This is a genomic window from Mycobacterium sp. RTGN4, assembly GCF_033804635.1.
Classification (GTDB): domain Bacteria; phylum Actinomycetota; class Actinomycetes; order Mycobacteriales; family Mycobacteriaceae; genus Mycobacterium.
The window spans coordinates 1-55,871 of sequence record NZ_JAPZLB010000014.1 but is presented as its reverse complement, the minus strand read 5'-3'; the positions used below and the strand labels follow the sequence as shown (position 1 = coordinate 55,871).

The following is a 55,871-nucleotide window of genomic DNA, read 5'->3' as shown; positions in this document are numbered from 1 at the left end:
AGAATGGAGCCATGCAGTTGACGCATTTCGGCCATTCGTGCCTGCTCGCCAGCTTCCCCGACGGCAAGGGCGGGGACACCAGCGTGCTGTTCGACCCTGGCAACTTCTCCCACGGCTTCGAAGGCATCACGGGGCTGTCGGCGATCCTGATCACCCACCAGCACCCGGACCATGCGGACACGGCCCGGCTACCTGCCTTGCTGGAGGCCAACCCGCAGGCTGCGCTGTACGCCGACCCGATGACGGCCGCGCAGCTGGGCGGGGCGTGGACGGCGGTCAACGTCGGCGACGCGTTCTCCGTCGGCCACGTCGCCGTGCGCGGGGTGGGCGGGAAGCATGCGGTGATCCATCCCGACATCCCGGTGATCGACAACATCTCGTACCTGCTTGGCGACGGTGACCACCCGGCCCGGCTGATGCACCCGGGCGACGCGCTGTTCAACCCCGGTGAACCCGTCGACGTGCTGGCGGCGCCTGCGGCCGCCCCGTGGATGAAGATCTCCGAGGCCATCGAGTACCTGCGGGCGGTGGCGCCGACGCGGGCGGTGCCGATCCACCAGGCGGTGGTGGCCGAGGAAGCCCGCGGCATCTACTACGGGCGGTTCACGGAGATGACCGACACCGACTTCCAGGTACTCGAGCCCGAGCGCGGTACCGAATTCTGACCAGTCCGCCTGGCGGATGAACGTCAGATGTCCAACCGGGAACGGGTACGCGGCCGTTGAGTGAATCCCGAGAAGTCGCTGTGATGTCAAGAACGCGACAGTATCTCGGCATGCCATCCCTTTCCTCCCAGGCGGAGCGCGACCCGAGCCCGGTCAGCCTGCTGCCCTCGGTCCACGCGAGCCGCTACTCGCTCCACGGTGGCACGGCCCGGCCGCCCGGCGCCCCGATCATGTCGACCCGACGAAGCGATCCACCCGCACACCCCGCTGACGTCGCACAATCGCGGCTGTTCCAGTCGATTTTGACCGACGAGCTAGACGAGCTGGAGGACCTCATTGCCGCGGCCGAGCGACGGTGGAAGCGGCAACGCGAAGACGGACCGAACGCGCCTGTCCTCGTGCCGCACGCCCTGCTGCGGCTTCGCGAACGCGCAAAGGAAGCACGCCGCCTACTCGATGCGTTGCACAAGCGCTTCCCACCGGATTGACGGCGTCGCCCAATCGGCCGACTTCGGCTCAGTCAGATTCGAAAAGCTAGGCCGTGTCGCGCGCCGCGGCGCGGCCCGCGGCCCGTCCGGAGAACACACACCCGCCGAGGAAGGTGCCCTCCAGCGAGCGATACCCGTGGACGCCGCCGCCACCGAATCCGGCGGCCTCACCTGCTGCGTACAGTCCTCCGAACACCTCCCCGTCGGCTCGCAACGCCCGGGAATCCAGATCGGTCTCCAACCCGCCCAAGGACTTTCGGGTGAGGATGTGCAGCTTCACCGCGATCAGTGGGCCGGCCTTGGGATCGGTGATGGGGTGTGGTGCGACCACGCGGCTGACGCGGTCGGCGAGGTATTCGCGGGCGGCGCGAATGGCGTTGATCTGGCTGTCCTTGGTGAACTTGTTGACCACCTCGCGCTCGCGGGCAGTGACCTCGGCCTCGACGACGTCGTAGTCGAGCGCTTCGACGTCGGGCACCTCGTTCATCTTGGATACCAACTCCCGCAACGAATTTGCGGTGACGAAGTCCACGCCGCGATCGACGAACCGCTGCACGGGTGCGGGCGCACCCGGCTTGACCCGGCTGAGCACCTGCCGCGCGCTGCGCCCGGTCAGGTCGGGGTTCTGCTCCTGACCGGAAAGCCCGAACTCCTTGGCGATGATGCGGGCGTTGAGCACGAACCACGTGTAGTCGTAGCCGGTCTTGGCGATGTGCTCCAGCGTGCCGAGCGTGTCAAAACCCGGGTAAAGCGGTGCAGGCAACCGCTTTCCGCCGCCGTCGAGCCACAGCGATGACGGGCCGGGCAGGATGCGGATGCCGTGCTGAGGCCAGATCGGATCGTAGTTGGTGATGCCCTCGGTGTAGTGCCACATCCGGTCACCGTTGATCAGATGGGCGCCGGCCGCCTCGGTGATGCCGAGCATGCGGCCGTCGACGTGTGCGGGCACACCGCTGAGCAGTTGGCCGGGCACGCGGCCGATCCTGGCGGGCCAATTCTTGCGTACCAGGTCGTGATTGCCGCCGATGCCGCCGCTGGCCACGATCACGGCCTGGCTACGGAAGTCGAACTCGCCCACGGTGGTTCGCGACGAGGCCACTCCCCGCCCGGCCAACGACGGTTCGAGCACCGCGCCGCGCACACCGACGACGGCGCCGCCTTCGACCACTAGCTCGTCGACGCGGTGGCGATGGGCGAAGCGCACCTTCGGATGGTTGCGCAGCCTGCGCGCGAACACGTCGACGATGGCCGGTCCTGTCCCCCAGGTGATGTGGAAGCGCGGCACCGAATTACCATGCCCGCGCGCGTCGTATCCGCCGCGTTCGGCCCAGCCGACGAGTGCGAACGTCTGCAGCCCGCGCTCACGCAGCCAGCTGCGCTTCTCCCCCGCGGCGAAGTCGACGTACGCGTGCGCCCACTGTCGGGGCCAGTGGTCCTCAGGACGGTCGAAGCCCGCGGTGCCGAGCCAGTCCTGCAGCGCCAGTTCGTGGCTGTCATGGATGCCCAGCCTGCGCTGTTCGGGACTGTCGACCAGGAAGAGCCCACCGAACGACCAGAAGGCCTGGCCACCCACGTTGGCGGCGTTCTCCTGGTCGACGATCAGCACCGAGCGGCCCCTGTCGACCACCTCGCATGCGGCGACCAGTCCGGCCAGGCCCGCACCCACCACGATGACATCAGCGTCAGCCATGGGACCGACGTTAGCGCTCCGGACCTACGCGGCGTCTGTCAATGCCGGGTTGGGCGCCCAGCGGTACACCGCGGGCGTGCACTGGTGCATCAGGGCGAGGTCGATGGCGTCGAGCACGGCCTGATGCGGACCCGGGCGGCGCAGCTGAGCCGCCGACACGGCGACGCGTACGGTGCCTGCCCGGCGCGCCGAACGTTCGGCCGACAAGACCAGTGTGCGGCACCACCATGGCTCGGTCAGGAAGCCCTCACCGATGCCGAGCACGCGCGCCCGCACCGTCATCGCGCGCACCAGGTCGGTGATCCCGCTGAGTCCGGCGAGCAGCCGGAAACCGTTGCGCGGCAACGCCGTGACAGTGCCCTGCGACACCGTCCAGCCAGGTGCGGCGAACAGCCTGGTGCGCAACCCGAGGTGTTCGAGCACCCGGTCGGCGCCCATCAGTCGCAGGTTGGCCTCGTGGGCCTGCAACGTGGCGAATTCGCTGCGGAGCTTCTTGGTCGCGGCCTCGTCGTATCCGTGCAGCACGACCGCATCACCCGCGTTGCGTTGGCGTACCAGCCAATCCACGGTCGCCGGATCCTCATCGAGTCGGTAGCCGCCCTTCAGCCTCGGCGCCACCAGCAGAGACGCGGGCACGTTGCGGGCGTCGAGTTCGGCACGGAAGTCGGCGACCTCTTCGAGGGTGCGGTCCCTGATCCCGGAGATCGAGACGATCAGTCGTCCAGCCACGCCTGAAGTATGGCAACACAAGGTGTCCCAACGGTTTCCGACACGTGGGCGGGAGTTGACGATTCGGTGCCGGGCTCAGCGGGGCAGCACGGCCTCGATGGCGCTGACCACCTCGGGCGCATCGGGTTCGGTGCGTGGACGGAAGCGCTTGACCACCTCGCCACCGGGCGCCAACAGGAACTTCTCGAAGTTCCACTGGATGTCGCCCGCTTCGCCTTCGGCGTCGGCCGTCTTGGTCAGTTCGGCGTACAGCGGATGCCGGTCGGCCCCGTTGACGTCGGTCTTGGCCAGCAGCGGGAACGTCACGCCGTAGGTGGTGGAGCAGAAGGTCTGGATCTCCTCGGCGGTGCCCGGTTCCTGGCCCATGAACTGGTTGCACGGGACTCCGACGACGGTCAATCCGCGGTCGCCGTAGTCCTGAGCCAGCTGCTCCAGCGCCGTGTACTGCGGCGTGAGGCCGCACTTGCTGGCGACGTTGACGACCAGCACGGCGCCGTCGGCGTATTCGGCCAGCGTGGTCGGCGTGCCGTCGAGAGTGGTCAGGGCGATGTCGGTCAAGGTCATGCCAGCGACGCTACCGGGTGTCGTCGAAGAGCATCCGAGCGATGCGTTCCGCGGTGTCGATCGGGTCGGCGCCTGCGTCCCGCCCCGCTACCGCACCGTTGAGCCACAACAGCGAAAAGCCGTGCACCAGAGCCCATGCCGCGAGTGCGGCGTCGTCGGGCGTTGCCTTGGCCTTTGCATCGGCGAGTGTCCCGACGCCGCGGTTGAGCTCCGCGCCTGCGGCGATCTCGGCGGCGACGAGCGCAGGGTCGGCCGCGTCGTAGAGCGACCGGTCCCACATCACCTCGTAGTGCCCTGGGTGGTCGAGGGCGAAGCGGACGTAGGCGCGCGCGGCGTCGACGAACTTGGGCCGCGCACCGGTGAGCGCGCTCGCCAGCAACTGGAAACCTTCGGTCGCCAGCGCCGTGAAGAGCCCGCGCCGATCGGTGAAGTGGTGGGCAGGCGCGGCGTGCGAGACGCCCGCCACCCTCGCCAATTCGCGTAGCGAGACCCCGTCCGCCCCACGTTCGGCCACCAACGTCGCGGCCTGGGTCAAGATCACCGCCTTGAGGTCGCCGTGGTGGTAAGTCTCCTTGCTCATTCGCCAAGCATAGCCAGGAATCTTGACACTGACCAGATTGTTGATACGGTCATCTTGCCACTGTCTAGATAGGAGTTTCGCCATGGCCGTATTCCTCGTGTTGATCACGGGTAGCGCCATCGCCCGGCTGGTGGGCTGGCTTGGGGTCGACTACGTCGACAGCTGGCCCAAGGCGATCGCCGTGGGCCTCGCGGTGATGTTCACCATGACGGGCGTCGCGCACTTCGCACCCGGCATGCGACGCGACATGATCGCGATCGTGCCGCCAGCCCTGCCGTCGCCCAGTTTCCTGGTGACGGTCACCGGCGTACTCGAACTGCTCGGCGCGGCCGGGCTGTTGTTTCCGCCCACCCGGGTGGCCGCTACCGTCTGCCTGTTCGTCCTGATGCTGGCGATGTTTCCCGCCAACGTCTACGCCGCGCGCATGCCCAACCCGCCGAAGTCGATGACGTCGCGGCTAAGCGTCCGGAGTGGGGAAGAGGTGGTCTACCTCGCCGCTGCCGTGGTGGTCGCGGTCTGCAGTGGCTAGCACCCACGCGTACTGGAATGCGGCTTCCTTCCAGCGCTCGTAGCGGCCGCTGATCCCACCGTGGCCGGCGACCAACTCGGTCTTCAACAGCACCTCGGGGTCCCCGGTCGCGGTATGACGCAGTGCAGCAACCCATTTCGCGGGTTCGACGTAGAAGACCCTGGTGTCGTTGAGCGACGTCATGGCCAAGATCGCGGGGTAGTCCTTGGCCGCGACGTTCTCGTACGGGGTGTAGGACTTCATGTACTCGTACACCTGCTCGTCAGCCAAGGGGTTGCCCCACTCGTCCCACTCCGTGACGGTGAGCGGCAGCGATGGATCCAGGATCGTGGTCAACGCGTCGACGAACGGCACCTGAGCCAGGATGCCCGCGAAGAGCTCCGGGGCCATGTTGGCCACCGCCCCCATCAGCAGCCCACCCGCACTACCGCCCATGGCGACGAGGTTTTCCGGGTGCGTGACATCGGTTGCGACGAGATGCGTTGCGGCCGCGATGAAGTCAGTGAACGTGTTCTTCTTCTCGAGCAGCTTGCCGTGCTCGTACCACGGCCTGCCCAACTCACCGCCGCCGCGCACGTGGGCGATCACGAAGACCAAGCCACGATCGAGCAGCGAGAGCCGGGCGATCGAGAAGCGCGGATCTTCACACGATTCGTACGCGCCGTACCCGTAGATAAGCGTCGGAGCCGGAAGCTGCAGTCCCGCACGGTGAATGATCGAGATTGGCACGCGTGCACCGTCGGGCGCCACGGCCCAATCGCGTCGCTCCACGTACTCCTCGGGCCGGTAATCCCCGAGCACCGGCTGTTCCTTCAACAGGATGCGTTCGCCGGTCGCCAGGTCGATGTCGTAGATGCGCACCGGGACGACGAACGACGTCGTGCCAACCCGCAGCCGCGGTGCGGACCAGTTGGGATTGCCCGAAAGGCCCGACGACGTCAGTTCGGTTTCGAACGTGATGTCCTCGGGATGGCCGTAGTTGCCGTCGGCGTAGATCGGCCACAACTGGATGCGCGGGAGCGCTTCGCTGCGATAGCTCACGACGATGTGGTGCTCGAACGTGTCGACCGCGTCCAGCCGGACGTCGTCGCGGTGCTCGATGAGCGTGCGGAACGCGGTGGGGTCCGCAACGGGCGCCTCGACGAGCGTGAAGTTCTCGGCGCCGTCGTTGTGGAGGATGAGGAAGCGATCCTCGCCACCGACGACCACGTGATCCACGTCGTACTCGACGAGTTCGCGGCGCGGCAAGATCGGGCTGAACGTGGCTTCTGGGTCGGCGGCGTCGCCGTAGAACACTTCGCTGGTCACCGAGCTGCCCGCCGCGATGAACACGTACTTGTTGCTGCGCGTCCGACCGACGGAGATCCAGAACCGCTCGTCGGCCTCGTGATGGACCTTCTGCGCGGGGAGCCCCGCGCCGATGCGATGTCGCCACACCGTGTCCGGCCGCCATGCGTCGTCGACGGTGATGTAGTAGACGGTCCTATTGTCGGCGGCCCAGGTCACGCCGGCTCCGATGCCGACGATGGTGTCGTCGTAGAGCTTGCCGGTGCGCAAGTCCTTGAACTTCAACGTGTATCGCTCGTCGCCGAGTACATCGGTGGAATACGCCAACGTGTGGCCGTCAAGGCTGATCGAGGCCGCTCCAAGCGAGAAGAACTCGTGGCCTTCTGCTTCGACGTTCTCGTCGAGGAGGATCTGCTCACCGGGGATCTCGGTGTGCTCGTCGAACTCTGGCGGCGACCAGTCGTCGGGATCGGCTAGCGGGCAACGGCATTGCACACCGTACTGCTTGCCCTCGAAGCTGCGGCCGTAGTACCACCACTCGCCGCGGCGGGTCGGGATGGAGAGGTCAGTCTCCTTGGTGCGCGCCTTGATCTCGTCGAAGATCTTCTGCCGCAACGGGGCCAACTGTTCGGTCTGTTGCTCGGTATATGCGTTCTCCGCCTCGAGGTACGCGATGACCTCGGGGTCGGACTTGTCGCGCAGCCACTCGTACGGGTCGACGAAGACGTCGCCGTGGTGCTCTCGACGGTGGTCGACACGCTTGGCAATGGGCGGGACCCCGGCCATCGGCTCCTCGCGCGAGCGCTCGTCAGTCGTCATGCGGCACCGATCCAATCGTCGAAGCGCAGCCCCGAAATGCGTTCGTAGGCTTCGATGTAACGTGCCCGAGTCGCGGCCACAATGTCGGGCGGCAACGGCGGGGGCGGGGCTTCGCCGCCGCGGTCCCAGCCGGATTCCGGCCCGGTCAGCCAGTTGCGCACGAACTGTTTGTCGAAGCTGGGTTGCACGACGCCTTCCTGATAACTGTCAGCCGGCCAGTATCGCGACGAGTCCGGCGTGAACACCTCGTCGGCCAATACGACGGAACCCTGCTCGTCGACCCCGAATTCGAACTTGGTGTCGGCGATGATGATCCCCCTGGTCAGCGCGTGCGCAGCGGCCGCTTCATAGATCTGCAGCGTGCGGTCCCTCAGCTGGGCCGCGAGCTCGGCACCGACCAGGTCGACGACCGCGTCGAACGAGACATTCTCATCGTGTTCGCCCAGTTCGGCTTTCGTAGCCGGGGTGAACAGTGGCTCGGCGAACTTGCTGGCCTCCGTCAACCCCTTTGGCAGCTGAATGCCGCACACTGCGCCGGTGTTGCGATAGTCGATGATGCCCGAGCCGGTGAGGTAGCCACGGGCCACGCACTCCACCGGCGCCATCTCCAGCCGCCTCACGACCAGCGCCCGACCCAACACCGCTTCCGGGATGCGTTCGTCGTCGGCCGGGCCGGCGAGGTGGTTCGGCGCGTGCATGGTCCGCTCGAGATAGTCGAAGAAGAAGACGCTCATCGCGGTGAGGATGCGGCCCTTGTCAGGGATGTCGCTGGCGAGGATGTAGTCGAACGCGGAGATCCTGTCGCTGGCGACGAACAGCAGATGGTCGTCGTCGATGCGGTAGAGCTCGCGTACCTTGCCGCTGGCCAGATGTTGGTAGTCGGTCAAAGCGGGACGCATCGCGCAAGACTATCTGCTGGGATCTACGACATGAGTTCTCGCTACGTCCCATATGCCACCACTCCCGGTCGTCTGCTGGTGCAACTGGCCAGCGACCTCGTCGTCGCCGCGTGGACCACGGTGTGGGTGTTGGTGGGGATGGCCGTCCACTCCGCGGTCTCGACTATCGCCACGGTGGGCAGGCAGGTGCAGGACGGCGCCAATGGCGTCGCGGACAACCTGAACTCGGCGGGCGACAGCACCCACGACGTGCCGTTGATCGGCGACACCCTGAGCAAGCCGCTCCGCGCGGCAAGCGAGGCTGCGCTGGGCATCGCGGGGGCGGGACAGAGCCTCGACACGACGGCGACGTGGCTGGCATGGGTGTTGGCGCTGGCGGTGGCGGCCACGCCAATCCTTGCGGTGGCGATGCCGTGGCTCTTTCTGCGGGTGAGGTTCTTCCGGCGGAAGTGGACGGCGATCACGCTCGCGGGGACCCCGGCCGGCGAGCAACTGTTGGCACTGCGTGCGTTGGCGAACCGGCCGCTGGCCAAGCTGGCAGCAGTCAGCATGGACCCGGTGGGCGCGTGGCGGCGCGAAGACGCGATCGCCATCAGCGGCCTCGCGAACCTCGAATTGCGCAGCGCAGGCGTCCGCCGCAAGTAGCTAGCCCCCTCGCGATTTCGGCGCGCTATTCCGGCCCCAGCTCCGAAATCCGCGCCGAAATAGCATCGAGTGGAACCTGCGCGGCCTGGCAGGCGTCAGATTGAACGTGCTCAATGAACTTCTTCGTCGCCACGACGGCGTTATCACTATGGCTCAAGCGCACTCGTTGGGACTGAGCTACGACGCCGTCGAGTGGCGTGTTCGTACTGGTCACTGGAGACGATGTGCGCGCAGTGTCTTCTTCGTCGACGACCGGCCTTTCACCGACGCCGCACGAATACGTGCTGCAGTGTGGGGCTACGGAGCGCATGCAGTCGCGAGCGGACTTGCCGCGGCCTGGTGGCTGGATCTGACGAGATTTGCACCGCAGGTCGTAGAAGTCACCGTGCCGCGGAACAGCCACGGCCGTAGTCGGGAAGGCTGCCGCGTGAGGCGACGCAACCTCAAACCTGCCGACTTGGTCGACTGCAACGGATTGCAGGTCACCGCACTGCCTCTCACTGTCGTCGAAGCCGCGGTTCGTAGGGGCGGCGGTCCAAAACTGATGGACAACGCTCTTCAGCAGCACACCGAATTGCGCAAGCTGTGGGAGGCGCATCTGGACAACAAGGGGCGGCACGGTTCCCCCGCGGCCCGACTCCTGCTGCAAGCGGCCGACGAAGGCACGCGCTCAGCCGCCGAGCGACTCTTCGCCCGGCTGCTCAATCAAGCTGGCATCACGGGCTGGAAGCCGAACCAGATGGTCGCCGGCTACGAGGTCGACTTCCTGTTTCGCGACGCGAAGCTGGCAGTCGAGATCGACGGGCTCGCGTTCCACAGCGACCCAGAGGCCTTCAACCGCGACCGGAAGAAGCAAAACGCCATCGCCCTAGCTGGCTGGCAGGTGCTCCGCTTCACGTGGCTGGATCTCACCGAGTACCCCGATCGCGTCATTGCCGAGGTCAAACGCGCGATTCGGGCGCGCAATTCGGTGGTCAACCCGGAATAGCGCGCCGAAATCGCAGGAGGGGGAGGAGGGTGAGGAGCCAGAGCGCGAACGCGATCCAGAAGAACACCAGCGACACCGTCGACAACCCGGTCCACCCGGTCTCCCCCGCGATGGCGAAGGTCGCTGCCGAGTACATGCCCATCGGGAATACCGCGGGCCAGTCGCGGATCCGGCGCCAGCCGACGCACGCCAGCGGCACGATTTGCAACGTGGCGACAGCCCACGTCATGAGCGTCACCGCGCGCACCACGTCGGCGATCGGACCGGCGGGCAGCGCAGCGTGGATGTGAACGCCTGCCAACGTCGCGATCGCGGTCGCGCCCATCAGGATCCAGTGATCGGCCGGGACGTCTCGCCGCGTCGCCGGATCGCGAATGGCCCGCCACCCGACGAACCCCGCCAGCACGCAATAGCCGCACAGCGCCAGTACCCAGAAGACGAGCCCCCAGAACACGGTTCCCGCGGCGACGCACACGATCGCCAGCCCCGAGGTCGCGACGCTCGCCAGCATCCAGGCACCGCGCGCCTGGTCGCGCAGTCCGGTCAAGCGCAGCCGCCACATGTTACGAATCACCATGGGCGCCAACGACACCCAACCCGAAAGCGCCAGCGCACCGAAGGCCAGCACCGCGAACTCGGAAGTCGCGAACCGACCTGCAAGCACCGCGCACGCGGCCACGTAGGTCAACAAGCCGATGCTGGTGTCGAGGTCACGCAGCGACCACGAATCCCGTTTCCACGCGACGGCGGTCCCGTACACCAGCACCGGCAACACGACCACCGCGATCACCGCCAACAGGACGCTGACGAACTCCACGCGGTGGTCGGCGGCGGCAATGGACACGATGCCCGTAGCCATCACCGCTGCGAAGACGTCGGGCCTCATGGCCTTAGTTCGACGACCAGGTGCCGGATGCCGGTATGCCGATTGCTGCGGGTCCACTCGACGGGCTTGACCAGCCGCGCCGACGAGAACCTGGCCAGCAACTCTTCGTAGAGCACTCGCAACTCCAGACGCGCGAGGTTGGCCCCGAGGCAGTAATGCACACCTTGACCGAAACCCAAGTGCGGATTGGGTTTACGCGCGACGTCGAACTCGTCGGGCGTCGCGAAGACCGCCGCGTCGCGGTTCGCCGACCCCTCCCAGATCTGCACCTTATGACCCGCAGAGATCGCACACCCGCCGAGTTCGACGTCGCGGGTGGCGGTGCGCCGCTTCGATGGCGAGGGCGACGTCCAGCGCACCATCTCCTCGACCGCCGTCGGCAGCGCCTCCAAATCGTCTCGTAGCAAAGACATCTGGTCGGGGTGCTCGATCAACGCCAGCAGCCCTCCGGCTACCGAGTTGCGGGTGGTCTCCGCGCCGGCACTGAACAGCAGGCTGAAGAAGAGGTACATCTCGACTTCAGAAAGCACAGGCAACGCATCATCCGTGGCGTTGGCCACGACGGACAACATGTCGTCGGTAGGCTCGGCGCGCTTGGACGCGATGAGCTCGACACCGTACGTGTACATCCGCGACCCGGCCTCCGCGGCCGACAGCTGCCCGACCGAAGCCGTGCGCGAGCCGCCGAAGTCGAACTGCGGCTCGATCGCCTCGAACAGCCAATGCCGCTCGGACTCAGGCACTCCGAGCAGGATGCAGATCATCTGCATGGGCAGTTCGGCAGCGATGTCGGTCAGGAAGTCGAAGGGCACTCCGGGCTCGATGCCGTCGAGCAGCGCCCTGGTCCTGGCCCGCAGGTCGTCTTCGACGCGGCGGATCATCCGCGGTGTAAGACCGGAACTGACCAGCCTGCGCACGTACGAGTGCCGCGGATCGTCCATCATGTTGAGCACCTGACCCGCAATGGACAGGTCCTGCAGCAATGTTCCGCCGAACGGCCGCGCGCCGCCCGTCACCGATGAATACGTCTCCGGATCACGAAACACCGCAAGGGTTTCCGCGTAGCTGGCCACCGACCAGAAGCCCTCGCCGTCGGGGGTGTGCTCGGTGGGCTCGTGCCAGTAGACGGGCGCGTCGCGGCGATGCACCGCGAACAGGTCGTGCGGGAACCCCGACGCAAAGTTATCCAGGTCGGTGAAGTCGACTCCCGCAAGACTCACAGCAAGGCTCAAAGAATGCCCCCCGAGGAGTACTTAGCCGCCTCCGGGTATTGGCTCACCAACGACTCAGCCGCCGCCACCACCGCGTCGACCTGCGCCGCCGCCGCACCGGTGAACGCCTGTCGGTCGGCCAATGCGGCGTCCAAGGCGGCCCGGTCCAACGGCAGTCGCGGATCAGCGGCCAACCGGTCCAACAGGTCTGGCTCCGAACCCTGCTCCCGCATTGCCAGTGCGACGGCGACGGCGTGCTCCTTGATGACCTCGTGGGCGGTCTCGCGCCCGACGCCTGCCCGCACCGCGGCAATCAGAATGCGCGTGGTCGCCAGGAACGGTAGGTAGCGGTCCAACTCTCGCTGGATGACCGCGGGGTAGGCGCCGAACTCCTCGAGCACCGTCAGGAACGTCTCGATTTGTCCGTCGACGGCGAAGAACGCGTCCGGCAGCGCCACCCTGCGCACCACCGAGCAGAAGACGTCGCCCTCATTCCATTGCGCGCCAGCGAGTTCCGCGGCCATCGAGCCGTATCCACGCAGTACCACCTGCAGACCGTTCACCCGTTCACACGAGCGCGTGTTCATCTTGTGCGGCATCGCCGACGAGCCGACCTGGCCCTGCGCGAAACCCTCGGTGACGAGCTCGTGGCCCGCCATCAGGCGAATGGTGTGCGCCAGCGACGACGGACCGGCGCCCAGTTGCACTAGCGCGGAGACGACGTCGTGGTCCAGCGAGCGCGGATACACCTGTCCCACACTGGTGAAAACCACTTGGAAACCTAGGAATTCGGCGACCCGTCGTTCCAACGAGTCCAACTTGGAGTCGTCGCCGTCGAACAGGTCCAGCATGTCCTGGGCGGTTCCCATGGGACCCTTGATGCCGCGCAGCGGATAGCGATTGATCAACTCCGCCAGTCGAATCAGTCCGAGCATCGTCTCCTCGGCCGCCGAGGCGAAACGCTTGCCAAGCGTGGTGGCCTGCGCGGCGACGTTGTGGCTGCGGCCCGCCATCGTGAGGTCGCGGTAGTGCAGCGCCCGCTCTGCCAGCCGTGCCACGACCGCAACCCCGTGCGCGTGTACGAGTTCCAGCGAGCGCCGGATTTGGAGTTGCTCGACGTTCTCGGTGAGGTCGCGACTTGTCATGCCCTTGTGCACGTGTTCGTGCCCGGCCAGCGCGTTGAATTCCTCGATGCGCGCCTTGACGTCGTGGCGCGTGACCCGCTCGCGTGCCGCAATGGACGCCAGATCGACGTTCTCGAGCACCCGCTCGTAGTCGGCGACGACACCGTCGGGCACCGGCACCCCGAGCTCGGCCTGTGCGCGTAGCACCGCCAGCCATAGTCTGCGTTCGGCGACGATCTTGGCTTCCGGTGACCAGATCGCCACCATCTCGTCGCTGGCGTAACGGTTGGCGAGGACATTCGGAATGCTCACGGGCAATCAGCTTACTGAGGCCGCATGACACAGTAAGCCCATGTACTTCGTCGGGCTTGACCTCGCGTCGGGCGAGAACAACCAGACAGGCGTCGCGGCGATCGATTCCGAAGGCCGACTCCACCACGTCGGGGTGGCGTACGACGACGACAGCATCGCGTCCACGCTCGCGCAGTACGTCGCTGGTGACTGCCTGGTGGCCATCGATGCGCCGTTGATCGTGCCCAATTCGACCGGATCGCGGCCGTGCGAGCGGGACCTGAATCATGACTTCGAGAAGTTCGACGCCGCCGCCCGCCCCGCGTCCAACGACAAGCCCGAGTTCAAGAATCCGCGCGGCGCCCGCCTGGCCGCCGCGCTCGGCCTCGACATCGACCCGGCCTCGAGTTCGAATCGACGGGCCATCGAGGTGCTCCCCGACCCGGCGTCCATCGTGCTGTTCGAGCTCGACAAGACCTTGAAGTACAAGCGCGGTCCATTCGGCGTCCGACAGCGCGAGCTACTGAAGCTGATGACGGGCATCGAGGAGCTCGACGCGGCGACGCCCCGATTGCGGGCCAACCGCAGTGTCGCGTGGGTTGAGCTCCGGCGGCGGGTGGAGGCCGCCACTCGACCCGGACAACTCGACAGGGACGAGGGCCCCGTCGACGCGCTACTCTGCGCTTACATCGCGCTGTACTGGTACGACCGCCCGGAGGACGTCACGATCTACGGCGACGTCACCCGCGGCTACCTCGTGACACCGACGTTGGCGGCGAGTCTGACGCCTGCGCAGGCGGACGGGCCGGACATCGCGACGCGGCTGGAAGATGCCGAGGCGCGGCTTGCTGAACTGGCCCAAGAGCTCGTCGACATCCGCCGACGGCTCGGCGCGCCCGATGGAGCACAGTAAGCGCATGTTCTTCATCGGCGTGGATCTCGCGTGGGGTGAACGCAAGCCCTCGGGCGTCGCCGTCGTCGACGACGACGGCAAGCTGGTCTATGTCGGCGCCGCGTCGGACGACACCAGCATCAGAGCCGCGGTCGCGCCGTACGTCGAAGGCGACTGTCTTGTCGCGTTCGACGCGCCACTGGTGGTGACCAACCCGACCGGTCAGCGTCCGAGCGAGACCGCACTCAACCGTGACTTCGCGAAGTTCGAGGCAGGCGCACACCCCACCAACACCGGTAAGCCCGAGTTCGCCGGCACGCCGCGCGCCGCCCGGCTGGCCAAAGCCCTCGACCTCGACATCAACCCATCCTCGAGTTCAAACCGACGCGCCATCGAGGTTTATCCGCACCCCGCGACGGTGGCGTTGTTCCGGTTGGGCCGGACCTTGAAGTACAAGTCGAAGCCGGGTCGGACCTTCGTGCAGCTTCGTTCGGAGCTGCTGCGTTTGATGGACCTCATCGAATCGTTGGCGCAGGCGACTCCCGCCTTGAGAGTGACCGACCACGACGGCTGGGCCGAACTGAGGCACTCGGTGGAGGGCGCCGAGAAGAAGAGCGAACTGCGCCGCGCGGAGGATCCGGTCGACGCCGTGGTCTGCGCCTACGTCGCGTTGTTCGCCACCCGTCGTCCCGAAGACGTGACGACCTACGGCGACGCCGAGACCGGCGCCACCATCACGCCCACGCTGCCGCCCGATTTGATCCCGGCCCCGCCGGAGCCGACGCCCGGCGCAGTCCGTGACGCGATCGCGCAGTTCGCCGACCGACGTCCCGGGCTGCTTGGTGCGACGGACCGCTACCTCACCCTCGTCACGACGCTGTTGGACGACGCAGGCATCAACTACCTCAGTGTCACCGCGCGAACCAAGAGCGTCTCGTCGTTCGCCGAGAAGGCCGATCGCAGTGTCGACGGCCGCCGGCTCTACACCGACCCACTTTCGGAGATCACCGATCAGGTCGGGTTGCGCATCATCACGTTCCTGCGCGACGACGTCACCACGGTGGCCAATCTGCTCTCTGAGGAAATGCAACTGCTCGATGACCGGGACATGGGGCAGGAGACGGCGCGGGAAGGCCGGTGGGGCTACGCGAGCCGCCACCTGCTCGTCGCGGTCGAAGGCGAACAGCAGCCGGCGTCCATCCAGGTCAGGACCGTTCTTCAGCACGCGTGGGCGGAGTTCGAACACGACATCCGCTACAAGGGCTCGATCCCGGAAGAGGACGCGCCCGATTTGGATCGCCGGTTCACGCTGGCCGCGGGGCTGTTGGAATTGGCCGACCGCGAGTTCTCGTCGATCCGTGAGCGGCTGAAGTCCTCGCCGCCGGCGCAGCAGTCCGAACAGTCCAGCGACCCGCGCATCGCCACCCCGGTGCTCGCCACGTACCTGGGCAACCGCTTCCCCGACGCGGGGTGGTCGCGAACCGAGCACTACGCGTGGATCTCGGGTCTACTGCTGGAACTCGGCATCGATTCGCCGGACGAACTGGACGAACTGCTCAGCACCGTCGACACCAATGCGGTCAACGAGAAGATGGGGTACCGCTATCCGGCAGGTGCGGTCCGCCGGTTGGACGACGCTCTGCTGGCCCGATTCGGCGAGCGCTATGTGGCGCTGACGGGCAACGCGCACCGGGTCGCGCAACTCCAGGCGCGACTCGAGAAACTGACTGACTAGTCGTACGGCGCCAACACGTCGATGACGTCGATGAGGGTCGCGCGCGCGGTTGCGCGCGGTCCTTCGCCGACGCCGACCATCGCGGCCACCACCGCGCCGTCGACGGCACACACCAGCGCCGTCATCAGTTCAGTGCGCACCGCCCGGCCCGAACGCTCGACCACTTCGACGACGGCGTCGGCGCGCTCTTTCATGATGCGGCGCTGGGCATCGCGTAGCCCCGGCTGCCTGGCGCACGCGATGTAGCGCTCGTAGCGCGAGATCAATTGTTCCGAAACCAGCGCGCCAGGGGCCTCGCCCACCAGAAGGTCGACCAACACGTCGGCCGTCGACTCGGCCCCGCGCCGACGTCGCGACAACGTTTCCACACGCAACCGAAGTTGTTCGGCTTCGCGCGTGCCGACGTGCTCGACGGCCTTCGCGATGAGGTCGTCGAGGGAAGAGAAGTAGTACGTCGTGGACGCCAGCGGGAGGCCCGCGCGACGGGCGACGGCGCGGTGCCGGACGGCGTCGAACCCGCCTTCGCACAGCAAGTCTGCGGCCGCGCTGACCAGCGCGTACCGTCGCCGTTCTCCCTTTGGAGTGACTGCTGCCGTCACGTCTTGCATGCTGCCAGCAACGGCACTGCGGCATCGCAGTTTCGGCTAAACGTCAGGCTCTACTCAGGAAAGCCCGCAACGGCCACGGGAATCCCCGATGGCATGATGGCCCTCATGTCAGCCATCAGTCGTCGGGCGGTGCTGCGACTCGGAGTCGGCGCAGCTGCCGGTGCGGCAGGCGCTTTCGCCATCGGGTCGACCTTCCGCGAGCCGCCGGTGTCCGCGCCGCCGGTGACCATGACGGGTGTCGGCGCACCACTTGCGCCTCCGCGTCCGATGCCTCCGCTCGAACCCGCCGCCCCGGCGCCGACGATGACGACCGGCTCCTTCGTCTCGGCCGCGCGTGGCGGGGTTCCCACGAACTGGGCGATCGCCCGCCCGCCGGGTCAGACTGCCCCGTTGCGTCCCGTCATCGCGCTGCACGGCAAGGGACAGGACGCCGCCGGAGTAATGGCAGGCGGCGTCGAACAGGGCTTGGCGCAGGCCGTCGCGGCGGGTATCCCGCCGTTCGCGGTAGTGGCGGTCGACGGTGGCGGAAGTTACTGGCACAAGCGCGCATCGGGTGAGGACTCGGGGGCGATGGTGCTCGACGAACTGCTGCCGATGCTCGCCGGCCAGGGCCTTGACACGTCCCGGGTCGGCTTCCTGGGTTGGTCGATGGGCGGCTACGGCGCACTGTTGTTGGGCGCACGCCTCGGGCCCGCGCGGACGGCGGCGATCTGCGCTGTCAGCCCGGCCTTGTGGACGTCCTCGGGCGGGACGGCACCCGGTGCGTTCGACGGCGCCGACGACTTCGCCGCCAACAGCGTGTGGGGACTGCCAGCGCTGGGGTCGATCCCGATCCGGATCGACTGCGGCAACAGCGATCCGTTCTATTCGGCGACCAAGCAGTTCATCGCTCAGCTGCCCAATCCACCGTCGGGCGGGTTCTCGCCAGGCGGACACGATGGCGCGTTCTGGAGTTCGCAGCTGCCTGCCGAGATCGCCTGGCTGGCCCCGCTGCTTGTGGCCTAGCCACTAGATGCTGATTCGACCCTCGGCCGCGGCGAGTCCGATGTCGGTGCGAAAGTGACTGCCAGGCAATCGAATCGAGCCCATCACGTCGTAGGCGGCCAACCGCGCCGATTCGAGGTCGGCGCCCGTTCCCACGATCGACAGCACGCGCCCTCCTGACGACACGATGGTGCCGTCGTCGCGGCGGGTGGTTCCGGCGTGCAACACGCCGTCCGCCTCCGAGCCGACGATGACGTCGCCGACACGCGGCCGGCCCGGATAGTTCTCGGCGGCGAGCACGACCGTGACCGCGGAACCGTCGCGCCAAGTCAGTGCGGGTGCATCGGCCAGTTCACCGGTGGCCGCCGCGCGCAGCAGTTGACCGAGCGGGCTATCCAGCAGCGCTAGCACCGCTTGCGTCTCGGGATCTCCAAAGCGGCAATTGAATTCGACGACGGCGGGCCCGCGGGAGGTGATCGACAACCCCGCGTACAGCAGCCCGCTGAACGCGCTTCCCCGCCGAACCAGTTCGGCAGCAACGGGTTTGATCACATCGTCCACGATCGCGGTGACGACGTCAGCGGGCAGCCAGGGCAGTGGGGCGTAGGCGCCCATGCCACCCGTGTTCGGCCCGGTGTCGCCGTCCCCCACCCGCTTGAAGTCCTGTGCTGGCAACAAGGGCACGACGGTCTCCCCGTCCACGACGCTGAACAGCGAAACCTCGGGCCCGTCGAGGAACGATTCCAACAACACCGGATGACCGGAGTCGAGCAGGCTGGCGGCGTGCGCGCGGGCGACGTCCCGGTCGGCCGACACGACGACGCCCTTGCCCGCGGCGAGTCCGTCGTCCTTGACCACCCAGGCCGGATCGCCCGCCGCGGGACCGAAGCGATCGAGCGCGGCGTCGAGGTGCGCGGGGTTGTCAACGATCTCACTGGCGGCGGTGCGGACGCCCGCCGCGGCCATGACGTCCTTGGCAAAGGATTTCGAGCCTTCGATTCGCGAGGCGTCCTTGGTCGGCCCGAAGCACGCGATCCCGGCCGCCCTGACGGCGTCGGCCACCCCGAGCACCAGCGGCACTTCGGGCCCGATCACGACCAGGTCGGCGCCGATACGTTGCGCGAGTGCGACAACGGCCTCGCCGGACGTGACGTCGACGTCGTACTGGTCGGCGATGGCCGAGGTGCCTGCGTTGCCGGGCGCCACGGCAAGCCCGTCCACCTCGGGATCCCTGCGCAACGCCAGCAACAGCGCATGTTCACGGGCTCCGGATCCGATTACGAGGACGCGCACGGTCAACAACCCTAGCGCCAAAGCCACGGGCATACACTCAGAGATCCAGTGTATGGTCTAGTCAAGAGAGTGCCGCACGTCACACGAAGAGGTGGTCGACTTGACGACAATGCAGAACTGTCCGCTCCTGCCCCCTGGGTATGACTTCACCGACCCCGACGTCCTGCTCAAGGGCATTCCGGTCACCGAGTTCGCCGAACTGCGCAAGACCGCGCCGGTGTGGTGGAACGCCCAGGGCGAGTCGATCTTCAACGACGGCGGCTACTGGGTGATCAGCCGGCACGAGGACATCAAGTCGATCTCACGCAACGGCGACCTCTGGTCGACGAACGCCAAGGGCGCGGTGATGCGGCTGCCCGACGGCGTCACCGCCGAGCAACTGGACCTGACCAAGGCGCTGCTGATCAACCACGACGCCCCCGATCACACCCGGCTGCGCAAGATCGTGTCGCGGCTCTTCACCCCGAGGGCCGTGGGGGCGCTCGAGGCGAAGCTCGCCGATTCGGCCCGCGAGATCGTCCGCACCGCTGCCGAGAAGGGCAGCGGCAACTTCGTTGAAGACGTCGCGGTGAGCCTTCCGCTGCAAGCCATCGCCGACTTGATCGGGGTGCCCGAGGCCGATCGCGAGAAGCTCTTCCACTGGACCAACTGCATCATGAACAGCGACGATCCGGACTTCGACTCCGACCCGACGACGGCCAATGCCGAGTTGATGGGTTACGCGTACAACATGGCCGAGGAACGCCGCCGGTGCCCAGCGGACGACATCGTGACCAAGCTGATCGAGGCCGACGTCGACGGTGAAGCGATGGGCGACGTCGAGTTCGCGTTCTTCGTCATTCTGCTGGCGGTGGCGGGCAACGAGACCACGCGCAATGCCATGACGCACGGCATGAACGCGTTCTTCGAACACCCCGAGCAGTGGGAGTTGTTCAAGCGCGAGCGCCCCGACACGGCCGTCGACGAGATCATCCGCTGGGCCACTCCCGTGCACTGCTTCCAGCGCACGGCGCTGGCCGACGTCGAACTCGGCGGCGTCACCGTCAAGGAGGGCCAGCGGGTCGGGCTGTTCTACAGTTCCGCCAACTACGACGAAGATGTCTTCGACCGGCCCTTCGAGTTCGACATCACCCGAAATCCCAACCCACACTTGGCCTTCGGTGGCAACGGCGCGCACTTCTGCATCGGCGCCAACCTGGCCCGCATGGAGCTTAAGTTGATCTTCAACGAGCTCGCCGACCAGCTGCCGAACATCGCCAAACTGGGCGAGCCGCAACGTCTTCGGTCGGGCTGGATCAACGGCGTCAAGAACCTACCGGTCTCCTACCGGGGCTGAACCGCGCTTCGGGCTACCATTCGCGCGTGCGCACACACGGTTGGTCGGGCTCGGCACCGGCGACGGATGACGAAGCCGTCGCGCGCATCCTCGCCGCCGCGGGCAAGGCGATCGACGAACGCGGCGCAGAGGTCGGCATCGCGGACGTCGCCCGCACGCTCGGTGTCACCCGTCAGACGGTGTACCGATACTTCCCCAGCACTGACGCACTCCTGGTGGCTGCCGCGACGCACGCGGCGACCGACTTCCTCGAGCGGCTGGCCGCTCATCTCGAGGGCATCACCGACCCTGTCGAGGCCACCGCCGAGGCCATTGCGACCGCTCTGGAGTGGCTGCCCAAGGACAAGGTCATCGGTCTGCTGGTGGTGCCGGGCCAAGTCAGCGCGCACGTCGAGTCGGTGACCTCCGAGGTCGCGCTTCAGTTCGCCAACGCGATGCTGCGTCGCTTCGACGTCGGCTGGGCCGCATTGGGTTTCACCGACGTCGAACTCGACGAACTCGCCGAGCACCTGCTGCGCATCATCCAGTCGTTCGTGCTCGACCCGGGGCGACCGCCACGTACAGGCGACGACCAGCGCGCCTACCTCCGCCGGTGGGTGGGCGGGGCCGTGCTCAGTACGCGTAGCTAGCGCCCGCGGATGGCCGCCACGGCCTTGACGAGCAGGTCGGGGAGAAACGGCTGGGCCTGAAAGTCCGGGGACACCCGCGCGTCGACGTGGACGTAGACGTGATCGTCGAGAATGGCGATGTAGTAGTACTCGGGTGGCGTGTAGTGCACCTTGAACGCGACCGTCGTGACGCCCGCGATTCTCGGCGCAGCGATCCTGTTGGCCGTGCCGTTCGGAAGCGCGCTGTCCACGTCGAACGTCATCCGGTCACAGCCCTTCGCGGGGATGCGCGCCGGAACCGTCACCTGGTCGTCGGCGCCGACGTAGATCGTCTGCTCGTCCGGTCCGTCGCCGCGCAGGCCGATGAAGTTGGCGCCGAGTGTTCCGTCGACGGGTTTGAGCAGGGCACGGCATTGCGGCGGGTCCACGCTGAACGACTTTCCGTAGGACACCGTGGTGCCGACCTGATCGACGACCTGGGCATGCGCTTGCTGCACTTCACCCGCCTGCACGCTGAAGTCGGGCGGAAAGTCGTGCTCGAGTGCGACCAGCCGGGCGAGCTCGGCATGACCCGACGCCGAGGTCGTTTGCGAAGGCGAGCAACCTGCCAGTGCGACGGTGACGGTCAACGCCAGCAACGCAGCCATCTGCCGGATCAGTCGACAGGAGCACATCCGTCCAGCGTAAACGCCGAACCTGAGCCCGAGCGGTGCGCCTCAGACGACCGTAAGCGGCAGCGACTTCCGATCCTCGAACACCCACGACGCGCCACCACTGAACTTGGTCACGGCGACTTCACCTAACTCCTTTGCGGCAGTGTCGGTCTCGATGACGCGGACCGTCCAGTCCGATTCGGTTCCAGAGACCTCGGCACGCAAATGCGGATCGACGGCGGCGACGATGGCTTGCAGCGGAAGGTTCGCGACGGGCGAGACCAACGAGATCCACGAACCGTCTTCATACGCGGGCGAGCGGCGCACGTGCACGAAGTCCGGGTCGACGTCCAGCGAAACATAAGCGGCCGGATTGAACAGCGGATGCAGCTCCAGCACCCGCAGCGCACCCTTGACGCCGCCGGGCAACTTCAACGCCTTGTGGATGCGCTCGGCGGCCACGCCAGCGATGCCGATCAGCTGCTTGGTGCGGATCGACTGCGCAAGGGCGACATCGTCCTTCGCGCGGGACTCCACCGCCAGCGTGAACGACTTCACCAGCAGGTGCATCTGCAGACAAACCTCGTCGGCGATCCGGACCAACGCCGAATGCGAGAACGCGCCGAAGTCGACGTCGGACAGCAGCGGGCCCGAATAGTCGGCCATGCCCTCGTCGTTCGGATCGATCGGGTCGAGCTCGCACGAGTGCGCGTGTGTGGCCGCGACGATGTCCATGGCCGGGATGAACGGCACCTCCGGGTAGGACTCGTCGATGATCACCGTCCATCTGCAGTGGGGGTGCTGGTCGGACGGCGTCCTCGGCGGGCGGTGAATCGGCCGGACCTGGGTCTTGCGATTGGTGGCCAGCGCGGTCGCGTCGAAGGTCGGGTCCTCGATGTCGTGGCACATGCCCTGGACGTAGTCCTCGCCCATCGGCTCGACGTCCATCAGCGCACCGCAGTGGTTCAGGTAGAACTCGCCGTGCCAACGGTCGTGCACTTCGTAGCGGAAGTCCATGAATTGCGGCGGCGCACCGATGTCGAGCTGCAGTCCCTTGAAGATCGTGATGACGTCGACGCCCTCGTACTTCAGCGCCTTCTGCATCCGCTTGGTGTAGAGCGGGCTGGACGCCGCCCACTCCTCGATGGCGACCTGCAGCATTTCTTCGCGGCCCCAGGCGCTGATGCAGTGCGCCATCCCGGAGCGGTCGATGAGTTGTCCGATCAAGAGCAGTTCGGGCACTAGGACGGCGAGTTCTGCGCGCGACAGCGCGGCATACCTACTTGTCATCGAGCACCTTCCCGGTGTTCATCTTGATGGCCGCGCTCACATTCGCCCGCTTGTCCTCGCCCTCTCCCTTTTCTGCGGCCTTGCGGCGCTTACCGGCGACCTTGGTAACGGTTCCGTTGAGCCCGGAGCCGAGCGGGAAGCCCACGTACTGCGTCAGGAAGATGGCCACCTCCTTCAGTTCGTCCTCGGTGAACTCCTCGTTGAGCAGCGCCGCGTTGACTTGCACCTCGCCCAGATCCTGCCTGCCCTGTGCCGTCACCACCGCCAGCGTGAGCAGCCTCTTGTCGCGCATGGTCAGGCCGGGGCGTGTCCAGATCGAACCGAACAGATGGTCGACGGTCAGATCGAAGTAGGGGTCGCCCTCGATGTTGGGCATCTCCCACCCGTAGACCTCGTTCATCTTCTCGAGGCCCTTCTTGCGCTGCTCGTCCATCTCGCTATTCCTTTGCGGTCGAAGTCGTATGCGGGACACCAAGTCCGGCCCCGAGGTCCCGCAACGCTATCTCCGCCAGCGGCAGTTCCACTCCGGCGGCCTCGCCGAGCGCGAGCGCCAAACCCAGGTCCTTTTCGGCCAGCCCGCGGGTGTGGACGAACATGTCGTGGACGAAGTGATCGGGTTGCAGCGGTTTGGTGTCATCGCGGACCATGATCGCGCCGGGGCCGCCACTCTGCGCGTCGCTGTGCCGCACCACCCGCCCCAGCTTCTGGAGGTCGATCCCGGATGCCTCCGCCAACTTCTGCGCCTCGCACGCGGCGGCGAAGCCGATGTAGGTCAACATGTTACGGGCCAGCTTCATCCGGGTGCCCGCGCCGGGGTCGCCTGCGCGGACCACCATCGAGGCCCACTTCTTGAACACCGGCTTGACCACGTCGTAGGAATCGTCGTCGGCCCCCACCATGACGGCGAGCTCGCCCTTGGCCGCGGCGCCTGCACCACCGCTGACTGGAGCGTCGACGATGTGAATTCCCTTGGGCCGCAGCTGCTCGGCCAACTCGCCCGCCGTATCGGGATCGATCGTGGAGTGGATCGCGATGACGGTGCCCGGCTTGGCGTGTGCGGCGAGTTCACCCACCACCTCGCGCACCTGCGCGTCGGTGAGCACGGTGACGCTGATGACGTCGGCTTTGGCGACATCGGAGACGCTGTCCGCCAGCGTCGCCCCGAGCTCGGCCAGCGGGGTCATGGCTGCGGTGCGGACGTCGAAGACGATCAGACCGCCAGGCCAGTCCGCGAGCCGCTTGGCCATCGGCAGGCCCTGATTGCCGAGCCCTATGTAGCCGACCTTCAGGGTCTGCTCTTCGCGCGAGCGCTCATCGCCAGGTCCGCTCATGACCGGAAGATCTGTCCGCCGTCGACGTTGAATATCTGACCGGTGACCCACTTGGCCTGATCCGAGAGCAGGAACAGACACATGCCGACCAGATCCTCGGGTTCGCCCATGCGCGACAACGGAATACCCTTGACGATGTCGGCCACCATCTCCTGCGGCGTCGTCGTGCGGTTGGCCTCGGTGTCGATGGGGCCAGGAGCTATCGCGTTGATGCGGATGTTCTGACCGCCCAACTCCGTGGCGAGCTGCTGGGTCAGGCCGTTGATGCCGACCTTGGCCAGCCCGTAGAAGTTCGAGTACAGCCACGCCGCGGTCGACGACTGGTTGACGATCGCCCCTCCGCCACGCTTGGCCATCTTGCGGTAGACCGCGCGGGTGCACAGCAGCGCGCCGTCCATGTTCACGCTCATGAACTTCTTGTAGTAGTCCCAGTCGACGGACACGAGGAAGTCGAGCTTCATCCCGCCGAAGATCGCGGCGTTGTTCACCAGGTAGTCGATGCCGCCGAACTCCGAAAGCGTCTGCGCCGCCATCTCCTTCGCAGAGTCGGGGTCGCTGACGTCGACGCGCACCGCAAGGGCGTTGCCACCCTCGCCCTTGATGCCGTCGGCGACCTTCTGCGCGCCCTCGACGTTGATGTCGGCGACGACGACCGCGGCCCCCTCACGAGCCAGCGACTCGGCGTACACCTGCCCGATGCCACCGCCGGCCCCGGTGACGATGGCCACCTTCTCCGTGAACTGATCTCCGTAGAGTCCCATTGAGCGTCCCTTCCCTCTTAGTTCGCTGCCGTGGCAATCGCCTTGGTCTCGAGGTACTCCTCGAAACCGGCGAGCCCCATCTCCCGGCCGATGCCGGATTGCTTGTAGCCGCCGAACGGCATGTCGGCGGAGTACCAGACGCCACCGTTGACGTTGACGGTGCCGACGCGCATCCGGGCGGCGACGCCGGCGGCACGCTCCTCGTCGGGCGAGAACACCGTGCCCGACAGTCCGAACGGCGAATCGTTGGCGATGCGCACCGCGTCGTCGTCGCCGTCGTGTGCGATGACCGTGAGCACCGGTCCGAAGATCTCCTCGCGCGCGACCTTCGCGTTGTTGTCGAGCCCGGCGATGACCGTCGGCTCGATGAAGAACCCGGTGTCGCGGTCGGCGGGACTTCCACCGCCGCAAGCGAACTTGCCGCCCTCGGCGATCGCCGAGTCCAGGTAGCCCTGGATGCGGTCGCGCTGTCGGGCCGAGATCACCGGGCCGCAGATGGTGCCCGCGTCGGTCGGGTCGCCGGGCTTCAGGCCCGCCATGGTGCCCGCGGCTGCTTCGACGGCCTCGTCGTAGCGGGCACGTGGCACCACCAGCCGCGTGGTGATAGCGCACCCCTGGCCCGCGTGCATCGAGGCCGTGAATGCCGACATCGAGCACGCACCAGCGAGATCCGCGTCGTCGAGCACCAGGAACGCCGACTTGCCGCCGAGTTCGAGGAAGACCTTCTTGAGCGTCGCCGAACCGTCGGACATCACCGCGCGACCCGTGTTCGTCGACCCGGTGAACGACACCATGTCGACGCGCGGGTCCTTCGACAGCAGCGCGCCGACGGCGTGGTCGTTGGACGTAATGATGTTGATGACACCCGCGGGAATGTCGGTGTGGTTCAGGATGAGCTCGCCGAGCACCGCTGCGCACCACGGGGTGTCGGGGGCCGGCTTCAGCACGACGGTGTTGCCCGCCGCCAACGCAGGACCCAACTTGGCGAGGTTGATCTGATGCGGGAAGTTCCACGGCGTGATGGCTCCGACGACGCCGACGGCCTCGCGCGCGATCGTCCGGTGCGTCTTGATGCCCATCGGCGCCGCGATGCCGAAGTCGGTAATCCACTGATAGGACTCCGCGGTGTCGGCGCAGAAACTGAGGTCCTCGACGGGTCCTTCGAGTTGCGCCATCGACGTCAGCATCACCGGGGCACCGACCTCGGAGATCGTCAACTCCCGCAACTCTTCTATGTGGTCGCGCATGGCCTGCTGCAGCTGACGGATGCCGCGAACCCGCAACTCGACGTTCGTCGACCAGTCGGTCTCGTCGAACGCCCGGCGCGCGGCGCCGATCGCAGCGTCCATGTCGGCAGCAGTGGCGTCGGCTGCGACACCGAGCGTCTCCTCGGTGGCCGGGTTGATGGTGCCGAACGTGCCCCCACTGCCTGCCACCAACTTTCCGTCGATGAGCAGTCGGCTCTCGCGATCACCCAGTAGCGCCATCAAAACTCCTATGTGCCAAATCTTGGTATAAATGCCTGGACAGCTGTCCGGCTACGTTCAGTCGAACCATAGTCTCAGAGGCCTGCGTGTTGCAAGGGTGCAACACTGAAGGGCTCGAATCGATCTACTAACATGCGCGTTGTACTGCTATTTTATCCAATCGGCTTGCCTTAGTGCCGCGGCGTCAGATAACTTGGACATGTGTCCAGCGATGCAGTGGTAGCCGTCACCGAGTTGGCCGCGGCCGACCCAGGGGAGCCGCCGCGCAACCGCAGGCAGGAGGAGACCTTTCGCAAGGTACTCACCGCGGGAATGGAGATGCTGCGGGAATCCTCCTACGCCGACCTGACGGTCCGGGCCGTGGCCGCGAGGGCGAAGGTCGCACCAGCGACGGCGTACACCTACTTCTCGTCGAAGAACCACCTGATCGCCGAGGTCTATCTCGACCTGATGGGCCAGGTGCCGTACTTCACCGACGTCAACGAACCGATGCCCAGCCGGGTCGAACAGGCCCTACGGAGCCTCGCGCTGGTGGTCGCCGACGAGCCCGAGGTGGCGGCGGCCTGCACCACCGCGCTGATGTCAGGCACCGATCCGACCGTGCGGCGAGTCCGCGACCGCATCGGCGCCGAGATCCACCGCCGCATCAGGTCGGCCGCGGGCCCCGAATGCGACCCGCGCGTGGTCTCGGCGTTGGAGATGACGTTCTTCGGCGCGCTCGTCAACGCAGGCAGCGGCGCCTTCACTTACCACCAGATCGCTGACCGACTGAGCTACGTGGTCGGCCTCATCCTCGGAGAAGACAAGTGACAGTGTCCGACGTGCTGCTGGACCCGTACGACTACGACTTCCACGAAGACCCCTATCCGTACTACAAGCGGCTGCGCGACGAGGCCCCGCTGTACCACAACGAAGAGCAGAAGTTCTGGGCGTTGTCGCGGCACACGGACGTCGTGCAGGGCTTCCGCAACAGCACCACGCTGTCCAACAAGCACGGCGTCTCGCTCGACCCGATATCCCGCAACGAGCATGCGCACCGGGTGATGTCGTTCCTCGCGCTCGACGATCCCGGGCACCTGAGGCTGCGCACGCTGGTCTCGAAGGGGTTCACGCCCAGGCGAATTCGTGAACTCGAGTCGCGTGTCACCGAGATCGCGGTGGAACACCTCGACGCCGCGTTGCAGTCGGAGGCGTTCGACTACGTGGATGACTTCGCTGGCAAGTTGCCCATGGACGTCATCTCGGAATTGATGGGCGTGCCAAAGGATGACCGCGTTCGCATTCGCGCGCTCGCCGACGGCGTGATGCACCGCGACGACGGCGTCAAGGACGTGCCCGCCGAGGCCATCCAAGCGTCGGCCGACCTGATGGTCTACTACGCCGACATGGTCAACCAACGCCGAGCGAACCTCACCGACGACCTCACCTCAGCGTTGGTGGAAGCCGAAATCGACGGCGACAGGCTGACCGACGAGGAGATCATCGCGTTCCTGTTCCTGATGGTCGTGGCTGGCAACGAGACCACCACCAAACTCCTTGCCAACGCCGCCTTTTGGGGCTTCAAGAATCCCGACCAACTGGCCCCGGTCTTCGACGACCATTCGTTGGTCAAGCCATGGGTCGAGGAGACGTTGCGCTACGACACGTCCAGCCAGATCCTGGCCCGCGCCGTGTCCGCGGACATGACGCTGTACGACACCGTGATTCCCGAAGGCGACGTGTTGTTGCTGCTGCCCGGCTCGGGCAACCGCGATGATCGCGTGTTCGAAAACCCCGACGACTACCGTATCGACCGTGAAATCGGTTCCAAACTGCTGAGTTTCGGCAGCGGCGCCCACTTCTGCCTTGGCGCTCACCTGGCCAGGATGGAAGCCCAGGTCGCACTGACGGAGCTGTTCAAACGCATCAGCGGCTACGAGGTGGACGAGGCGAACTCCGTTCGGGTCCACTCCAGCAGCGTCCGCGGCTTCGCCCATCTCCCTATCAACGTGAAGGCTCGATAGATGCCCCGTTTCGCCCCGCTCCCCGACCGCAGGCCGGCCATCGTCGCCGGAGCGTCCGCCGGCATCGGTGAGGCCACTGCCATCGAACTCGCCGCCCGCGGGTTTCCCGTCGCACTTGGCGCCCGGCGGGTGGAGAAACTCGACGACATCGTCGGCAAGATCAACGCCGAGGGCGGTGAGGCCGTCGGATTCCACCTCGACGTCACCGACCCCAACTCGGTGAAGTCGTTCGTGGCCAACGCCGTTGACGCGCTCGGTGAGATCGAGGTGCTGGTCGCAGGCGCCGGGGACACCTACTTCGGCAAGCTCGCCGAGATCACCACCGAGGACTTCAACTCGCAACTGCAGATCCATCTGGTCGGCGCCAACCGGCTGGCCAGCGCGGTGCTGCCGGGCATGCTCGAACGCCAGCGCGGCGACCTCATCTTCGTCGGCTCGGACGTCGCGCTACGGCAGCGCCCACACATGGGCGCCTACGGCGCCGCCAAGGCCGCACTGGTCGCCATGGTGACCAACTACCAGATGGAACTCGAGGGCACCGGCGTGCGCGCGTCGATCGTGCACCCCGGCCCGACGAAGACGTCGATGGGCTGGAGCCTGCCCGCCGAGTTGATCGGCCCGGCGTTGGAGGACTGGGCCAAATGGGGCCAGGCCAGGCACGACTACTTCCTGCGGGCCGCCGATCTGGCGCGCGCCATCACATTCGTCGCGGAGACGCCGCGCGGCGGGTTCATCGCGAACATGGAACTTCAGCCAGAAGCACCATTGGCCAGCGATCCCGCCGAGCGCCAGAAGTTGATTCTGAACGAGGAGAACCTGTCGTCATGACCGCAGCAATCGTGCCCCGCGTATCAGGTGGCGAAGAGGAATACGGCCACCTCGAGGAATTCCGAACGGACCCAATCGGTTTGATGCACCGCATTCGCGAAGAGTGCGGTGACGTCGGCTGGTTCCAACTGGTCGACAAACAGGTCGTCATGCTGTCCGGGTCGGAGGCCAACGAGTTCTTCTTCCGCTCGACCGACGCTGAGCTCAACCAGGCCGAGGCCTACCCCTTCATGACGCCGATCTTCGGTGAGGGCGTGGTGTTCGACGCCGACCCCGAGCGCCGGGCTGAGATGCTGCACAACACCGCATTGCGCGGCGAGCAGATGAAGGGTCACGCTGCGACCATCGAGAACGAGGTCAAGAAGATCATCGCCGACTGGGGCGACGAGGGCGAGATCGAACTGCTCGACTTCTTCTCCGAGTTGACCATCTACACCTCGACGGCCTGTCTCATCGGGCTGAAGTTCCGCGAGCAACTCGACAGTAGGTTCGCCGAGTACTACCACCAACTGGAACGCGGAACCGACCCCCTGTGCTACGTCGACCCGTACCTCGACATCGAGAGCTTCCGCATCCGCGACGAGTCGCGCGTCAAACTCGTTGCGCTGGTTCAGGAGATCATGGATGGTCGCATCGCCAACCCGCCCAAGGGCAAAGAGGATCGCGACCTGCTCGACGTGCTGGTCTCGATCAAGGACGACGAGGGCAACCACCGCTTCACGGCCAACGAGGTCACGGGCATGTTCATCTCGCTGATGTTCGCGGGACACCACACCAGCTCGGGCACCTCGTCGTGGACGTTGATCGAGTTGATTCGACACCCCGAGGTCTACTCCGAGGTGCTGGCTGAGCTCGAGGAGCTCTACGCGGACGGGCAGGAGGTCAGTTTCCATGCGCTGCGCCAGATTCCGAAGCTGGACAACGTCGTCAAGGAGACGTTGCGGCTGCACCCGCCGCTGATCATCCTGATGCGCGTCGCGCAGGGCGAGTTCGAGGTTCAGGGCTTCCCGATCCACGAGGGCGACTTCGTCGCAGCGTCGCCGGCGATCTCGAACCGAATTCCGGAGGACTTCCCCGACCCCGACGACTTCAACCCCGACCGCTACTTGAAGCCGCGGCAGGAGGATCTGGCCAACCGCTGGACGTGGATTCCCTTCGGCGCAGGCAAGCACCGCTGCGTCGGGGCGGCGTTCGCCCAGATGCAGATCAAGGCGATCTTCTCGGTGTTGCTGCGCGAGTACGAGTTCGAGATGGCGCAGCCGGCCGACAGCTACCGGAACGACCACTCCAAGATGGTCGTGCAGCTGGCTCAGCCGGCGAAGGTGCGCTACCGCAAGCGGGCCAAGTAGCAATCGTCATGGGCTGCTATCGCGTCGAACTCGACGAGGACCTGTGTCAGGGCCACGCCATGTGCGAGTTGGAGGCCCCGGACGTGTTCGCCGTCCCTAAACGCGGTGTCGTCGAGATCCTCGACGCCGAGCCACCCGACGACATCCGCGAGGACGTCGAGCGGGCGGTCGATATGTGTCCCACCCAAGCAATATCCATCCGAGAGAAGGATTGACAATGGCGTCACGCGAAGCACTCGACGACTGGGTCTCACGCTGGCTGCAGGCCAACAAGGACTCCGAGGCGGCAGGCGACTGGAAGAACTTGGCCGACTTCTACACCGACGACGCCACCTACGGCTGGAACATCGGGCCGAAGGAAGACGTCATGTGCGTCGGCAAGGAAGAGATCCGCGACGTCGCCCTCGGGTTGGAGATGGAAGGCCTCGACAACTGGGTCTACGAGTACCAGAAGGTCCTGGTCGACGAGAAGCAGGGCGAGATCGTCGGATTCTGGAAGCAGATCGTCAAGAAGGGTGACGGCACCCAGGACGAGATCTACGGCATCGGCGGCAGCTGGTTCCGGCTTAACGATCAGCTCCTCATCGAGTGGCAGCGCGACTTCTTCGACTTCGGCCACGTCGCCTACATGTTCGGCAAGCTCATCGGGTCAGGCGATCTGTCCGACGGCATGCAGAGGCGCATCGAGCGCAGCGTCGCGGGCGAGCAGCTACCCGGCTACTACCCACTCGGCCAGGCCCCCGTCCCGATCTGGTGAGCTCCCGGCCAAGCGGTTGCTTGGGGGTGCTTGTGACGCACCTAACTAATGGCTCTAGTCTGGCTTTACTGGCTCTAGCGGAAGGCTCATAGAGATGAAGACCAAGGGTGCGCTCATCTGGGAGTTCAACCAGCCGTGGTCGATCGAGGAGATCGAAATCGGCGATCCCGTCAAAGACGAGGTCAAAATCCAGATGGAAGCGTCGGGCATGTGCCACTCCGACCACCATCTTGTAACAGGTGACATTCCGATGTTCGGCTTCCCGGTACTCGGTGGTCACGAGGGCGCGGGCATCGTCACCGAGGTCGGCCCTGGCGTCGACAACATCGCCGTTGGCGACCACGTCGTGCTGTCGTTCATCCCGTCCTGTGGCGAATGTCCGTCGTGTCAGGCCGGCCTGCGCAACCTCTGCGATCTCGGCGCGGGTCTGCTCGGCGGCCTGGCCGTCTCCGACAACACCCACCGCATCACGGCCAAGGGCCAGCCCGTCTTCCCGATGACGCTGCTGGGCACCTTCAGCCCCTACATGGTGGTGCACAAGAGTTCCGTGGTGAAGATCGATCCGTCCATCCCGTTCGAGGTCGCCTGCCTGGTGGGCTGCGGCGTGACGACGGGCTACGGCTCGGCCGTGAAGGCCGGCGACATCCGCCCGGGCGACGACGTCCTGGTGATCGGTGTCGGCGGTGTCGGCATGTCGGCCGTCCAGGGCGCGGCCAACGCCGGTGCCAGGAACCTCTTCGTCATCGAGCCCGTGGACTGGAAGCGCGATGCGGCGCTGAAGTTCGGTGCCACTCACGCTTACCCGGACGCGGAATCCGCTGCCGCGGGTATCGCCGAGGTCACCCACGGGCTAATGGCCAAGCAGGTCATCGTGACCGTCGGCGAGCTGAAGGGCGCTGACGTCGACACCTACGTCGGACTCACGGCCAAGGGCGGCACCACCGTGCTGACCGCCATCGGCAGCCTGCTCGACAACAACGTGTCGTTGAACTTGGCCATGCTGACTCTGATGCAGAAGCGCATCCAGGGCACCATCTTTGGCGGCGGAAACCCCCACTTCGACATTCCTCAGCTGCTGTCGATGTACAAGGCCGGCAGGCTCAACCTCGACGACATGATCACCCGGCAGTACAAGCTGGAGCAGATCAACGACGGCTACAAGGACATGCTGGAGGGGCGCAACATCCGCGGCGTCATCCGTTACACCGACGCCGACAGGTAAACGGGTGTCGATCGATACGGCGCAGCAGTCGCCCGTGGTGGCGGCGTCGGAGGCCTCTTGGCGCTGCGTTCAGACGGGCGACCGCGAGGGCTGGCTGGCCCTGATGGCCGACGACATCCTGGTCGAGGATCCGATCGGCGAGGCCGTCACCAACCCCGACGGCACCGGCGTGCGCGGCAAGGAAGCGCTCGCCGCGTTCTACGACGCGAACATCGGGCCCAACGAGTTGACGGTCACGCGCGAGCAGACGTTCACGTCCAGCTCGCCGACCGAGATCGCGTACATCCTGGTGCTGCGCACCAAGTTCCCGAACGGCTTCACGGCCACGGTGCGTGGCGCGTTCACCTACCGCGTGAACGACGAGGGCTTGATCACCAACCTTCGCGGCTACTGGAACATGGATGCGATGGAGTTCGCGCAGGAGGAGTCCAGCTGAGGAGTGAGCTGGCCGGCCGCGGCGCTGTCGTTGTCGGCGGATCCCGCGGGATCGGGCTCACGGTCGCCGAAAAACTTGCGGCCATTGGCGCCAACGTCGTCGTCAATGGTCGTGACCCGGCCGCGGTGGACGCGGCCGTCGGGCGCATCGGTGGCAGTTCGATCGGGTTTCCGGGCTCCCCGGCCGACCCTGCCATCGCCGATGCACTGATCGACTGCTGCACAACCGAATTCGGCCGCATCGACATCCTGGTCAACTGTGCGGGCACCCCAGAACCAGCGGGCTCGTCGATACTCACGGTGAGCTCCGCACAGTTCCGCGACCTACTCGATGCACACCTCGGCACGACGTTCGAAACCTGCCGCGCCGCAGCGCCGAAGATGGTCGCGCAGGGCGGCGGGGCGATCGTCAACACCAGTTCGTTCGCGTTCCTCGGCGACTACGGCGGCACCGCTACCCCGCGGGCAAGGGCGCCGTCAACGGCCTCACGCTGGCGATCGCCGCCGAGCTTCGTGAGCATGGCGTCCGCGCGAACGTCGTGTGCCCGGGCGCCAAGACGCGGATCTCGACTGGTCCCGACTACGAGGCGCAGATCGCCGAGCTAACCCGCCGTGGCATTCTCGACCAGGCGAGCGCAGACGTCGCGCTCGACGCCCCGCCAGCGGAGTACGTCGCGCCGACGTACGCCTATCTGGTCAGCGACCGCGCCAAGGACGTCACCGGCCAAATATTCGTGGCGGCAGGTGGATTCGTCGGTCGCTTCGCTCGCGCCACGCCAGACATCCTCGCGTATCGCGATCACCAGGGCTCGCCGCCGTGGTCGCTCGACGAACTCGACGGGTTCATTCACGGGGGCTAGCGGCCCCAGCACCCACCGCCGAATGCCTACTTGATCGTGTAGCCGCCATCGATCATCAGGTCGGCCCCGTTGACCATGGCCGAAGCGTCAGCCGCCAAATATATTGCCGCCGCGGCGATTTCGTCCGGATAGGCGAATCGCCCGATCGGGATCAGTTTCTTGAGCGCTTCGCCGTGCGGGCCGTCCCACGCCTTGCGGCCGAGTTCGGTGAGCACCACTGTCGGTGAGATCGTGTTGACGCGCACACCGCGCGGACCCCATTCGGCAGCCAGCACCTTCGACATTCCCACCACGCCGAACTTCGACGCACAGTAGGCCACGTGCTGGTCGAGCGCGACGGTGGCGGCCTGCGAAGCCATGTTGACGATGACCCCGCTACCCGCCCGAAGCATCGACGTTCCGACGGCTTGACACATCAGGAACGTGCCCTTGAGGTTCACGTTCATGGTGGTGTCCCACGCCCTCTCCGACAGCTCCTCGGCAGGAGCGAGTTGCACGACGCCTGCGCTGTTCACCAGGATGTCGATCCGCCCGAACGCGTCCAGCACCGCGTCGACGGTGCCTCGCACCGAATCAGCATCGGCGACGTCGCAATGGAAGCCCTGGCTTTCTGTGGCGAGTCCGTCAGCCGCTCGAGCCGCACCGGCCTCGTCGCGATCCACGACCGCGACGCGAGCCCCCTTCGCGGCGTAGGCCGCGGCGATGGCCGCCCCGATGCCGGCGGCTCCGCCGGTCACCACGGCGAACTTGCTCTCTAACCCAAAGTCGAAATCGAGGCTGCCCAAGGACATTACAACGCTCCAGTCATGGCTGCTTCTGACCTGGGATGCCCTCGTAGGCGATGTCGCCGGTCTTGAGGTTCGCGGCGGTCAGCGCACTGAGGCCGTCGAGGAACTTCTGACGCTCGGTCACGACGTGCTGGATTGCGACGTCGACGTTCGCCTTGGTGATGGCAGGCATGATGTACACGGGGTCGGTGTTGACCTGTTCCTTCTTGGCCAACGCGTTGGCGACGGCTAGCCCTGCGGACAGTTCGACCGTGCCGTTCTGCAGTGAAGTACCGATGAACTCCCCGCTCTTGACCGCGTTGAGGCCGTCCTCAATACCGTCGATCCCGACGATCGGCACGTCCGTGCGACTTGATTCCTTGAGCGCCTGCAGGGCACCGAGGCCCATGTCGTCGTTCTCGGCGACGACGGCGTTGATCTGGGGTCCGAAGCCCGAGATCCAGTTCTTCATCTTGTTGACGGCCTCGTCGCGCTTCCAGTTAGCGGTGTCCTTGGCGAGCACCTTGATATCTGGATACTTGGCGAGCACCTGCTCGATACCCTTGGTGCGGTCGATCTCACCGGACTGTCCGAGCGGGCCCTGCAAAATCACGATGTTGCCCCTACCGCCGAGCCGGTCAGCCATCATCTGCATCTCCTGCTGACCCGCGGCGACGTCGTCGGGCTGGACGTTGCCCGCGATGTCCTTGCTGTTGAGTGCCGCATTCACCGGAACCAGCGGGATTCCCTTGGCCTTGGCCGAAGCCACCTGCGGTCCGAGCGAATCCGCCTGCACCGGAACGACGATGATGGCGTCGACACCCTGGTTGATCATCGAGTCGACCTGGCTGGCCTGGGTGGAGACGTCGAGGTTGGCTGAGTTCCACACCAGCTCGATGTTGTTGTCCTTGGCGTATTGGTCCATACCCTCTTTGCCCGCAGTGATGAACGAGCTCATGTCATACACCGTGACGCCGATGCGTTTGGTGTCCTTGTTGGCCGTGGTGTCGCCTGCACCGCAGGCGGTCAGGCCAAGGCCCAACGCGGCCGACGAGGCGACGGCCACGATCTTGGTGTGGAATCTCATCGGTTCTCTCTTTCTGGTGGGAAATCTGAATACTTCTGCGGCACCGGACCGTTCCTCCGCGGTCAGGTCCGCCTCCTGGTGGACCACACGTCGACGGCGACCGCCGCGACGATGAGCACTCCCTTGATGACGTCCTGCCAGTACGCGGGCACCACGAGGATGTCGAGGCCGTTGTTCAACGTCATGATCATGAAGAGGCCCAACGCGGTTCCCCATATGCTTCCGCGGCCACCCATGAGACTTGCGCCACCGATGACGACGGCCGCGATGGCGTCGAGTTCGTATCCCTGACCCAGATTCGGCGGCCCCGAGATGACGCGTGATGCGAGCATCACCCCGGAGATACCGGCGAGCAGACCCGAAATCGCGTAGACGCTGAACAGCACGTTCTTTGCGTTGATGCCTGCGATCTCGGCGGCGTTGCGGTTGCCGCCGACGGCGTAGACGCGCAAACCGTAGGTGGTGCGCTTCATGATGACAGCCAGCGCGATGATGCCTGCGATCATCAGCAGCACCGGAATCTGCAAGCCGAGCATCTTGGTGTTGGCGATGGAACCGAACTCCGCGGGCAGCCCGTTGATGGGCGCGCCGCCTCCAATCACGTAGGCCAGGCCAGAGCCTGCGGTGAGGGTGCCCAACGTCGCGATGAACGGTGGAACATTGATGCGCGACACCAGGATTCCGTTCACCGCCCCCACTCCCAGCCCGACAATCATGGCCACCAGGACGGTCATCCACACCTGGCCGGGATTGGACTTGGCGGTGGCGGCGCCCGCCATGGCCGACACGGCGATCACGCTGCCGACTGAGAGGTCGATGCCGCCGGTCAGGATGACCAGCGTCTGACCGAGCGCGATCAGTGCGAATGGGGCTGCTGCCACCAGGATGGTGATGAGGTTGTCAGGTGTGGCAAAACGCGCACTGCGGTAACTGAAGTACGCGATGACGAGCAGGACGACGATCACCATGGAATAGCGCAGGAGGATGGCCGAGATCCATTGCCTAGAGAACAGCTTGACCGGTTCGCCGGAGACCGGTGACGCGACGATGTGACTCGCCTCTGCTGGCCGATCGCTTTCGGTGAGTTCTGCGGTCACGAGGCCTTCTCTTCTGTGGGCTCTGCCGTCTTGGCATCGAGCGCGGTGGCAAGGCGGAAGACAGACTCCTGAACCTCTGGATGGTCGAGTGCGTCGCGATCGAGTTCGCCGACGAACGCGCCGCGGCGCATGACGAAGGCCCGGTGGGACAGTCCGACGATCTCGAGCATGTCCGAGGACGCCATCACCACCGCCATTCCTTGCGCCGCGAAATCGGCAACGATGCGGTAGATCTCGCTGCGGGCGCCGACGTCGACCCCGCGGGTGGGTTCATCCAGAAGCAGCACGTTGACTTCGCCGATCAACCACCGCGCCAACACCACCTTCTGCTGATTGCCGCCGGAGAGCGTGCCGACTTCTTGACCGAGCCCGCGGCTACGCAGTCGCACCGACGACATCACGTCGGAGACCGCCTTCGTGCGCGTCTTCCCCCGTAACCAACCGGCAAAGGAGAAAGTGGATAGGCGTGGAAGTGATCCGTTGTCCAGCACGCTCATCGACAGCACCACGCCGGAGAGTTTGCGATCTTCTGGCACCATCGCCATTCCCGCGCTGATCGCCGCGGCGGGCTGATTTCGCTTGACCAGCCGTCCGCGCACCGTGACGCCGCCTGCGATCGTGGTGTGGGCCCCGAAGATCGACTCGAGCAGTTCGGTTCGGCCCGCGCCGACCAGTCCGGCCAGGCCGACGATCTCGCCGGCGCGCACAGAGAACGAGACCGGGCGCTCCGCGCCCTGGACATGCAACTCACGCACCTCGAGGACGGTGTCGGTGCCTGGTCGCGGGCGCTGCGGGAACAGCGTGCCGAGTTCACGGCCGATCATCGCGGTGACGATCTCGTCGTCCGATACGTCAGCGATCGGGCTGTCCAGGATCAGTCCACCGTCGCGCAGCACCACCACCCTGTCGGCGATGGCCCGGATCTCGGCCATTTTGTGCGTGGTGTAGACCATCGCCACCCCATGGTCACGCAGGCGGCGCACGATGCCGTACAGCCCTTCGATCTCGCGTTCGGAGATTGCCGACGTGGGCTCGTCGAGCATCACGACGCGCGCGCCAGTGCGGGCGGCCTTGACGATCTCGACGATCTGCCGAAGCCCGACGGGGAGGCTGCCCATCCGTGCGGTCGGCGAGATCACGACGTCGAACAACCCCAACGTCTCGCGAGCCTCGGCAATCATCGCGCGCCGGTTCAGAAATGGTCCGCGGCGCAGTTCCCTTCCGACGAAGAGGTTTTCGTAGACCGTCATATCCTCGATGGAAGCCAGCTCCTGGGGAACGATGGCCACCCCGTGGCGGACGGCATCGCGGGGATTCCCGGGTGTCAGAGGGTTGCCGCTCACCGAGACGGTGCCCCCGTCGGCGCTGTACTGCCCGCTGATGATCTTCATCAACGTGGACTTGCCTGCCCCGTTCTCTCCGGCCAGCGCCGTCACTGTCCCCGGTTCGAGGCGAAGGGTGACGCCTTCAAGTACCGGTACGCCACCGAAACCTTTTGTGATGTCTCTACATTCGAGCAGCGCGTCGGTCACCGTCATTCTCCAGTGGTGCGCGTGGCCGGCTCGTAATCACCGATGGCATCGACCTTGCCCGCCGAGGCGCTCTGCGGATCGAACTCGTATCCCACCCAATCGCGGGCGAGCCGCCTGGCTAGTTCGAGGCCGATGACGCGCTGGCCGAAGCACAGCACTTGTGCGTTGTTCGACAGCACCGACCGCTCGACGGAGAAGCTGTCGTGAGCGGTCACGGCGCGGACACCTGGCACCTTGTTGGCGCTTATCGCGACGCCCAAACCCGTGCCGCACACCAACAGTGCGCGATCCGCCGTACCGTCGGCCACCATGCGCGCCGCGGCCACCGCAACATGCGGGTAGGCCGTGTTCTCGTCGGCGCCGACGCCGACGTCGATGACCTCACCGACGCGATCGTCGGAGAGCAGGTCGCCCTTGAGCGCTTCCTTGTATTCGTATCCGGCATCGTCGGAGCCGACGACCACCCTGAGCTTCGGCATCTATGTGTCTCCTTTGGCATTCGCGACAAGGCTTTCCGCGACGGTGTGGGCACACATCGCCAGCGAGGTGGCACCTGCGTCGGGGGTACCGACGCTGCGCTCCGCCAGCGGACGCGCACGGCCCACCTTCGGCCTCAGGTCGGCGGTTCCCAGGGCCGCGTCGGTGGCGACGCCGGCGGCAGACCGCCAGGCGTCCTGCCACTGCTCGCCGTCGCCGACGCGCCGCTCCAATTCCTCGACGAACGGCAGCATCGAGTCGAGCATCGTCTTGTCGCCAGGCGAGGCGCCACCGAGTTGAACCAACGCCTCGTAGCCGTCACGCATTGCTGTGGAAACCGCCGCGGCATCGGGACGGCCGGTATCCCCGAGTCGCGCCCCGATCGCCGACAACATCGCACCCCACAACACGCCAGAGGTACCGCCTGCCTTCGCGGCCCACGCCTTCCCCGCTGCGGCGAGCACCGAACCTTGGCCCGCATCCTCCGCAACGGCACGCTCGGCCGCGTCGCGCGCTGCGCTTGAACCCTTGACCATGCCGCGGCCGTGATCACCGTCGCCCGCGACCGCATCGATGCGACCGAGTTCGTCCTCGGCGTCGGCAAGCATGGCCGCCAGTGCCGCGACGGCACGCGCGACGGCCTCGCCGCATCGTCGGCCGTCGTCATCGGACAGCTCCCGTGCCGGTCGGGCGTCCGACTCCGCGTCGGCGGCCGCGTCCGTACGGACCTCGCCTTCGTCGACGGCGGAGGCAGCGCCCTTGCGGTAGGCGGGCGTGTCGGTCGGTGCAGTCCAATATCTTTCGAGCTCGTCGTCCAACCACATGATGGTGAGCGAGCATCCCGCCATGTCGAGGCTCGTGACCAGCTCGCCTACCTCGGGCTCGACCACCGTGTAGCCGCGCTCCTTCAGGAGCTCCGAGACGGTACCCCACACGACGAAGAGCTCCTCGTACTTGGTGCGGCCGAGACCATTCAAAATCACTGCGATTCGGCGTGATTCGACATCGGGGTTGTCCGCCAACACCCCGTCGACGAGCGTGACGGCCAAATCGTGGGCCGACGGCATCGGGTGGTCGGCGACGCCTGGTTCGCCGTGGATGCCCAACCCCAATCCCATGTGCCCCTCCGGCACGGTGAACAGCGGGTGGTCGGCGCCAGGCATGGTGCAACCGTCGAAAGCGACGCCGAGGGTACGCGTCGCATCGTTGGCGGCGTTGGCCACCCGCACCACGGCCGCGAGGTCCAGCCCCTCCTCGGCAGCCGCACTGGCGCACTTGAAGACGGTGAAGTCACCAGCGATTCCACGGCGTTTGGCTTCTTCGCCGCGTTGGGCGCTCGCCACGTCGTCGGTGACGGCGAAGTACTCCGCGTCGATGCCTTCACCACGGAGCTGATTGACGGCGAGGGTGAAGTTCATGACGTCACCGGCGTAGTTGCCCGTCGTCAGCAGAACACCCGCATCGCTGTGCGCGGCGCGCGCCACCGACGCTGCGTCCTCGGCCGACGGTGAGGTGAAGATGTTGCCGACGACCGCTCCGTCGGCGAAGCCGGCACCGACAATGCCACAGAAGGCCGGGTAGTGGCCCGAGCCCCCACCGGTGACGACCGCCACCTTGCCCGGCCGCGTCTTCCGCGCACGCACGACACCCCCGGGGACACCTGCGACGTAGCGCTTGTTGGCATCGAGGAAGCCCATGAGCATGTCCTCGGTGAAGCGGGCGGAGTCGTTGAACAGCTTGGTCATCGGAGCCGAGCTCCACTGTCGGCGTCGAACAGGTAGACCCGTTCGGGTGCCGCGGTGACGACGACCTTCTGCTCGGGTTCGTAGCTCTCCTGCGCAGGGGTCTGAACGACGATTCCGTCCTCCAACCCGGCAACCGTGCTTGTCGCCAGACCGAATTCCAAGAGATGCTCGAAATAGGCCACGGTGGTGTGGATTCCAACCCCGTCGCTGGCCAGTGCGCAGTCCTGCGGGCGGATACCGACGATGACCGTGGTCCCGTCTATCACACTGGTGACACTGGTCTCCAGCTGGCCTTGCCCTGGGCCGATCTCGACGCGCACTCGCCCACCGACCGATTTGGCGGTGCCACGCAACACGTTGATCTGCGGCTCGCCGACGAAGCCTGCGACGAACAGATTCGCCGGGTCGTCGAACACCTCGTCGGGGGTGCCGAACTGCTGGACGATGCCGGCATCCATGACCGCGAGCCGGTCGGCAAGCGACAGGGCCTCCACCTGGTCGTGGGTGACGACGATGGTGGTGTAGCCGAATTCGCGCTGGAGCACCTTCAACTCGCGGCGAACCCGCTGCCGAGCCGACGCGTCGAGATGGCTCAGTGGCTCGTCGAGCAGCAGTACCGGCGGGTTGCGGACCAGCGCCCTCGCAAGGGCCACCCGCTGCTTCTGGCCACTGGAAAGACCGGCCGGCCGCAGGTCGAGCAAGTCGTCCATCTCGAGGCGGTCGCTGATCGATGCGACCATCGCCTCGGCACCCTTCACCTTGCGTGCCTTGAGCCCGTAGAGCAGGTTGTCGCGGACCGACAGCGGCGGATAGAGCGCATAGCTCTCGAAGCCAACGCCGATCCCCCGTTTCGCTGCCGGAAGTTGCGAGATCTCGCGGTCGCCGATCTTGATCGAGCCGCTCGTCACCGTCTCCAGCCCAGCGATCATCCGCAGCGTGGTCGTCTTGCCGCAGCCCGAAGGGCCAAGCAGCGCAACGAGCTCGCCTGGTTCGATGGCCAGATTGATGCCCTTGACCGCCGTGACGGAATCTCGGCCCCGCGACGCGTACGTCTTCACGAGGTCGGTCAGCGTCAGGCTCTGGGCCGCGGCAGCCGAAGTTCCCGTCGCGGGGGCCTGCTTGGTTGTCACCGTCACTGTGCTGCCTCCAGGGAGCCGCGATCGGCGGCTGAACCCGCCAGTCGATTGGTGTCTCCATCGCCCGATGCAAAGACGTGGACGTCTGAATCGGCGATCCTCATAGTCACGTTGTCGCCTTCGCCGACACCGTGCCTGCCGGAGGTCAACGCGATCAGCTGCGCGCCGCCCACGTCCACGGTCAACTCGATGTTCCGGCCCAGTCGCTCGGCGAGCAACACCTTGCCTCGGAGCGAACCCTCACCGCTGGTCACGTGAAGATCGCAGGGCCGCAATCCCACTCGCACGCGGTCTCCGCGGTCGACGCTGGTGCCGCTCGGGACCGCGACGTCTAGGGAGCCGTCTGCGAGCCGGATCCGGCCGTCGTCGACGACACCGTCGAGGAGGTTGATCTCCGGCTGTCCGAGCGAGCGCGCGACGAAGGTGTCCGCGGGTTGGCGCCAGATCTCCTCCGGTGTGCCGATCTGCACCAACTTCCCACGATTCATCACGGCGATGCGATCGCCGAGGGCGAGTGCCTCTTGATAATCGTGGGTGACGTAGATGGTGGTGGTGTTCGACATCGCGCCCAGTTGCTTGAGTTCGGCGCGCATCGCGGCGCGCAGTTTGGCGTCGAGGTGGCTAAGCGGTTCGTCGAGGAGGTAGACGTCCGCAGGGCGCACCAGCACGCGGCCGAGCGCAACGCGTTGGCGCTGCCCGTTTGACAGCTCGCGCGGAAAACGCTTGAGCAGGTGGTTGATTCCCAGCGTGGTGGTCACCTGATCGATGCGCTCGGTGCGCTGCTGCTCGGAGTACTTGCCAGTGCGGCCCGACTTGAGCGGCGACGCGAGGTTCTCGCTGACCGTCTTCTGTGGGTACAGCGCATAGCTCTCGAACGCCATCGCCACGTTGCGGTGGTAGGGCTCGACCAGGGTCATGTCGGTTCCGCCGATGTGTACCGACCCGGCATCGACGTCGACCAGTCCCGCAATCGATTTGAGCGTCGTGGTCTTGCCTGCGCCACTCGGGCCGAGGATCACGAAGAACTCGTTGTCGGTGATGTCTACGGTGATGCCGTCCAGCGCTGTGACTCTATTGGAAGTCGTACCGTAGGACTTGCGCAGTGCTTCGACTGAGATTGCGGCCATCAGGCCTTCACCGCCCCGAATGACAGGCCTCGCACCAGGTAACGCTGGATGGTCAGCGCGAGGATGAGTGGTGGCAACGCAGCGATGAGGGCTGCCGCGGCCGTGAGGTTGTAGTAGGCCTGACCGCCGCCGCCGAGGAACTTGGTGATGGCGACGGTGACCGTGCCCGCATTGCTGTCGGCCAGGATCAACGGGAACACGTAGTTGTTCCAGGCGAAGATGAACGCCAGCAGCGCGGCAGCGGCGATGCCCGGCCGCACGATCGGCAGCGCCACCATGACGAACGCCCTCGTGCGGGTGTAGCCGTCAAGCAGCGCGGCCTGCTCGAGGTCCTCGGGAAGGTCCTCGAAGTACGACCGCAGGATCCAGACCACCAGCGGCATCGTCACCAGCTGGAGCACCCAGATCATCCCGACCTTCGTATCGAAGAGCCCGATCTGGTTGTAGATGACGAAGAGCGGGACGATCACCATCAGTTCCGGCGCGAACCGGAACGACAACATCTGGAACATCAGGTCGTTGCTGCCTTTGTACTTCCAGCGCCCTGCCGCGTAGGCCGCCGGGATGCCGATCACCAGGGACACGATGACGGCGCCGCCGCAGTTGAGCAGGCTCGTCAACATGGCGGTCTTGAAGTCGACGCTCGTCATCTGAGTGCCTTTGTCGGACAACACTGTTGCGAAGTTCGACCATGTGGGGCTGAACGAGAAGTAGGTGGTGGTCTGCTCCTGGGCGTTCTTCAGGGCCAGCATCAGCATCCAGAAGATCGGGAACAGCGAGAAGAGGAACCAGATGATCACGCCGACGTCCGCAGTGACCGCTCCGGCGGACACCCGCTTCTGGCCGGGGAGGAGCTCTTGCCTGCTGAAAAGTGCCATGGCTCTTAGGACTCCGCTCCCGCAGCACGACGCTGCGCTTTGCCGAGCACGCTCACCAGGTAGCGCGCGGTGATGAAGACGATGATCCAGAGCAGCAGCATGTAGGTGCTGCCTCGGGAGTAGTCGAGGTTGATGATCGAGTCCTCGAACGCTCCGATCTGCAGCGTGCGCGTCGCCACCCCTGGGCCGCCCGCGGTCAGCACGTAGATGTGGTCGAACACCTTCAGGTTGTCCATGAAGCGGAAGATGACGGCGACCAGGATGTACGGCCACAGCATCGGCAGCATCAACTTTCGGAACATGTAGAACCAACTGGCGCCGTCCACCTCCGAGGCCTCGAACGGTTCCTTCGGCAGCGACCTGATGCCTGCCAGCACCAGGATCGCGACGAACGGGGTGAAGATCCACAGATCAACCAGGATCACCGAGAACAGCGCATTAGCACTCGACAGCCAGTCGAAGGTATTGCCAAGGCCCAGCATGTGATTGAGGATGCCGAACTGGGGGTTGAACATCAGCTTCCAGATGACGCCAGCGATGACGGGCGCGATCATCAGCGGAAGGATCAGGACCTTCTCGAAGATCTTGCCGATGATCGACGACCGGTTCAGCAGCAGCGCCAGGCCGACACCGAGCGTCGTCTCGATCGCGGTAGCCACGACGGCGAAGATGCCGGTGACCTTCACGCTCTGCCAGAAGACCTGGTCGCCGAGCACGGACTTGAAGTTGTCAAACCAGACGAAGTGCGGATGGGGGTTGACCGCCGCGTAGTTCAGGAACGCGTAGTAGGCGCCGACGAAGAACGGGTAGAGGATGCCGATGACGATCACCAGGGCGGGGATCGACAACAGGTACGGCCGCAGCTTGCGCCGCCAGGTCGGCACCTCGGGCATGGACCGCTTCTGAACTGCAGCAGGCTGCTCCGGCGTGTTCGCCGGTGGAGCCTTGGGGGTCTGAGTGGTCATGGGCCAGGGCTCCTAGAGGTTGACCTTGGAGGTGTTGGTCTTGGCGAGGCTGCGCAGGCGGGAGGCCGCATCGTCGCCGCCGTAGATGTCCTGCAGCGCCACGGCCCAGTTCTGCGTGGTGTCGAAGAACTTCTTCTGCGGGGTGAACTGGATCTGCGAGGATCCGATGACGGTCTCGAACGTCTGGAGGTAGCCGAACTGGTCGGCGGCAACACGCTTGAACGTGGTGTCGAACACCGACTTTCGCACCGGGTCGGCATACGTACCGCCCTCGACGGCCTTGTTCATCGACTCCTTGCCGGTGGCCCATTGCATGAACAACCACGCGGGAAGCTTGTTGCGACTATTCGCCGACATCGCCCAACTCCACGTCCAGAGATTGGTCTTGTAGTTGCCGTCGGGACCGGCGGGGCCGGGGTACCACGCGAGGTTGCCTGCCTCCTTACTCGCGCCCGGCTTGTTCTTGGGATAGGTGGCGCTGTCGGCGTCGAAGACCATCATTGCCTTCCCATCGCCGAGATCACCTGTGGCGTTGGGATAGTCGTAGGTCGTCCATGAGGTAGGGCCCGCTTGGTGCTGCATATCGATCCACTTCTTGGTGAAGTCGATCGCCTTGTCGCTGTCCATCTCGGCGATCAGTTCGGTGCCGTTGAAGGTGTAGTCGACGGCGCCCTCGCGCGTGTACTGCGTCATGAAGCCCGGGTGGATGGTTGCCCAGGACTTGGAACCGCGCGTCGAGATGCCGTACCGGTTCTGCGAGCGGTCGGTCAGGTCGACGGCCAGCTGAATGAAGTCGTCGAGCTTGTCCGGGAGTTTCTTGATGCCCTTCTCGTCGAAGATCCGCTTGTTGTAGGCGACGACGTTGTTCTCAAAGCCCCACGGGATCGCCCACTGCCCGCCGGTGCCCAGCGGGTTGCCGAGCGTGAAGTCCCAGCGGGTGGAGGTGCGCAACCCCTCGAAGATGTCCTCGAAGTCGTACTCGGCGTTGGTGGCAGCGGTGTTCTGCAGCCACGGGTTCAGGTCCTCGATCCATCCTGGCGGTCCGTACTGCCAGATGAAGTACGCGCCGAGCATGAAGGCATCGTGCTTGCCGGAACCGCCCGCGAGTTCGGTGTTGAGCTTGGTGAAGTAGTCGGCCTCGGGCACCAGATCGACGTTGACGGTGATTCCGGTGAGCTCCGTGAATTCCTTCAGCAGCGGTTGGTAGGACAGCTGGTACGGGTGCGGCGTCTGAAGGATGTTGATGGTGGACCCCGACGCCTTCTTCCAGTCGAAACCGCCTCTGACCTCCGACGCGCCGTTGGGCAGGCTCGGCTTTCCGCCAACGCCACAGGCACTCAGGATCGGCAGGCTCGCCGCGGCGGCGCCGGCCAGGCCCATGGCCGCCAGCATGTTGCGCCGTGACAGTTCTCGACTCATCTCGTGCCCTTCGCTTCGATGCGGTTGATCACGCCGGAATCAACGAGACCTTGACCGACTCTTGGCCGCTGGCGACCAGGTCGAGGCCCTTCTGAAACTCGCTGAGCGGCAACTGATGTGTGCAGATCTTGTCCATCGGCAGCACCCCGGACTCGATCATCTTGATCGCCGCGGGCCAGCAGTAGGGACCGAGGTGAGCGCCAAGCACGTCGAGCTCCTTGTCGTCGCTGATGATGCTCCAGTCGACGGACGTGTCGCTGCCGAAGACGCCGTACTCGACGTAGCGGCCGAGCTTGCGTAAGAGGTTGAGCCCCTGGGGAACCGCGGAAGGATGGCCGGTGCCCTCCAGGTAGACGTCGGCACCGTAACCGTCGGTGAGTTCCTTGATCAGGCTGACGGCATCCTGCTCGGCGATGTTGATCGTGATGTCGGCGCCACACGCCTTCGCCAGTTCGAGCTTCTCCGGTGCCATGTCCAGCGCGATGACGTGCATCGGGTTCTTCGCACGTGCGCCTGCGACCATTCCAAGTCCGATGGGTCCGCAGCCCGCCACCACGACGACGTCTTCGAAGGTGATCTGGCCGCGCTCGACGGCGTGCAGCGAGCAGGACAGCGGCTCGGCGAACGCCGCATGTGCGGGCGGGATGTCGCCGGAGACCTTGTGCACCAACGCTTCCACCGGATAGGTCATGTAACTGGCCATCGCGCCCGGTGTGCGCCGCTTGAAGCCGTAGAGATCGTGTGGCTGACACATGTGGTACTGACCCCGCTTACAGAATCGGCACTCCCAACAGGGCACGATCTGCTCGGATACCACGCGGTCGCCGACGGCGATACCCCATCGACATGCGGCCGCGTCGTCGAGTTCGACTACGCGCCCGACGAATTCGTGGCCGGGGATGACCATCGTCTCGGCCCATGCGGGACGGTTCGCGTCACCCCAGAACTTGGCCGCGCCGTGGTAGCACTTCAAGTCGCTTGCGCAGATGCCGACGGCCTCCACACGGATGAGCGCCTCGCCTGGCTTGCGCTCGGGAACCGCGACCTCTTCGAGTCGGTAGTCGTGCGGTCCGTGGCAGACCACGGCTTGCATCTTCTCCGGGACTTGGTCGGCCATCTGAGCTCCTTCGATGTCGGTGAACCGGCCGTCACAGCGCGCTGCCGATGTGGTTCCGATCACAGTAAAACAACTGGTGCACAAATGTCCAGAACAATTGTTCAGTGAAAATCCACCCCGCACAGATGTGCGGTGCCATACTCGTCACGTGCCAGCGTCAGCACAGCCAGGAGAACCGAACGGCGTCGACGGCGTCGCGCCGGAGGCCGACGCGGGCCCGTTCCCTGCGTCGTTGCTGTACACGGCGGCGAAGCTCTACTACACCGAGGACGCCACCCAGGCCGACGTCGCGGCACGGCTGGGCACCAGTAGGGCGACGGTGAGTCGGCTGCTCGCCGAGGCCAAACGGCGCGGCATCGTGCGCATCGAGGTGGTGCCGCCTGACGAGGTAGCTACCAGCGATCTGACCGACCGGCTTGCTCGTGCGCTATCTCTGACCACGGTGTTCCTCAGCCATTCGCTGCCCAACCCCGGCGCCGGTCGGACGGTCGTGGACGTGATGGGCGGCACCCTGGCCCCGGCCGTCGGTCGCGCGCTGTCGGCGGCCGGGCTGTTGCCTGGCGACGTACTGCTGGTGTCGTCTGGTCGCACCGTCTACGAAGTGGCGCAGTACGAGCTCAGCTCGCTTCCCGGCGTGCTCGTGGCGCCGACCGTCGGCGGCAACGACCAGCCCGAGGAGTGGTACCAGACCAACGAGATCACCCGATTGGTCGCCAACCGGGTGGGTGGTCGGCCGAACTACCTGTTCGCTCCGGCGCTGCCTGGACCCGACCTCTATCCGTCGCTACTGAAGGATCCGAGCATTCAACGTGTTCTGCACCTCTGGCCGCGGGCGCGCTGCGCGTTGATGGGCGTCGGTGCGCCACCTTTGATGCGGTCGGACATCCCGCGTTTCGTGCCAACGGATTCGACGTCACTGCGCTCGGCGGTGGGTGACGTGTGCTCTCGGTTCTACGACAGGGCTGGTGACGAAGTCGACTTCGACGGACGCGAGCGGCTGATCGCCTTGGAACTCGAGGCGTTGCGCCACGTCCCGGTGACGATCGCGGTCGCGGTCGGCCACGAGAAGATCGAGTCGATCGTCGCCGGCGCGCGCGGTGGCTATTTCAACCAACTGGTCACGGATCCGGCCACCGCGACGGCGATCCTCGCCAGCCTTGGAAAGGGTGACGAGACCACGAAAGGGAGATCGTGACGACGATGGCGGAACCCCGCTACGCGGGCGCACTGCGACTCGACGGCAAGCGCGCCCTGATCACCGGTGCCTCCAAGGGCATTGGGGCGGATATCGCACGAGCGTTTGCATCGGCCGGCGCCAAGGTGGTGCTCAGCGGTCGCGACGAGGGTGAGTTGGCCGCCGCCAAGGCCGCATTGATGTCCGAGTTCGGTGGCGAAGTACACACCGCCGCAGTTGATCTCGCACGCGCGGATGGTCCCGACCAGCTCGCCCGGCTCGCAGCCGAGGCGTTCGGCGGCCTCGACGTACTGGTGAACAACGCAGGCATCTCGCATCCGCAGCCGGTGCTGGAGACCGATCCGGCGTTGTTCGACCAGACGATCGCCGTGAACTTGCGGGCCCCCGCGCTACTGGCGTCGGCCGTCGGCGCCGTCATGGTCGCCCAAGGCACCGGCGGCTCCATCGTCACGGTGGCGTCGGCGGCGGCACTTGCACCGCTACCCGACCACTACGCGTACTGCGTATCGAAGGCGGGGCTGGTGATGGCGACCAAGGTGCTCGCGCGCGAGCTTGGTCGGTACGGCATTCGCGCTAACTCGGTGTGCCCCACGGTGGTCCTCACCGAGATGGGCCAACGGGTCTGGGGCGAGCGAGAGAAGGCTGCGCCGATGCTCGCTCGAATCCCGCTGGGGCGCTTCGCCGTTCCGCAGGAGGTGTCGGATGCGGTGGTGTGGCTGGCGTCGGACGCGGCAGCGATGATCAACGGCGTCGACATTCCCGTCGATGGCGGCTACACGATGGGCTGACGCCACGCGGGTTCGCTTTCGGCGAGCGCGTGCATCTGATCGCGCGTCGCCGGGTACAGCTGACACCACGTCGCGTACAAGTTCTCATACAGGTCGCAGGTGCGCGGGTTTGGGATGATTTCGCGAGCGATCTTGGTCCAATCCGTGTCGGGCGGCACCAACCCGACCCCGATCGCGGCAAGCAGTGCATCGCCGTAGCTGGCGCCGATAGCCTGTTCGGGAACGAGTTGCGGCCGCCCGGTGATGTCGCTGACCGCCTGTGCCCAGACGGGACTGTGCAGGCCACCTCCGACGGCCACGGTCCTACTGGCGCTGTGGGCGTCGTCGAAGCGCTCGAGAATTTGTCGGATGCCGAACGAAATCCCTTCGTAGGCCGCCCGAACGAGATGTCCGCGTCCGTGCCGCAAGGTCAGGCCTGCGACGATGCCCCGCGCGTGCGGGTCGAACACGGGGGTTCGCTCGCCTGCCAGGTACGGCAGGATCAGAAGTCCTTCGCTACCGGGCGGCACGCTCTGCGCCTCAGCCGTCAGTTCGTCCAACGACGCTCCGCCGGTGACGTTTTGCAACCACGAGATCAGGCCGCCCGCCGTAGACGTGCCGGCCGCCAGCGCCAGGCTGTCCCGTTCGACACCCGCCGTGGTCCACAACGCCGGGTCGCTGTGAAACTGGTCGATGACCTGCACCAAGAACATCGTCGAGCCGTACATCAGCATCTGATCCCCCGGCCGGCGCACGCCGACCGAGAACGCCTCGGAGTAGGCGTCGACGGTGCCTGCTGCCACCGGAGTGCCAACGGGCACCCCGGTCGCCTCGGCTGCCGCCGCGGTGACGGAGCCGATCACGTCACCGGGCCATACCAGTCGCGGCAGCGGCAGGTGTCGGCAAATCCGTTGCGCCCATTGCTGATTCCACTCGAACTCGCGTATCGCATACAGGGGAGCGCACTGGCTGGCAGTGTGGTGATCCATCACGTATTCACCAGTCAGCTTGGCGCCGATATAGGAGTTCGAGCCGTACCAGCCGGTGGCCCTGTCGAAGACGTCGGGTTCGTGGCGGCGCACCCACTCCAGCTTCGGGCCGACGGCTTGACTCGACAGCAACGTGCCTGCGCGGTCCAGAATGTTCTGCTCGCCGAGTTCTGTGGTCAGCGAGTCGATCTCGGCGGCGGCCCGTGTGTCGACGCCGTAGAGGATCGCCGCACGCAGTGGCCGCAGGTCGTCATCACACAAGACGAGGCAGGGTCCAACGCCACTGACGCACATCCCGGCCAGCGATGCGCCCGCGGGCATCTTCGCCGTCAGCGCGGCGCTGATCGAGCACACCTCACGCCACCACAAGCCCTCGGCGTCCACCTCGGCCCAACCGGGCCGCGGCAGCTCCATCGAGTGGGCGATCGCTTGTGAGGCCAGCACCACACCGGTTCGGTCGACGAGGACGCCCTTCGTGCTCCCGGTGCCGAGGTCGATTCCTAGCAGCAAGTCCACGCGCCAACCCTACGTGGACGTCGCGGATCAGAACCGCGCTACGAAGCGAATCGTCCGCGACATCCGTCTCGGAGATATGGATCCGCCACCACCGCGCTAGCGGCGGCCGACTCCGAAAACCCGCCGCAGCGCAATGAACCTGACCAACGTGGCGACCAGGTTGGCGACGACGAGCACCGACAGTTCGAACTCCTTGCTCACCGTTGGGTCATAGCGGTGCAACGCGAACAGCGAGCCGCTGGTGATGGCCAACCCGAACGCGAACACCAGCAGCCCGTGCAACTGATGTCGCGCCACTCCGGTGCGCCCACGCACGCCAAAGGTGAACGCGCGGTTGGCCGCAGTATTCGCAATGGCGGTGAGCAGCAGCGCGATGAGGTTTGCGGCCTGCGCCCCGATCATCGGGTGCAACAGCAGATAGAGCAGCGCGTAGGCGATGGTGCTGACGACGCCCACGATGCCGAAACGCACCAGCTGGCCGACCATTCCAGGCGGCACGCCTGGCACCAGTGGCTCACGACCGAGGCTCGCCTGCAGTTCGCGCAGCGGCAGGGCTCCCGTCGCGAGCGCACGACCCACCCGCCAGCACCCCTTCAGATCTTCGATGGCCGTCGCCACCACGTCGACGCGCGAGTCCGGATCGTCGATCCAGTCGACGGGGACTTCGTGGATGCGCAGCCCCGCACGTTCGGCGATCACCAACAACTCGGTGTCGAAGAACCAGCCCGTGTCGGCGACCAATGGCAACAACTGTCGTGCGACGTCGGCTCGCATGGCCTTGAATCCGCACTGCGCGTCGGAAAACTGGGCGCCGAGGAACCCGCGCAGGATCAAGTTGTAACTGCGCGAGACGAATTCACGCTTGGGCCCGCGCACCACCCGTGAGGACGCCGACAACCTCGACCCGATGGCGACGTCGGAGTGCCCTGAGATCAACGGCGCCACCAGCGGCATCAACGCGGTCAGGTCGGTCGAGAGATCGACGTCCATGTACGCCACGACGGCCGCCGGCGACGTCGTCCACGCCGTCTGCAGTGCGCCGCCGCGGCCCTTGTTGGGCAGGTGGATGACCTCGACGTCGGAGAGCTCGTCAGCGAGCCGCCGTGCAACCTCCAGCGTGCCGTCCGTACTGGCGTTGTCGGCCACCGTGATTCGCGCCGGATACGGCACTTCGGCGGCGAGGAACTCATGGAGTCGTCGAACGCTGCCTGGAAGGTCGCGCTCTTCGTTGTACACCGGGATGACGATGTCCAAGACGTATTGGCGCGTGGCGACGCCGGCGCACCCGTCAACGCGGGCCGGGCTGGAAATCGCCAGTTCGGTCATGGCGTCTACCGTCGCCGAGCTAGCTGCTACGGATCTGCCCCGGCGCTGGGAACGTGCTGTTAGCGCCATCTGGCATGCTCGGTTCCATGGCCTCCGTGTTCACGATGATCATCAACCGCCAAATCCCCGGCCGGTTCGTCTACGAGGACGACGAGGTGGTCGCCTTCCTGACGATCGAGCCGATGACGCAGGGCCACACCCTGGTGGTGCCGCGAGCGGAGCTCGACAACTGGCAGGACGTCGACCCCGCGGTGTTCGCACGGGTGATGGCGGTCTCGCAACGCATCGGCAAGGCTGTCTCCAAGGCCTTCGACACGGAGCGGTCCGGCCTCATCATCGCCGGACTCGAGGTGCCGCATCTACACGTGCACGTGTTCCCCGCCCGCAACCTGTCCGACTTCGGCTTCGCGAACGTCGACCGCAATCCGTCGCCGGAATCCCTCGACGAGGCGCAGGCAAAGATCAAAGCCGCACTGGCTCAACTGGATTGATTACGAATTGACCGACGCCGGTACTTCAGGCGCGTGCACTTCGGCGATGCGCGGCAAGTGCACGGTGAACCGGCACCCCTCCCCCGGAGCCGTCGTCACGCTGACGGTGCCGCCGTGCGCGAACACCAGCGAGTCGACGATCGACAGGCCCAGGCCGGTGCCTCCGCTGGCGCGGGCCCGCGAGGAGTCGGCACGGTAGAAGCGCTCGAAGACGCGGTGTGCGTCGTCTTGGCTCATGCCGGGGCCCTGGTCGCAGACCTCGAGGATGGCGTCGTCCTCCCTGGTGCCCACCCGGACCGCGATGCCTGCCGTCTCGGGGGTGTGTTGCACGGCATTGGCCACCAGATTGCCCATCACCTGCCGCAACCGGGCCTCGTCCCCGAGCACTTCCGGGGTGCCGGGGCCGTCGAACACCTCCATGGTTATCGAACGCTTCGGCGCGATCGACTGCGCGTCGTGGACGGCGTCGCTGGCCAGCGCGAGCAGGTCGACCCGATGCCGTTCCAGCGGCCTTTGCGCGTCGAGCCGCGCCAGCAGCAGTAGGTCCTCGACGAGCAGGCCCATGCGCCGCGATTCGCTCTCGATGCGGTTCATCAGCATTTCGACGTCGCGTGCGGCGCCTTGTCGGTACAACTCGGCGAATCCGCGGATGGTGGTCAGCGGGGTGCGCAACTCGTGGCTGGCGTCGGTGATGAAGCGCCGCATGCGGTCCTCGGATGTGCGGGCGTGTTCAGCCGATGCCTCCGACGAGGCGACCGCACGCTGGATTTGGGCAAGCATGCCGTTGAGCGCCAACGAAAGCCGACCCACCTCGGTTCGGGAGTCGCGCTGCGGGATCCGTCGGTCGAGCTCACCGCCCGCAATCGCGGCCGCAGTCTGCTCGACTTCGACGAGCGGCCGCAGGCTCCGATGCACTACTGCGAAGCCGGCGACGCCGATCACCAACAACACCGCGACGCCGATCCCGACCTGTGACCACACCAGCGCGCGCACCGTCGACGACACGTCGGACAGGTCGATCGCCACGGTCGTCAGCTCGCCCCGCACACCGCGCACCGTCATCGCACGCCACTGGACATCGGAATGGTCGACGGACCCGACGGTCACCGGCACGGGGCCGACGTCGTTGTCGTCTGGCAGTGCCGGCTCTGCCTCACGGTCGTTGACGGCCATCCAGATGCGGCCATCCGGGTCGATCCCTCGGACGTAGAAGTTCGACGGCGGCCGCGCGGGGTTGGGCCCCTCGACTGGCGTGGACGGCATGCGGCGCGGTGCCTGCGCCCAGCCGCGCGACGCATCGAGCAACGTCTGGTCGACGCGGTTGATCAGGCTGTGCCGCAGAATCGAGGTGACGGCGACACCCGAGGCGAGCAGGCCGCACGCAACCAACACGAGGGTCGCGGCCACCAGCCCGACCCGCAGGGGTATGCCCCGGCCACGAGTACTCGCCATACCCCTATTGTTCGCGAACTTCGCGAAAACTACCGTGGCTCGCGCAGAACGTAACCTACGCCGCGCAGCGTGTGAAGCAGTCGCTTCTCTCCGGTGTCGATCTTGCGCCGCAGGTAGGACACGTAGGACTCGACGACATTGACGTCGCCGCCGAAGTCGTAACGCCACACGTGGTCGAGGATCTTCGGCTTCGAAAGCACAGTGCCTGCGTTGATGATGAAGTACCGCAGCAACGTGAATTCGGTCGGCGACAGCGAAACCGGTTCGCCGGCCTTCCACACCTCGTGGGTGTCCTCGTCGAGTTCGATGTCGGCAAACGTCAGCTTCGCAGTGCGGGGCTCCTCGACACCTCGGCCGGTGCGGCGCAGGATCACCCGCAGCCGCGCCACCACCTCTTCGAGGCTGAATGGCTTGGTCACGTAGTCATCGCCGCCGAGCGTCAGCCCAGTGATCTTGTCCTGCAACGTGTCTCGCGCGGTCAAGAACAAGGCGGGCGCATCGATGCCGTCGGCACGCAGCCTGCGCAGCACGCCGAACCCGTCCATCCCCGGCATCATGACGTCGAGGATCACGGCGTCGGGCTTGATCTCGCGCGCCTTGTCGAGCGCGGCAGGGCCGTTGGAGGCGGTGTGCACCTCGAACCCCTGAAATTTCAAGCTCACCGAAAGCAGTTCGACGATGTTGGTTTCGTCGTCGACCACCAGGACGCGCGCCTCTGGGACGCTCTCGGGCAGTGCAGCCATAGCCATGACAGCTAATCTCCTCCCATTCACTTGGAATAGCGCTGCGGGAGGGCTGTGAGCTTCCTGTGAGTTATTCACAGGAGCATCACAGCTGAGTGGCGGCACAGCAAGACCACGAGGATGTGTGACGAGCGCCATACACTGGGTGGATGAATCTCGGCAAAGCCTTGGTCGACCTAGCGACCGCCCCGGCGCGCATCGGTCTTGCCGTCGCCGACGTCGGCTTGAACGTGGCCACCGGAGCACTGGGAATGGCTCAGCGCACGCTGGGTGACACCGACTCCGGCGCAGGTCCAGGGTCCGTCGCCCACCTGTTGGGCATCGACGACGCCATGGTGCGCGCCAACCGAGTGGCACGGCTGATCGACGAGGATCAGCCGTTGGGCCGCGCGCTTGCACCCGACGGCGCGCTCGACCGGCTACTGCGTCCAGGTGGTCTGGTCGATCGGCTGACCGCCCCTGGTGGTGTGCTCGACCGTTTGACCGAGGAGGACGGCGGGCTGATGCGCGCCATCGAACCGGGCGGACTCGTCGATCAGTTACTCGACGAGGATGGCCTGGTCGAGCGTCTGCTGGCCGAGGACGGGCTGGCCGACCGGTTGCTCGCCGAGGGCGGCCTTGTGGAGAAGCTCACCGCGCGCAACGGACCGCTCGAGCAATTGGCGGACGTTGCTGACACCCTCAATCGACTGGCGCCAGGGCTGGAGGCGCTCGCCCCCACCATCGAGACACTCAGGGAAGCGGTCATCACGCTCAGCGCGGTGGTCAATCCGTTGAGCAACATCGCCGACCGGATTCCGTTCCCCGGCAGGCGGCCCCGTGGGCGGACACCGACGCGTCCGGTGACGTCGCAGCGGGTTTACGACGTCGACGAGTGAGCCGATAAGCTGTCAGGCCGCAGGCCTCCTTAGCTCAGTGGTAGAGCACTCGTCTTGTAAACGAGATGTCATCGGTTCAATCCCGATAGGAGGCTCCAACTTCGGCTCGATTCGGCGACGACTTCTTGTCGGTGGCCAGTCGTAGCGTCGTCCGCGTGAGACAGTGTCGCGGCTGTGGGTCACCGCTTTCGAAACGCAGTCAGAAGATCTACTGCGGTAACGCATGTCAGGTGTCGACCGTCGCGTAATTCCCCCGGGGTGTCCGTCACGTAATTCCGCCACCCGGTGGGCCTCGGTGTAGGTCTACCGGGTGGGTTTGGTGTTGTCTACTGGCGCGCTA

55 protein-coding genes, 1 tRNA gene and 2 pseudogenes are annotated in these 55,871 nt (G+C 65.9%); 25 read left to right on the top strand and 33 right to left on the bottom strand.

Annotation, left to right across the window (positions count from 1 at the left end; translation table 11 throughout):
- Positions 1-11 precede the first annotated feature (11 nt).
- Positions 12-665 (top strand): MBL fold metallo-hydrolase, encoded by a 654-nt coding sequence (locus SLQ30_RS25400; RefSeq protein ID WP_319449627.1) that lies wholly within the window; start codon positions 12-14, stop codon positions 663-665.
- Positions 666-775: 110 nt separating this feature from the next.
- The gene (locus SLQ30_RS25395; RefSeq protein WP_319449628.1) at positions 776-1,153 is read left to right on the top strand and encodes a hypothetical protein; all 378 of its coding nucleotides are present in this window, start codon (positions 776-778) and stop codon (positions 1,151-1,153) included.
- Between the two features lie 46 nt (positions 1,154-1,199).
- On the opposite strand, the gene SLQ30_RS25390 is transcribed toward SLQ30_RS25395, so the two are convergent.
- The 4 genes from SLQ30_RS25390 to SLQ30_RS25375 form a co-directional block, all read right to left on the bottom strand.
- Positions 1,200-2,843: an FAD-binding dehydrogenase gene (locus tag SLQ30_RS25390; protein WP_319449629.1), complete on the bottom strand. Its 1,644-nt coding sequence runs from the start codon at positions 2,841-2,843 to the stop codon at positions 1,200-1,202.
- Positions 2,844-2,867: 24 nt separating this feature from the next.
- Positions 2,868-3,572: a DUF2334 domain-containing protein gene (locus SLQ30_RS25385; RefSeq protein ID WP_319449630.1), complete on the bottom strand. Its 705-nt coding sequence runs from the start codon at positions 3,570-3,572 to the stop codon at positions 2,868-2,870.
- Between the two features lie 75 nt (positions 3,573-3,647).
- The gene (locus tag SLQ30_RS25380; protein ID WP_319449631.1) at positions 3,648-4,136 is read right to left on the bottom strand and encodes a glutathione peroxidase; all 489 of its coding nucleotides are present in this window, start codon (positions 4,134-4,136) and stop codon (positions 3,648-3,650) included.
- A gap of 10 nt (positions 4,137-4,146) precedes the next feature.
- Positions 4,147-4,716 carry a TetR/AcrR family transcriptional regulator gene (locus SLQ30_RS25375; RefSeq protein ID WP_319449632.1) on the bottom strand — a complete coding sequence of 190 codons (570 nt, stop codon included), beginning with the start codon at positions 4,714-4,716 and terminating at the stop codon, positions 4,147-4,149.
- Between the two features lie 82 nt (positions 4,717-4,798).
- Between SLQ30_RS25375 and SLQ30_RS25370 the strand changes: the two genes are divergently transcribed.
- A complete protein-coding gene (locus tag SLQ30_RS25370) occupies positions 4,799-5,245 on the top strand; it encodes a DoxX family protein (RefSeq protein ID WP_319449633.1) in 447 nt (148 codons plus the stop codon).
- On the opposite strand, the gene SLQ30_RS25365 is transcribed toward SLQ30_RS25370, so the two are convergent.
- Together SLQ30_RS25365 and SLQ30_RS25360 are read right to left on the bottom strand one after the other, a co-directional pair.
- Positions 5,174-7,351, bottom strand: a complete 2,178-nt coding sequence (locus tag SLQ30_RS25365; RefSeq protein WP_413468181.1) for a S9 family peptidase — start codon at positions 7,349-7,351, stop codon at positions 5,174-5,176. The genes SLQ30_RS25370 and SLQ30_RS25365 overlap by 72 nt on opposite strands.
- Entirely contained in the window at positions 7,348-8,250 is a 903-nt protein-coding gene (locus tag SLQ30_RS25360; protein ID WP_319449634.1) for a phosphoribosylaminoimidazolesuccinocarboxamide synthase, read from the bottom strand. Before SLQ30_RS25360 ends, SLQ30_RS25365 begins: the two co-directional genes overlap by 4 nt.
- A 30-nt stretch (positions 8,251-8,280) precedes the next feature.
- Here SLQ30_RS25360 and SLQ30_RS25355 point away from each other — a divergent pair, with 30 nt between their 5' ends.
- Positions 8,281-8,895 (top strand): hypothetical protein, encoded by a 615-nt coding sequence (locus SLQ30_RS25355; protein WP_319449635.1) that lies wholly within the window; start codon positions 8,281-8,283, stop codon positions 8,893-8,895.
- Between the two features lie 106 nt (positions 8,896-9,001).
- Positions 9,002-9,883: a type IV toxin-antitoxin system AbiEi family antitoxin domain-containing protein gene (locus tag SLQ30_RS25350; RefSeq protein ID WP_319449689.1), complete on the top strand. Its 882-nt coding sequence runs from the start codon at positions 9,002-9,004 to the stop codon at positions 9,881-9,883.
- Here the strand turns inward: SLQ30_RS25350 and SLQ30_RS25345 are convergent.
- The 3 genes from SLQ30_RS25345 to purB are packed head-to-tail and all read right to left on the bottom strand — an operon-like array spanning position 9,870 to position 13,416.
- Entirely contained in the window at positions 9,870-10,769 is a 900-nt protein-coding gene (locus SLQ30_RS25345) for a tellurite resistance/C4-dicarboxylate transporter family protein (RefSeq protein WP_319449636.1), read from the bottom strand. The two genes, SLQ30_RS25350 and SLQ30_RS25345, sit on opposite strands and share 14 nt — an antisense overlap.
- Positions 10,766-12,001: a cytochrome P450 gene (locus SLQ30_RS25340; RefSeq protein WP_319449637.1), complete on the bottom strand. Its 1,236-nt coding sequence runs from the start codon at positions 11,999-12,001 to the stop codon at positions 10,766-10,768. The genes SLQ30_RS25345 and SLQ30_RS25340 overlap by 4 nt, the downstream gene beginning before the upstream one ends.
- Positions 11,998-13,416: an adenylosuccinate lyase gene (purB, locus tag SLQ30_RS25335; protein ID WP_319449638.1), complete on the bottom strand. Its 1,419-nt coding sequence runs from the start codon at positions 13,414-13,416 to the stop codon at positions 11,998-12,000. The genes SLQ30_RS25340 and purB overlap by 4 nt, the downstream gene beginning before the upstream one ends.
- A 40-nt stretch (positions 13,417-13,456) precedes the next feature.
- Between purB and SLQ30_RS25330 the strand changes: the two genes are divergently transcribed.
- Positions 13,457-14,308 carry a DUF429 domain-containing protein gene (locus SLQ30_RS25330; protein ID WP_319449639.1) on the top strand — a complete coding sequence of 284 codons (852 nt, stop codon included), beginning with the start codon at positions 13,457-13,459 and terminating at the stop codon, positions 14,306-14,308.
- A gap of 4 nt (positions 14,309-14,312) precedes the next feature.
- On the top strand, positions 14,313-16,022 hold the full coding sequence (gene relZ / locus SLQ30_RS25325) for a bifunctional ribonuclease/(p)ppGpp synthase (RefSeq protein WP_319449640.1): 1,710 nt from the start codon (positions 14,313-14,315) through the stop codon (positions 16,020-16,022).
- On the opposite strand, the gene SLQ30_RS25320 is transcribed toward relZ, so the two are convergent.
- A complete protein-coding gene (locus tag SLQ30_RS25320; RefSeq protein WP_319449641.1) occupies positions 16,019-16,630 on the bottom strand; it encodes a TetR/AcrR family transcriptional regulator in 612 nt (203 codons plus the stop codon). The two genes, relZ and SLQ30_RS25320, sit on opposite strands and share 4 nt — an antisense overlap.
- 96 nt (positions 16,631-16,726) lie before the next feature.
- Here SLQ30_RS25320 and SLQ30_RS25315 point away from each other — a divergent pair, with 96 nt between their 5' ends.
- On the top strand, positions 16,727-17,635 hold the full coding sequence (locus tag SLQ30_RS25315) for an alpha/beta hydrolase (RefSeq protein ID WP_413468180.1): 909 nt from the start codon (positions 16,727-16,729) through the stop codon (positions 17,633-17,635).
- 3 nt (positions 17,636-17,638) lie between these two features.
- On the opposite strand, the gene purD is transcribed toward SLQ30_RS25315, so the two are convergent.
- Positions 17,639-18,907 (bottom strand): phosphoribosylamine--glycine ligase, encoded by a 1,269-nt coding sequence (purD, locus tag SLQ30_RS25310; protein ID WP_319449642.1) that lies wholly within the window; start codon positions 18,905-18,907, stop codon positions 17,639-17,641.
- Between the two features lie 109 nt (positions 18,908-19,016).
- Here purD and SLQ30_RS25305 point away from each other — a divergent pair, with 109 nt between their 5' ends.
- Positions 19,017-20,243 (top strand): cytochrome P450, encoded by a 1,227-nt coding sequence (locus tag SLQ30_RS25305; protein ID WP_319449691.1) that lies wholly within the window; start codon positions 19,017-19,019, stop codon positions 20,241-20,243.
- 26 nt (positions 20,244-20,269) lie between these two features.
- Positions 20,270-20,872 (top strand): TetR/AcrR family transcriptional regulator, encoded by a 603-nt coding sequence (locus tag SLQ30_RS25300; protein ID WP_319449643.1) that lies wholly within the window; start codon positions 20,270-20,272, stop codon positions 20,870-20,872.
- Here the strand turns inward: SLQ30_RS25300 and SLQ30_RS25295 are convergent.
- From SLQ30_RS25295 to SLQ30_RS25270, 6 genes are all read right to left on the bottom strand, one after another.
- Entirely contained in the window at positions 20,869-21,498 is a 630-nt protein-coding gene (locus tag SLQ30_RS25295; protein WP_319458341.1) for a DUF5642 family protein, read from the bottom strand. The two genes, SLQ30_RS25300 and SLQ30_RS25295, sit on opposite strands and share 4 nt — an antisense overlap.
- Before the next feature lie 69 nt (positions 21,499-21,567).
- Positions 21,568-22,794, bottom strand: coding sequence for a hypothetical protein (locus tag SLQ30_RS25290; protein ID WP_319449645.1), 1,227 nt, complete (start codon positions 22,792-22,794; stop codon positions 21,568-21,570).
- Positions 22,784-23,227 carry a carboxymuconolactone decarboxylase family protein gene (locus SLQ30_RS25285; RefSeq protein ID WP_319449646.1) on the bottom strand — a complete coding sequence of 148 codons (444 nt, stop codon included), beginning with the start codon at positions 23,225-23,227 and terminating at the stop codon, positions 22,784-22,786. The genes SLQ30_RS25290 and SLQ30_RS25285 overlap by 11 nt, the downstream gene beginning before the upstream one ends.
- A 4-nt stretch (positions 23,228-23,231) precedes the next feature.
- A complete protein-coding gene (locus tag SLQ30_RS25280; RefSeq protein ID WP_319449647.1) occupies positions 23,232-24,125 on the bottom strand; it encodes an NAD(P)-dependent oxidoreductase in 894 nt (297 codons plus the stop codon).
- Positions 24,122-24,886: an SDR family oxidoreductase gene (locus tag SLQ30_RS25275; RefSeq protein ID WP_319449648.1), complete on the bottom strand. Its 765-nt coding sequence runs from the start codon at positions 24,884-24,886 to the stop codon at positions 24,122-24,124. The genes SLQ30_RS25280 and SLQ30_RS25275 overlap by 4 nt, the downstream gene beginning before the upstream one ends.
- A gap of 17 nt (positions 24,887-24,903) precedes the next feature.
- The gene (locus SLQ30_RS25270; protein ID WP_319449649.1) at positions 24,904-26,373 is read right to left on the bottom strand and encodes an aldehyde dehydrogenase; all 1,470 of its coding nucleotides are present in this window, start codon (positions 26,371-26,373) and stop codon (positions 24,904-24,906) included.
- Positions 26,374-26,574: 201 nt separating this feature from the next.
- Here SLQ30_RS25270 and SLQ30_RS25265 point away from each other — a divergent pair, with 201 nt between their 5' ends.
- From SLQ30_RS25265 to SLQ30_RS25225, 9 genes and pseudogenes are all read left to right on the top strand, one after another.
- Positions 26,575-27,183: a TetR/AcrR family transcriptional regulator gene (locus SLQ30_RS25265; RefSeq protein WP_319449650.1), complete on the top strand. Its 609-nt coding sequence runs from the start codon at positions 26,575-26,577 to the stop codon at positions 27,181-27,183.
- Positions 27,180-28,376 carry a cytochrome P450 gene (locus tag SLQ30_RS25260; RefSeq protein WP_319449651.1) on the top strand — a complete coding sequence of 399 codons (1,197 nt, stop codon included), beginning with the start codon at positions 27,180-27,182 and terminating at the stop codon, positions 28,374-28,376. The genes SLQ30_RS25265 and SLQ30_RS25260 overlap by 4 nt, the downstream gene beginning before the upstream one ends.
- Positions 28,377-29,204 carry an SDR family oxidoreductase gene (locus tag SLQ30_RS25255; protein WP_319449652.1) on the top strand — a complete coding sequence of 276 codons (828 nt, stop codon included), beginning with the start codon at positions 28,377-28,379 and terminating at the stop codon, positions 29,202-29,204.
- Entirely contained in the window at positions 29,201-30,553 is a 1,353-nt protein-coding gene (locus tag SLQ30_RS25250) for a cytochrome P450 (protein ID WP_319449653.1), read from the top strand. Before SLQ30_RS25255 ends, SLQ30_RS25250 begins: the two co-directional genes overlap by 4 nt.
- Positions 30,554-30,561: 8 nt before the next feature.
- Positions 30,562-30,768, top strand: a complete 207-nt coding sequence (locus SLQ30_RS25245) for a ferredoxin (RefSeq protein WP_319449654.1) — start codon at positions 30,562-30,564, stop codon at positions 30,766-30,768.
- A gap of 2 nt (positions 30,769-30,770) precedes the next feature.
- Positions 30,771-31,310: a nuclear transport factor 2 family protein gene (locus SLQ30_RS25240; protein ID WP_319449655.1), complete on the top strand. Its 540-nt coding sequence runs from the start codon at positions 30,771-30,773 to the stop codon at positions 31,308-31,310.
- Positions 31,311-31,404: 94 nt separating this feature from the next.
- Positions 31,405-32,532 (top strand): NDMA-dependent alcohol dehydrogenase, encoded by a 1,128-nt coding sequence (locus SLQ30_RS25235; RefSeq protein WP_319449656.1) that lies wholly within the window; start codon positions 31,405-31,407, stop codon positions 32,530-32,532.
- Between the two features lie 4 nt (positions 32,533-32,536).
- Positions 32,537-32,968, top strand: coding sequence for a nuclear transport factor 2 family protein (locus SLQ30_RS25230; RefSeq protein WP_319449657.1), 432 nt, complete (start codon positions 32,537-32,539; stop codon positions 32,966-32,968).
- 50 nt (positions 32,969-33,018) lie between these two features.
- Positions 33,019-33,827 (top strand): annotated as a pseudogene (locus tag SLQ30_RS25225) (SDR family NAD(P)-dependent oxidoreductase).
- Between the two features lie 26 nt (positions 33,828-33,853).
- Here SLQ30_RS25225 and SLQ30_RS25220 read toward each other — a convergent pair.
- From SLQ30_RS25220 to eltD, 12 genes are all read right to left on the bottom strand, one after another.
- Entirely contained in the window at positions 33,854-34,618 is a 765-nt protein-coding gene (locus tag SLQ30_RS25220; protein ID WP_319449658.1) for a GolD/DthD family dehydrogenase, read from the bottom strand.
- Positions 34,619-34,631: 13 nt separating this feature from the next.
- On the bottom strand, positions 34,632-35,681 hold the full coding sequence (locus tag SLQ30_RS25215; RefSeq protein WP_319449659.1) for a substrate-binding domain-containing protein: 1,050 nt from the start codon (positions 35,679-35,681) through the stop codon (positions 34,632-34,634).
- A 62-nt stretch (positions 35,682-35,743) separates the two neighbouring features.
- The gene (locus SLQ30_RS25210; protein ID WP_319449660.1) at positions 35,744-36,778 is read right to left on the bottom strand and encodes an ABC transporter permease; all 1,035 of its coding nucleotides are present in this window, start codon (positions 36,776-36,778) and stop codon (positions 35,744-35,746) included.
- Positions 36,775-38,316, bottom strand: coding sequence for a sugar ABC transporter ATP-binding protein (locus SLQ30_RS25205; protein ID WP_319449661.1), 1,542 nt, complete (start codon positions 38,314-38,316; stop codon positions 36,775-36,777). Before SLQ30_RS25205 ends, SLQ30_RS25210 begins: the two co-directional genes overlap by 4 nt.
- On the bottom strand, positions 38,313-38,789 hold the full coding sequence (locus SLQ30_RS25200) for a ribose-5-phosphate isomerase (RefSeq protein WP_319449662.1): 477 nt from the start codon (positions 38,787-38,789) through the stop codon (positions 38,313-38,315). Before SLQ30_RS25200 ends, SLQ30_RS25205 begins: the two co-directional genes overlap by 4 nt.
- A complete protein-coding gene (locus tag SLQ30_RS25195; protein WP_319449663.1) occupies positions 38,790-40,532 on the bottom strand; it encodes a dihydroxyacetone kinase family protein in 1,743 nt (580 codons plus the stop codon).
- Positions 40,529-41,668 carry an ABC transporter ATP-binding protein gene (locus SLQ30_RS25190; protein ID WP_319449664.1) on the bottom strand — a complete coding sequence of 380 codons (1,140 nt, stop codon included), beginning with the start codon at positions 41,666-41,668 and terminating at the stop codon, positions 40,529-40,531. The genes SLQ30_RS25195 and SLQ30_RS25190 overlap by 4 nt, the downstream gene beginning before the upstream one ends.
- On the bottom strand, positions 41,665-42,795 hold the full coding sequence (locus SLQ30_RS25185; protein WP_319449665.1) for an ABC transporter ATP-binding protein: 1,131 nt from the start codon (positions 42,793-42,795) through the stop codon (positions 41,665-41,667). The genes SLQ30_RS25190 and SLQ30_RS25185 overlap by 4 nt, the downstream gene beginning before the upstream one ends.
- A complete protein-coding gene (locus SLQ30_RS25180) occupies positions 42,795-43,673 on the bottom strand; it encodes a carbohydrate ABC transporter permease (protein ID WP_319449666.1) in 879 nt (292 codons plus the stop codon). Before SLQ30_RS25180 ends, SLQ30_RS25185 begins: the two co-directional genes overlap by 1 nt.
- A 5-nt stretch (positions 43,674-43,678) precedes the next feature.
- A complete protein-coding gene (locus SLQ30_RS25175; protein WP_319449667.1) occupies positions 43,679-44,638 on the bottom strand; it encodes a sugar ABC transporter permease in 960 nt (319 codons plus the stop codon).
- 12 nt (positions 44,639-44,650) lie between these two features.
- The gene (locus tag SLQ30_RS25170) at positions 44,651-46,057 is read right to left on the bottom strand and encodes an extracellular solute-binding protein (protein WP_319449668.1); all 1,407 of its coding nucleotides are present in this window, start codon (positions 46,055-46,057) and stop codon (positions 44,651-44,653) included.
- Positions 46,058-46,085: 28 nt separating this feature from the next.
- Positions 46,086-47,174, bottom strand: a complete 1,089-nt coding sequence (gene eltD, locus SLQ30_RS25165; protein ID WP_319449669.1) for an erythritol/L-threitol dehyrogenase — start codon at positions 47,172-47,174, stop codon at positions 46,086-46,088.
- 148 nt (positions 47,175-47,322) lie between these two features.
- Here eltD and SLQ30_RS25160 point away from each other — a divergent pair, with 148 nt between their 5' ends.
- The gene (locus SLQ30_RS25160; protein ID WP_319449670.1) at positions 47,323-48,369 is read left to right on the top strand and encodes a sugar-binding transcriptional regulator; all 1,047 of its coding nucleotides are present in this window, start codon (positions 47,323-47,325) and stop codon (positions 48,367-48,369) included.
- A 5-nt stretch (positions 48,370-48,374) separates the two neighbouring features.
- Positions 48,375-49,157 (top strand): glucose 1-dehydrogenase, encoded by a 783-nt coding sequence (locus tag SLQ30_RS25155; protein WP_319449671.1) that lies wholly within the window; start codon positions 48,375-48,377, stop codon positions 49,155-49,157.
- Here the strand turns inward: SLQ30_RS25155 and SLQ30_RS25150 are convergent.
- Both SLQ30_RS25150 and SLQ30_RS25145 read right to left on the bottom strand, forming a co-directional pair.
- Entirely contained in the window at positions 49,142-50,641 is a 1,500-nt protein-coding gene (locus SLQ30_RS25150) for an FGGY-family carbohydrate kinase (RefSeq protein ID WP_319449672.1), read from the bottom strand. The two genes, SLQ30_RS25155 and SLQ30_RS25150, sit on opposite strands and share 16 nt — an antisense overlap.
- 96 nt (positions 50,642-50,737) lie before the next feature.
- The gene (locus SLQ30_RS25145; protein ID WP_319449673.1) at positions 50,738-51,967 is read right to left on the bottom strand and encodes a bifunctional glycosyltransferase family 2/GtrA family protein; all 1,230 of its coding nucleotides are present in this window, start codon (positions 51,965-51,967) and stop codon (positions 50,738-50,740) included.
- Positions 51,968-52,053: 86 nt separating this feature from the next.
- On the opposite strand from SLQ30_RS25145, the gene SLQ30_RS25140 reads away from it, so the two are divergent.
- Positions 52,054-52,458, top strand: a complete 405-nt coding sequence (locus SLQ30_RS25140) for an HIT family protein (RefSeq protein WP_319449674.1) — start codon at positions 52,054-52,056, stop codon at positions 52,456-52,458.
- Here SLQ30_RS25140 and SLQ30_RS25135 read toward each other — a convergent pair whose 3' ends face one another.
- Together SLQ30_RS25135 and SLQ30_RS25130 are read right to left on the bottom strand one after the other, a co-directional pair.
- Positions 52,459-53,910 carry a HAMP domain-containing sensor histidine kinase gene (locus tag SLQ30_RS25135; protein ID WP_319449675.1) on the bottom strand — a complete coding sequence of 484 codons (1,452 nt, stop codon included), beginning with the start codon at positions 53,908-53,910 and terminating at the stop codon, positions 52,459-52,461.
- A 29-nt stretch (positions 53,911-53,939) separates the two neighbouring features.
- A complete protein-coding gene (locus tag SLQ30_RS25130) occupies positions 53,940-54,659 on the bottom strand; it encodes a response regulator transcription factor (RefSeq protein WP_319449676.1) in 720 nt (239 codons plus the stop codon).
- A gap of 143 nt (positions 54,660-54,802) precedes the next feature.
- On the opposite strand from SLQ30_RS25130, the gene SLQ30_RS25125 reads away from it, so the two are divergent.
- From SLQ30_RS25125 to SLQ30_RS25115, 3 genes and pseudogenes are all read left to right on the top strand, one after another.
- On the top strand, positions 54,803-55,531 hold the full coding sequence (locus tag SLQ30_RS25125) for a hypothetical protein (protein WP_319449677.1): 729 nt from the start codon (positions 54,803-54,805) through the stop codon (positions 55,529-55,531).
- 23 nt (positions 55,532-55,554) lie between these two features.
- A tRNA-Thr gene (locus SLQ30_RS25120) sits at positions 55,555-55,629 on the top strand.
- Positions 55,630-55,686: 57 nt separating this feature from the next.
- A pseudogene (locus SLQ30_RS25115) lies at positions 55,687-55,767 on the top strand (HNH endonuclease); the annotation flags it as partial.
- Positions 55,768-55,871: the final 104 nt, after the last annotated feature.

Bases quoted from the DNA above. Each gene is read 5' to 3' on its own strand.
- SLQ30_RS25400 (WP_319449627.1), top strand. From the start codon at position 12: ATGCAGTTGACGCATTTCGGCCATTCGTGCCTGCTCGCCAGCTTCCCC.
- SLQ30_RS25395 (WP_319449628.1), top strand. From the start codon at position 776: ATGCCATCCCTTTCCTCCCAGGCGGAGCGCGACCCGAGCCCGGTCAGC.
- SLQ30_RS25390 (WP_319449629.1), bottom strand. From the start codon at position 2,843: ATGGCTGACGCTGATGTCATCGTGGTGGGTGCGGGCCTGGCCGGACTG.
- SLQ30_RS25380 (WP_319449631.1), bottom strand. From the start codon at position 4,136: ATGACCTTGACCGACATCGCCCTGACCACTCTCGACGGCACGCCGACC.
- SLQ30_RS25375 (WP_319449632.1), bottom strand. From the start codon at position 4,716: ATGAGCAAGGAGACTTACCACCACGGCGACCTCAAGGCGGTGATCTTG.
- SLQ30_RS25370 (WP_319449633.1), top strand. From the start codon at position 4,799: ATGGCCGTATTCCTCGTGTTGATCACGGGTAGCGCCATCGCCCGGCTG.
- SLQ30_RS25365 (WP_413468181.1), bottom strand. From the start codon at position 7,351: ATGACGACTGACGAGCGCTCGCGCGAGGAGCCGATGGCCGGGGTCCCG.
- SLQ30_RS25360 (WP_319449634.1), bottom strand. From the start codon at position 8,250: ATGCGTCCCGCTTTGACCGACTACCAACATCTGGCCAGCGGCAAGGTA.
- SLQ30_RS25355 (WP_319449635.1), top strand. From the start codon at position 8,281: ATGAGTTCTCGCTACGTCCCATATGCCACCACTCCCGGTCGTCTGCTG.
- SLQ30_RS25345 (WP_319449636.1), bottom strand. From the start codon at position 10,769: ATGAGGCCCGACGTCTTCGCAGCGGTGATGGCTACGGGCATCGTGTCC.
- SLQ30_RS25330 (WP_319449639.1), top strand. From the start codon at position 13,457: ATGTACTTCGTCGGGCTTGACCTCGCGTCGGGCGAGAACAACCAGACA.
- relZ (WP_319449640.1), top strand. From the start codon at position 14,313: ATGTTCTTCATCGGCGTGGATCTCGCGTGGGGTGAACGCAAGCCCTCG.
- SLQ30_RS25320 (WP_319449641.1), bottom strand. From the start codon at position 16,630: ATGCAAGACGTGACGGCAGCAGTCACTCCAAAGGGAGAACGGCGACGG.
- SLQ30_RS25315 (WP_413468180.1), top strand. From the start codon at position 16,727: ATGGCCCTCATGTCAGCCATCAGTCGTCGGGCGGTGCTGCGACTCGGA.
- SLQ30_RS25305 (WP_319449691.1), top strand. From the start codon at position 19,017: ATGCAGAACTGTCCGCTCCTGCCCCCTGGGTATGACTTCACCGACCCC.
- SLQ30_RS25295 (WP_319458341.1), bottom strand. From the start codon at position 21,498: ATGGCTGCGTTGCTGGCGTTGACCGTCACCGTCGCACTGGCAGGTTGC.
- SLQ30_RS25290 (WP_319449645.1), bottom strand. From the start codon at position 22,794: ATGACAAGTAGGTATGCCGCGCTGTCGCGCGCAGAACTCGCCGTCCTA.
- SLQ30_RS25285 (WP_319449646.1), bottom strand. From the start codon at position 23,227: ATGGACGAGCAGCGCAAGAAGGGCCTCGAGAAGATGAACGAGGTCTAC.
- SLQ30_RS25280 (WP_319449647.1), bottom strand. From the start codon at position 24,125: ATGAGCGGACCTGGCGATGAGCGCTCGCGCGAAGAGCAGACCCTGAAG.
- SLQ30_RS25275 (WP_319449648.1), bottom strand. From the start codon at position 24,886: ATGGGACTCTACGGAGATCAGTTCACGGAGAAGGTGGCCATCGTCACC.
- SLQ30_RS25270 (WP_319449649.1), bottom strand. From the start codon at position 26,373: ATGGCGCTACTGGGTGATCGCGAGAGCCGACTGCTCATCGACGGAAAG.
- SLQ30_RS25255 (WP_319449652.1), top strand. From the start codon at position 28,377: ATGCCCCGTTTCGCCCCGCTCCCCGACCGCAGGCCGGCCATCGTCGCC.
- SLQ30_RS25250 (WP_319449653.1), top strand. From the start codon at position 29,201: ATGACCGCAGCAATCGTGCCCCGCGTATCAGGTGGCGAAGAGGAATAC.
- SLQ30_RS25245 (WP_319449654.1), top strand. From the start codon at position 30,562: ATGGGCTGCTATCGCGTCGAACTCGACGAGGACCTGTGTCAGGGCCAC.
- SLQ30_RS25240 (WP_319449655.1), top strand. From the start codon at position 30,771: ATGGCGTCACGCGAAGCACTCGACGACTGGGTCTCACGCTGGCTGCAG.
- SLQ30_RS25235 (WP_319449656.1), top strand. From the start codon at position 31,405: ATGAAGACCAAGGGTGCGCTCATCTGGGAGTTCAACCAGCCGTGGTCG.
- SLQ30_RS25220 (WP_319449658.1), bottom strand. From the start codon at position 34,618: ATGTCCTTGGGCAGCCTCGATTTCGACTTTGGGTTAGAGAGCAAGTTC.
- SLQ30_RS25215 (WP_319449659.1), bottom strand. From the start codon at position 35,681: ATGAGATTCCACACCAAGATCGTGGCCGTCGCCTCGTCGGCCGCGTTG.
- SLQ30_RS25205 (WP_319449661.1), bottom strand. From the start codon at position 38,316: ATGACGGTGACCGACGCGCTGCTCGAATGTAGAGACATCACAAAAGGT.
- SLQ30_RS25200 (WP_319449662.1), bottom strand. From the start codon at position 38,789: ATGCCGAAGCTCAGGGTGGTCGTCGGCTCCGACGATGCCGGATACGAA.
- SLQ30_RS25195 (WP_319449663.1), bottom strand. From the start codon at position 40,532: ATGACCAAGCTGTTCAACGACTCCGCCCGCTTCACCGAGGACATGCTC.
- SLQ30_RS25185 (WP_319449665.1), bottom strand. From the start codon at position 42,795: ATGGCCGCAATCTCAGTCGAAGCACTGCGCAAGTCCTACGGTACGACT.
- SLQ30_RS25180 (WP_319449666.1), bottom strand. From the start codon at position 43,673: ATGGCACTTTTCAGCAGGCAAGAGCTCCTCCCCGGCCAGAAGCGGGTG.
- SLQ30_RS25175 (WP_319449667.1), bottom strand. From the start codon at position 44,638: ATGACCACTCAGACCCCCAAGGCTCCACCGGCGAACACGCCGGAGCAG.
- SLQ30_RS25170 (WP_319449668.1), bottom strand. From the start codon at position 46,057: ATGAGTCGAGAACTGTCACGGCGCAACATGCTGGCGGCCATGGGCCTG.
- eltD (WP_319449669.1), bottom strand. From the start codon at position 47,174: ATGGCCGACCAAGTCCCGGAGAAGATGCAAGCCGTGGTCTGCCACGGA.
- SLQ30_RS25155 (WP_319449671.1), top strand. From the start codon at position 48,375: ATGGCGGAACCCCGCTACGCGGGCGCACTGCGACTCGACGGCAAGCGC.
- SLQ30_RS25145 (WP_319449673.1), bottom strand. From the start codon at position 51,967: ATGACCGAACTGGCGATTTCCAGCCCGGCCCGCGTTGACGGGTGCGCC.
- SLQ30_RS25140 (WP_319449674.1), top strand. From the start codon at position 52,054: ATGGCCTCCGTGTTCACGATGATCATCAACCGCCAAATCCCCGGCCGG.
- SLQ30_RS25135 (WP_319449675.1), bottom strand. From the start codon at position 53,910: ATGGCGAGTACTCGTGGCCGGGGCATACCCCTGCGGGTCGGGCTGGTG.
- SLQ30_RS25130 (WP_319449676.1), bottom strand. From the start codon at position 54,659: ATGGCTATGGCTGCACTGCCCGAGAGCGTCCCAGAGGCGCGCGTCCTG.
- SLQ30_RS25125 (WP_319449677.1), top strand. From the start codon at position 54,803: ATGAATCTCGGCAAAGCCTTGGTCGACCTAGCGACCGCCCCGGCGCGC.